Annotated in this window: 47 protein-coding genes, 2 tRNA genes and 1 pseudogene; 32 read left to right on the top strand and 18 right to left on the bottom strand. The window is 37.3% G+C overall.

Annotated elements, in window-relative coordinates:
* The first annotated feature begins 371 nt into the window (after positions 1-371).
* Together Q0Q99_RS07595 and Q0Q99_RS07590 are read left to right on the top strand one after the other, a co-directional pair.
* Positions 372-986 (top strand): T9SS type A sorting domain-containing protein, encoded by a 615-nt coding sequence (locus Q0Q99_RS07595; protein WP_293893804.1) that lies wholly within the window; start codon positions 372-374, stop codon positions 984-986.
* A gap of 545 nt (positions 987-1,531) precedes the next feature.
* Positions 1,532-2,815 carry a citrate synthase gene (locus Q0Q99_RS07590; protein WP_293893802.1) on the top strand — a complete coding sequence of 428 codons (1,284 nt, stop codon included), beginning with the start codon at positions 1,532-1,534 and terminating at the stop codon, positions 2,813-2,815.
* 47 nt (positions 2,816-2,862) lie between these two features.
* On the opposite strand, the gene Q0Q99_RS07585 is transcribed toward Q0Q99_RS07590, so the two are convergent.
* Positions 2,863-3,963 (bottom strand): bifunctional methionine sulfoxide reductase B/A protein, encoded by a 1,101-nt coding sequence (locus Q0Q99_RS07585; protein WP_293893799.1) that lies wholly within the window; start codon positions 3,961-3,963, stop codon positions 2,863-2,865.
* A gap of 161 nt (positions 3,964-4,124) precedes the next feature.
* On the opposite strand from Q0Q99_RS07585, the gene idi reads away from it, so the two are divergent.
* From idi to Q0Q99_RS07535, 10 genes are all read left to right on the top strand, one after another.
* Complete coding sequence (gene idi / locus Q0Q99_RS07580; protein WP_293893796.1) at positions 4,125-4,652, top strand: isopentenyl-diphosphate Delta-isomerase; 528 nt, start codon at positions 4,125-4,127, stop codon at positions 4,650-4,652.
* 31 nt (positions 4,653-4,683) lie between these two features.
* Positions 4,684-5,094, top strand: a complete 411-nt coding sequence (locus Q0Q99_RS07575) for a 6-carboxytetrahydropterin synthase (RefSeq protein ID WP_293893793.1) — start codon at positions 4,684-4,686, stop codon at positions 5,092-5,094.
* A complete protein-coding gene (locus Q0Q99_RS07570; protein WP_293893790.1) occupies positions 5,094-5,546 on the top strand; it encodes a peroxiredoxin in 453 nt (150 codons plus the stop codon). The genes Q0Q99_RS07575 and Q0Q99_RS07570 overlap by 1 nt, the downstream gene beginning before the upstream one ends.
* A 22-nt stretch (positions 5,547-5,568) precedes the next feature.
* On the top strand, positions 5,569-6,531 hold the full coding sequence (locus tag Q0Q99_RS07565; RefSeq protein WP_293893787.1) for a type I phosphomannose isomerase catalytic subunit: 963 nt from the start codon (positions 5,569-5,571) through the stop codon (positions 6,529-6,531).
* 54 nt (positions 6,532-6,585) lie between these two features.
* Positions 6,586-6,855, top strand: a complete 270-nt coding sequence (locus Q0Q99_RS07560) for a hypothetical protein (RefSeq protein ID WP_293893783.1) — start codon at positions 6,586-6,588, stop codon at positions 6,853-6,855.
* 64 nt (positions 6,856-6,919) lie between these two features.
* Positions 6,920-6,996, top strand: a tRNA-Thr gene (locus Q0Q99_RS07555).
* Positions 6,997-7,155: 159 nt separating this feature from the next.
* Entirely contained in the window at positions 7,156-7,635 is a 480-nt protein-coding gene (locus Q0Q99_RS07550; RefSeq protein ID WP_293893780.1) for a nucleoside deaminase, read from the top strand.
* 15 nt (positions 7,636-7,650) lie between these two features.
* A complete protein-coding gene (locus Q0Q99_RS07545; RefSeq protein WP_293893777.1) occupies positions 7,651-9,084 on the top strand; it encodes an FAD binding domain-containing protein in 1,434 nt (477 codons plus the stop codon).
* Entirely contained in the window at positions 9,081-11,330 is a 2,250-nt protein-coding gene (locus tag Q0Q99_RS07540; RefSeq protein WP_293893774.1) for a molybdopterin cofactor-binding domain-containing protein, read from the top strand. The genes Q0Q99_RS07545 and Q0Q99_RS07540 overlap by 4 nt, the downstream gene beginning before the upstream one ends.
* 6 nt (positions 11,331-11,336) lie before the next feature.
* Positions 11,337-11,900, top strand: coding sequence for a DUF4256 domain-containing protein (locus tag Q0Q99_RS07535; RefSeq protein WP_293893771.1), 564 nt, complete (start codon positions 11,337-11,339; stop codon positions 11,898-11,900).
* A 21-nt stretch (positions 11,901-11,921) separates the two neighbouring features.
* Here Q0Q99_RS07535 and Q0Q99_RS07530 read toward each other — a convergent pair whose 3' ends face one another.
* The 6 genes from Q0Q99_RS07530 to allB form a co-directional block, all read right to left on the bottom strand.
* The gene (locus Q0Q99_RS07530) at positions 11,922-12,095 is read right to left on the bottom strand and encodes a hypothetical protein (RefSeq protein WP_293893768.1); all 174 of its coding nucleotides are present in this window, start codon (positions 12,093-12,095) and stop codon (positions 11,922-11,924) included.
* Positions 12,096-12,452: 357 nt separating this feature from the next.
* Positions 12,453-13,880 carry an aldolase/citrate lyase family protein gene (locus Q0Q99_RS07525; RefSeq protein ID WP_293893765.1) on the bottom strand — a complete coding sequence of 476 codons (1,428 nt, stop codon included), beginning with the start codon at positions 13,878-13,880 and terminating at the stop codon, positions 12,453-12,455.
* Positions 13,852-14,694: a 2-oxo-4-hydroxy-4-carboxy-5-ureidoimidazoline decarboxylase gene (gene uraD, locus Q0Q99_RS07520; protein WP_293893762.1), complete on the bottom strand. Its 843-nt coding sequence runs from the start codon at positions 14,692-14,694 to the stop codon at positions 13,852-13,854. The genes Q0Q99_RS07525 and uraD overlap by 29 nt, the downstream gene beginning before the upstream one ends.
* Before the next feature lie 100 nt (positions 14,695-14,794).
* On the bottom strand, positions 14,795-16,213 hold the full coding sequence (locus tag Q0Q99_RS07515) for a urate hydroxylase PuuD (RefSeq protein WP_293893759.1): 1,419 nt from the start codon (positions 16,211-16,213) through the stop codon (positions 14,795-14,797).
* A 3-nt stretch (positions 16,214-16,216) separates the two neighbouring features.
* Positions 16,217-17,236, bottom strand: coding sequence for an allantoicase (gene alc, locus Q0Q99_RS07510; protein WP_293893756.1), 1,020 nt, complete (start codon positions 17,234-17,236; stop codon positions 16,217-16,219).
* Positions 17,218-18,543 carry an allantoinase AllB gene (gene allB, locus Q0Q99_RS07505; RefSeq protein ID WP_293893753.1) on the bottom strand — a complete coding sequence of 442 codons (1,326 nt, stop codon included), beginning with the start codon at positions 18,541-18,543 and terminating at the stop codon, positions 17,218-17,220. The genes alc and allB overlap by 19 nt, the downstream gene beginning before the upstream one ends.
* A gap of 175 nt (positions 18,544-18,718) precedes the next feature.
* On the opposite strand from allB, the gene Q0Q99_RS07500 reads away from it, so the two are divergent.
* From Q0Q99_RS07500 to Q0Q99_RS07435, 14 genes are all read left to right on the top strand, one after another.
* Positions 18,719-19,144 (top strand): response regulator, encoded by a 426-nt coding sequence (locus tag Q0Q99_RS07500; RefSeq protein ID WP_293893750.1) that lies wholly within the window; start codon positions 18,719-18,721, stop codon positions 19,142-19,144.
* Between the two features lie 47 nt (positions 19,145-19,191).
* A complete protein-coding gene (locus Q0Q99_RS07495) occupies positions 19,192-20,100 on the top strand; it encodes an XdhC family protein (protein ID WP_293893747.1) in 909 nt (302 codons plus the stop codon).
* On the top strand, positions 20,097-21,266 hold the full coding sequence (locus Q0Q99_RS07490) for a molybdopterin molybdotransferase MoeA (RefSeq protein WP_293893744.1): 1,170 nt from the start codon (positions 20,097-20,099) through the stop codon (positions 21,264-21,266). The genes Q0Q99_RS07495 and Q0Q99_RS07490 overlap by 4 nt, the downstream gene beginning before the upstream one ends.
* Before the next feature lie 45 nt (positions 21,267-21,311).
* The gene (locus Q0Q99_RS07485) at positions 21,312-22,058 is read left to right on the top strand and encodes a sulfite exporter TauE/SafE family protein (protein WP_293893741.1); all 747 of its coding nucleotides are present in this window, start codon (positions 21,312-21,314) and stop codon (positions 22,056-22,058) included.
* Entirely contained in the window at positions 22,058-22,300 is a 243-nt protein-coding gene (locus tag Q0Q99_RS07480; RefSeq protein WP_293893738.1) for a MoaD/ThiS family protein, read from the top strand. Before Q0Q99_RS07485 ends, Q0Q99_RS07480 begins: the two co-directional genes overlap by 1 nt.
* A 9-nt stretch (positions 22,301-22,309) precedes the next feature.
* A complete protein-coding gene (locus tag Q0Q99_RS07475; RefSeq protein ID WP_293893735.1) occupies positions 22,310-23,338 on the top strand; it encodes a HesA/MoeB/ThiF family protein in 1,029 nt (342 codons plus the stop codon).
* Entirely contained in the window at positions 23,325-23,771 is a 447-nt protein-coding gene (locus Q0Q99_RS07470) for a molybdenum cofactor biosynthesis protein MoaE (protein WP_293893732.1), read from the top strand. Before Q0Q99_RS07475 ends, Q0Q99_RS07470 begins: the two co-directional genes overlap by 14 nt.
* A gap of 1 nt (position 23,772) precedes the next feature.
* The gene (moaCB, locus tag Q0Q99_RS07465) at positions 23,773-24,687 is read left to right on the top strand and encodes a bifunctional molybdenum cofactor biosynthesis protein MoaC/MoaB (protein WP_293893729.1); all 915 of its coding nucleotides are present in this window, start codon (positions 23,773-23,775) and stop codon (positions 24,685-24,687) included.
* Positions 24,677-25,681 carry a GTP 3',8-cyclase MoaA gene (moaA, locus tag Q0Q99_RS07460; RefSeq protein ID WP_367175007.1) on the top strand — a complete coding sequence of 335 codons (1,005 nt, stop codon included), beginning with the start codon at positions 24,677-24,679 and terminating at the stop codon, positions 25,679-25,681. The genes moaCB and moaA overlap by 11 nt, the downstream gene beginning before the upstream one ends.
* A 79-nt stretch (positions 25,682-25,760) precedes the next feature.
* The gene (locus Q0Q99_RS07455; RefSeq protein ID WP_293893725.1) at positions 25,761-26,363 is read left to right on the top strand and encodes an alpha-ketoglutarate-dependent dioxygenase AlkB; all 603 of its coding nucleotides are present in this window, start codon (positions 25,761-25,763) and stop codon (positions 26,361-26,363) included.
* A 34-nt stretch (positions 26,364-26,397) separates the two neighbouring features.
* The gene (locus tag Q0Q99_RS07450) at positions 26,398-27,222 is read left to right on the top strand and encodes a sterol desaturase family protein (RefSeq protein ID WP_293893722.1); all 825 of its coding nucleotides are present in this window, start codon (positions 26,398-26,400) and stop codon (positions 27,220-27,222) included.
* A 107-nt stretch (positions 27,223-27,329) separates the two neighbouring features.
* On the top strand, positions 27,330-27,602 hold the full coding sequence (locus Q0Q99_RS07445) for a TIGR03643 family protein (protein ID WP_293893719.1): 273 nt from the start codon (positions 27,330-27,332) through the stop codon (positions 27,600-27,602).
* A 136-nt stretch (positions 27,603-27,738) separates the two neighbouring features.
* On the top strand, positions 27,739-29,649 hold the full coding sequence (locus Q0Q99_RS07440) for a peptidase M61 (protein ID WP_293893716.1): 1,911 nt from the start codon (positions 27,739-27,741) through the stop codon (positions 29,647-29,649).
* Positions 29,650-29,771: 122 nt separating this feature from the next.
* Positions 29,772-30,488 (top strand): DUF4369 domain-containing protein, encoded by a 717-nt coding sequence (locus Q0Q99_RS07435; RefSeq protein WP_293893713.1) that lies wholly within the window; start codon positions 29,772-29,774, stop codon positions 30,486-30,488.
* A 14-nt stretch (positions 30,489-30,502) separates the two neighbouring features.
* Here the strand turns inward: Q0Q99_RS07435 and Q0Q99_RS07430 are convergent, their stop codons facing one another.
* The 6 genes from Q0Q99_RS07430 to Q0Q99_RS07405 form a co-directional block, all read right to left on the bottom strand.
* The gene (locus Q0Q99_RS07430; protein ID WP_367175006.1) at positions 30,503-30,970 is read right to left on the bottom strand and encodes a VOC family protein; all 468 of its coding nucleotides are present in this window, start codon (positions 30,968-30,970) and stop codon (positions 30,503-30,505) included.
* Between the two features lie 60 nt (positions 30,971-31,030).
* A complete protein-coding gene (locus Q0Q99_RS07425; protein WP_293893710.1) occupies positions 31,031-31,399 on the bottom strand; it encodes a PH domain-containing protein in 369 nt (122 codons plus the stop codon).
* 94 nt (positions 31,400-31,493) lie between these two features.
* Entirely contained in the window at positions 31,494-31,871 is a 378-nt protein-coding gene (locus tag Q0Q99_RS07420; RefSeq protein ID WP_293893707.1) for a hypothetical protein, read from the bottom strand.
* Positions 31,872-31,940: 69 nt separating this feature from the next.
* Positions 31,941-32,375, bottom strand: a complete 435-nt coding sequence (locus Q0Q99_RS07415; protein ID WP_293893704.1) for a response regulator — start codon at positions 32,373-32,375, stop codon at positions 31,941-31,943.
* A gap of 262 nt (positions 32,376-32,637) precedes the next feature.
* Positions 32,638-33,858 carry a T9SS type B sorting domain-containing protein gene (locus tag Q0Q99_RS07410; protein ID WP_293893701.1) on the bottom strand — a complete coding sequence of 407 codons (1,221 nt, stop codon included), beginning with the start codon at positions 33,856-33,858 and terminating at the stop codon, positions 32,638-32,640.
* Complete coding sequence (locus tag Q0Q99_RS07405) at positions 33,846-35,660, bottom strand: hypothetical protein (protein ID WP_293893698.1); 1,815 nt, start codon at positions 35,658-35,660, stop codon at positions 33,846-33,848. The genes Q0Q99_RS07410 and Q0Q99_RS07405 overlap by 13 nt, the downstream gene beginning before the upstream one ends.
* A 591-nt stretch (positions 35,661-36,251) precedes the next feature.
* On the opposite strand from Q0Q99_RS07405, the gene Q0Q99_RS07400 reads away from it, so the two are divergent.
* From Q0Q99_RS07400 to Q0Q99_RS07390, 3 genes are all read left to right on the top strand, one after another.
* Entirely contained in the window at positions 36,252-38,462 is a 2,211-nt protein-coding gene (locus Q0Q99_RS07400) for a radical SAM protein (RefSeq protein WP_293893695.1), read from the top strand.
* Between the two features lie 104 nt (positions 38,463-38,566).
* A complete protein-coding gene (locus Q0Q99_RS07395) occupies positions 38,567-40,675 on the top strand; it encodes an ATP-binding protein (RefSeq protein ID WP_293893692.1) in 2,109 nt (702 codons plus the stop codon).
* Positions 40,665-41,534, top strand: coding sequence for a TorF family putative porin (locus tag Q0Q99_RS07390; RefSeq protein ID WP_293893689.1), 870 nt, complete (start codon positions 40,665-40,667; stop codon positions 41,532-41,534). Before Q0Q99_RS07395 ends, Q0Q99_RS07390 begins: the two co-directional genes overlap by 11 nt.
* Here the strand turns inward: Q0Q99_RS07390 and rimO are convergent.
* The 3 genes from rimO to Q0Q99_RS07375 all read right to left on the bottom strand — a co-directional run bounded on the left by rimO (position 41,531) and on the right by Q0Q99_RS07375 (position 45,480).
* Positions 41,531-42,832, bottom strand: coding sequence for a 30S ribosomal protein S12 methylthiotransferase RimO (rimO, locus tag Q0Q99_RS07385; RefSeq protein ID WP_293893686.1), 1,302 nt, complete (start codon positions 42,830-42,832; stop codon positions 41,531-41,533). The genes Q0Q99_RS07390 and rimO overlap by 4 nt on opposite strands.
* Before the next feature lie 110 nt (positions 42,833-42,942).
* A complete protein-coding gene (locus Q0Q99_RS07380; protein WP_293893683.1) occupies positions 42,943-44,502 on the bottom strand; it encodes a transporter in 1,560 nt (519 codons plus the stop codon).
* A gap of 75 nt (positions 44,503-44,577) precedes the next feature.
* Positions 44,578-45,480, bottom strand: coding sequence for a hypothetical protein (locus Q0Q99_RS07375; protein ID WP_293893680.1), 903 nt, complete (start codon positions 45,478-45,480; stop codon positions 44,578-44,580).
* A 99-nt stretch (positions 45,481-45,579) separates the two neighbouring features.
* On the opposite strand from Q0Q99_RS07375, the gene proS reads away from it, so the two are divergent.
* The 3 genes from proS (at position 45,580) to rpsT (ending at position 47,487) form a co-directional block, all read left to right on the top strand.
* Positions 45,580-47,058: a proline--tRNA ligase gene (gene proS, locus Q0Q99_RS07370; protein WP_293893677.1), complete on the top strand. Its 1,479-nt coding sequence runs from the start codon at positions 45,580-45,582 to the stop codon at positions 47,056-47,058.
* Positions 47,059-47,136: 78 nt separating this feature from the next.
* Positions 47,137-47,208 (top strand) — tRNA-Glu (locus Q0Q99_RS07365).
* 27 nt (positions 47,209-47,235) lie between these two features.
* Positions 47,236-47,487 carry a 30S ribosomal protein S20 gene (gene rpsT, locus Q0Q99_RS07360; protein WP_290284891.1) on the top strand — a complete coding sequence of 84 codons (252 nt, stop codon included), beginning with the start codon at positions 47,236-47,238 and terminating at the stop codon, positions 47,485-47,487.
* Between the two features lie 53 nt (positions 47,488-47,540).
* Here the strand turns inward: rpsT and Q0Q99_RS07355 are convergent, their stop codons facing one another.
* Together Q0Q99_RS07355 and Q0Q99_RS07350 are read right to left on the bottom strand one after the other, a co-directional pair.
* Complete coding sequence (locus Q0Q99_RS07355; protein WP_293893671.1) at positions 47,541-47,951, bottom strand: response regulator; 411 nt, start codon at positions 47,949-47,951, stop codon at positions 47,541-47,543.
* Positions 47,952-47,981: 30 nt separating this feature from the next.
* Positions 47,982-48,102: pseudogene (locus Q0Q99_RS07350) on the bottom strand (IS982 family transposase); the annotation flags it as partial.

Here is a 48,102-nt window from a genome sequence, read left to right as displayed (position 1 = left end):
TTCTAAAACTCTAAAATAATTTTTTACTATATTTGACATAGATATTGGTTTGTTTGGCGACATCAAGATACTGAATTTCAGTATCTTGACTAATATCTAATCAATTTATTTTACTTCAAATAATTACACCCAACGGGTTAACTTATAATTATACTAATTTATTACCCTTTGAAAACAGAAGTTTTTATATCACCTTACATGCAAATGCACCAACAGATTCACCACCAGTTAACATAGGAGACAATCTGAATTTTACCGCAACGGTAAACCCAATAGCGGGAGACGAAAGTCCATCAGACAACACATTCCAATACAACCAAACCGTAGTTGGTGCTTATGATCCAAATGATGTTACGTGTATTGAAGGCAATATGGTTTCTCCATCAGAAATTGGGAACTATTTACACTATGTAATCAATTTTGAAAACACAGGAAATGCTGATGCAGAAAACATAGTAGTAAGAGATGTCATAGATACTACGCAATTTGATGTCAATTCATTGCAGGTGCTTAATAGTTCAGCGCAAGTGACGGCAAAACTTACAGGTAATGTAGCCGAGTTTATTTTTCCAAGTATTAATCTGCACTCCGGTGGGCATGGTAATATTTTGATAAAAATAAGATCTAAAAACACTTTGGTTCAGGGTAACACAGTAAGCAAAAGAGCCAATATTTACTTTGATTATAATGCGCCTGTTGATACCAATCAGGAAAACACAACCTTCCAGGCATTAAGCAATCCCTATTTTGAAGTTGATGCATCCATTTTGGTGTATCCAAATCCAACAAAAGGAAATGTCAATATAAATAGCAACCATACTATCCATTCTGTGCAGTTATTTGATGTCCAGGGACGATTGTTACAAACAAGTTTGGTAAACGAAAACCAAATAACGATTGATGTATCAAGCCAGTCCAACGGAATCTATTTCATCAAGGTACTATCAGATAAAGGAGCTTTGGTTCAGAAAATAGTAAAAGAGTAAAGTTACTTTAGTTTAAAATAAGTTCAAATTGTAAAAAGCCCACGTACACCAGCGTGGGTTTTATTAGTTTTAGGAGGGGTGACCAAGCAAACAGGAAGGGTTTCCCTTTTACTAGGAGGGGTTTTTTTACTTTTAGGAGGGGTGGCAAAGTAATTAGAAGGGGTTTTTCTTTTTCTAGGAAGGGTTTTTTACTTTTAGGAGGGGTGGCAAAGTTATTAGAAGGGGTTTTTCTTTTATTATGAAGGGTTTTTTACTTTTAGGAGGGGTGACGGAGCAATTAGAAGGGGTTTTTCTTTTTCAAGGAGGGGTTATTATGTTTAGATAGGGGTGAAGTATCATTTAAATGGGATTTTGCCTTATTCAAAAAGGGTTTTAACATAACCAATTGTGGTTTTAAAACAAACAGCTCCATTGACGCCTGTTTAAAACATATTTTTTATTAGATAATTAACGAAAACGCTACCATATTTCTTTTTTATTTCATTTCGAATTCCCTAAATTTGTTAAATTATTAATTTATCAGATTTAATTCCCATTTTTATACCATGTCCAAAACAGCAATATTAGAATTTGATGGCAATAAATACGAGCTTCCGGTAATTGTCGGAAGCGAAAATGAAGCAGCTATCGATATTGACAAACTACGTGCTTTAACAGGCGCAATAACGCTTGATCCGGGTTACAAAAATTCAGGTTCCTGCAAAAGTGAAATCACTTTCCTTGACGGCGAAGAAGGAATCCTTCGTTATCGCGGTTATGCTATAGAAGATTTAGCCGAAAAAGCAGATTTTCTCGAAGTTTCCTATCTGGTTATTTTCGGAGAATTACCAACTAAAAGTCAGTTGTCACAATTTGAAACTGACATCAGGAAGTACACATTGGTAAACGAGGAGATGAAAAACATCATTGACGGTTTTCCAAAAACGGCGCACCCAATGGGAGTTTTATCTGCCCTTACCAGCGCATTAACCGCGTTTAATCCAAAAGTGGTTAACGTAGAAAACGAAAAGGAAATGTATGAGGCTGCCTGTAAAACCATGGGTAAATTCCTTGTCATTGCAACTTGGACGTATAGAAAAATGATGGGCTATCCTTTAAACTATTATGATAACACCATAGGTTATGTTGAGAACTTTATGCAGCTAATGTTTAAATTACCAACCGGACCATATGCTTCAAATCCAGTAATAGTTGATGCTTTAGATAAATTATTTATACTTCATGCAGACCACGAACAAAACTGTTCTACTTCAACAGTAAGAATTGTAGGTTCATCTCACGCCGGATTATTTGCATCTATTTCTGCCGGAGTTTCAGCACTTTGGGGACCGCTTCATGGCGGAGCCAATCAGGCTGTTTTAGAGATGTTGGAAGCTATCCAAAAAGATGGTGGTGATTCGGCAAAGTATATGGCTAAAGCCAAAGACAAAGACGATCCTTTCCGTTTGATGGGATTTGGACACCGCGTTTATAAAAACTTCGACCCAAGAGCCAGAATCATTAAAAAAGCAGCGGATGAGGTTTTAAGAACACTTGGCGTTGATGATCCGATTTTAAGAATTGCAATGGAATTAGAGGAAGCAGCTTTGGTGGATGAATATTTTGTATCAAGAAAATTATATCCAAATGTAGATTTCTATTCAGGTATTATTTACCGTGCTTTAGGAATTCCGACCGATATGTTCACCGTAATGTTCGCAATAGGAAGATTGCCGGGCTGGATAGCACAATGGAAAGAAATGCGCATTAACAAAGAACCAATAGGAAGGCCACGACAAATATATACAGGACATCCTTTGAGGGATTTCAAAACAATGGATAAAAGATAAATCCATCAACAAAAAAACTCCTTGTAAGCACAAGGAGTTTTTTTTTATTATTTCTTTTTCAATCTATCTTTAAAGACCTTCTCAAATTTTTCAATCTTTGGTTGGATTACCATTTGGCAATAAGGCTGGTCTTTGTTATTCTCGTAATAATTCTGGTGATAATCCTTTGCCTTATAAAAAGCTTTAAACGGTTCTAAAGTGGTTACAATTTTGCCACCATATACTTTAGCAGTATTCAACTCGGCAATAATACTTTCAGCCGCTTTCTTTTGCTCTTCGTTTTTATAAAAAATAACCGAACGATATTGTGTACCGGTATCACCACCTTGGCGGTTCAAAGTTGTAGGATCATGAACAGTAAAAAATACGTGAAAGATTTCATCCAGATTCGTTTTGGTCTTGTCGTAGGTGATTTGAACCACTTCTGCAGCGCCGGTACTTCCGGTGCAAACTTCTTCATAACTCGGATTAGGAACACTTCCTCCGGCAAAACCGGAAACTACTTTTTCAACGCCTTGTAAATTTTCATACACAGCTTCCACACACCAGTAACATCCACCACCAAGTACAATAGTTTCTAAATTTCCTTTGGTTTCTGTCGTATCCGGAACGAAGTCTAATGAGATAGCATTCATACAATAACGTTTCCCTGTTGGCTCAGGACCATCATCAAATAAATGTCCCAAATGGCTGTTACATCTGCCGCAAAGGGCTTCGGTACGCATCATGCCAAAAGAGTTGTCATTTTTAAAGACAACGCTTTCCTTGTTTTCCTGTTCGAAGAAGCTAGGCCATCCACAACTGCTTGTAAACTTTTGGTTTGACCGGAAAAGCTTCAATCCGCACGTAGCACAATAATAAGTTCCCTTTGTTTCGGAATTCCACATTGTTCCGGTGAAAGCTCTTTCAGTATCAGCTTCTCGCGCAACAGCATATAAATCCGGAGATAAGACTTTCTTCCATTCGGCATCAGAGATATTTAATTTAGTAGTATCGGTATTAGAATAATAAGGGTTTTCAGGTTTTGAAATTACGTTTTCCATAGCAATGGGTTTTGAAGTTGTGTTTTGTTTGTTGGTTGATTGCCCACAAGCATTCAGGATGAATAGTGGTAACAAAAGTAAAAAGTTAAAAATGAATTTTCGCATAGCCTGTGTTTTTAAATCTATTACAAATTTACTCCTCATTTACGAGGTAAAATGTCTTATAGTTTACAAAGTGAAACGTTTTAAGGAAAGTTTAACGGTTGTTCAAAATCAATGATTATGAAGGTTTGTTTTTTTTCGTATTTTTGAATTTTATAAATGTTATGATTGAAGAGCAAGTAATCTTGGTTAACGAGCAAGACAAGCCTATTGGTTTAATGAATAAACTCGAAGCGCATGAAAAGGCAGCTTTACACCGCGCTTTTTCAGTTTTTGTGCTGAATGGCAACAACGAAATCATGTTGCAGCAAAGAGCACATCAAAAATACCATTCGCCTTTGCTTTGGACAAATACATGTTGTAGTCACCAACGCAATGGTGAAACAAATATTCAAGCAGGAACACGAAGGTTACATGAAGAAATGGGTTTCAAAACCGAACTCAAAGAACTGTTCCATTTTATCTATAAAGCACCATTTGATAACGGCTTGACCGAGCATGAACTAGACCATGTAATGATTGGAAATTATAATGGTGAACCAAAAATCAACAAAGAAGAAGTGGAAAGCTGGAAATGGATGAAGATTGAAGATGTGAAAACTGATATGATTAATAACCCGAATATATACACAGTTTGGTTTAAAATAATCTTTGACGAATTCTATCATTACCTCGAAGACCACAAATTATAACCGAAAACCGAAAACCGACAACTGATAACCCATGAAAGTAACCGTTTCCCGAAAAGCCCACTTCAACGCTGCTCATCGATTATACCGCAAAGATTGGTCGATGGAGAAAAACGATGCTGTTTTTGGCAAATGCAATAACCCTAATTTCCATGGACATAATTACGAATTAATCGTTTCCGTTACTGGTGAAATTGATTCCGAAACAGGCTATGTTATTGATACCAAAATTCTATCTGATTTAATCAAGAAACATATTGAAGATGCTTTTGATCACAAAAATCTAAACCTTGATGTTTCCGAATTCACAGACTTAAATCCAACTGCTGAAAACATAGCAGTGGTAATTTGGCAAAAACTTCGAAAATATATAGATGAAAGTAAAGATTTGGAAATTGTTTTATACGAAACACCAAGAAATTTTGTAACCTACAACGGAAAATAATGGCATTGCATCTAGGAGATAAAGTTCCACATTTCTCAGGCATTGATACCAATGGGAATTTGTTTGAGAGTAATGAAGTTATTGGAAAGAAACCAGTTGTAATTTATTTTTATCCAAAAGACAATACCCGAGTTTGTACCGAACAAGCTTGTTCTTTTCGTGATCAATATGAAGATTTTAAAGCTTTGGGAGCGGAAGTTATTGGTATTAGTGGTGATACTTTAAAGTCGCATGTGGCGTTTGCTAATGAGTTTAATTTACCATTTATTTTGCTTTCTGATTTTGACAAAAAAATACGAATGGCTTTTGGTGTTCCAAATGACTATTTCGGATTAATTCCAGGCAGAGCAACGTATGTTGCCGATAAAAACGGAATAATTCAATTGATTTTCGACAGTACTTCGGGCAAAATACATATCGATAAAGCGCTTGAAATCCTGAAAACAATGTAGTTTTGTTTAAAAATCCAGCTAAATGAAATTATATCCGTTACAATTTGAACCTATTTTCAAAGACAGGATTTGGGGAGGAACCAAGTTGAAAACTTTTCTCAACAAACCAATAACTTCTGATAGTACCGGGGAAAGCTGGGAAATATCGACGGTGAAAAATGATGTCAGCATAATTGCTAATGGTGCTTTTAAAGGAAAATCATTAAACGAATTGATAAATGAATTTCCCGAAGCGGTTTTGGGAATCAAGGTTTACGAACAATTCGGAAAACAATTTCCGTTGCTTTTCAAATACCTCGACGCCCGCGAAGATTTGTCCATTCAATTACATCCAAATGATGAATTGGCTAAAAAACGCCATAATTCCTTTGGTAAAACCGAAATGTGGTACGTTATGCAAGCTGATACTGATTCAAGATTGATTGTTGGATTCAAAGAAAAATCGTCTCCTGAAGAATACCTGAAACACATTCAAAACAAAACAATAGTTGCTATTTTAGATACCAAAAAAGTAAAGCAAGGCGATGTTTTTTTTCTGGCAACAGGAACCATTCACGCCATTGGAGCCGGAATTGTAGTTGCCGAAATTCAGCAAACATCTGATATAACCTATCGTATCTATGATTTCGACAGGGTAGATGCGAATGGAAATAAGCGTGAACTCCATGTTGATTTGTCATTGGAAGCTATTAATTACGAGACTTTGGAAGCCCAAAAGAATTATTCTAAAATTGAAAACATTTCCAACGAAGTGGTTAATTGCAAGTACTTTACAACGAATTTCATTCCGCTTGACGGACACGCTAAAATATACAAACACGGGGAATCCTTTACTGTTTATATGTGCGTAGATGGCGAATTCAGTTTAACAACGGACGGCGAAAACTACAGTTATAGAAAAGGAGATACCGTTTTAGTACCGGCAAGTTTGACTGATTTTCAGCTTATAGGGAAAGCATCAATCTTAGAAATTTATATTTCGTAGTTTGTTTTCTAAAGATTTAGTGTAATTTTGCACCAAATTTTAAAATTAAAGAAAATGCCAAGTGTTAGAAATTTAAAGAAAGATATTAACTTCGTATTGGGTGATATTATTGAAGCAGTTTACATTTATGAAATGACAACTTCAGGAAAGCCATCTGAAAAAACAAACGCTATCATTGATGAAGCTATCACGTCTTTTGACGGTTTGATTGAAAAAGTTAATGCAAAAAACGTAGAGAATAAAAAAGCGCATTTCAAGCAAATCAATTCAGATTTAGAACAAACTGCAAATCAATTGGTTGAAAAAATCAACGCTCTTTCATAGAAAAAAGTTAGAAAATGTTTTGGTGAATTAAATTTCACTTCTATATTTGCAGAACTATTACGCCGCCAGCGTAGCTCAGTTGGCTAGAGCAGCTGATTTGTAATCAGCAGGTCGTGGGTTCGAGTCCCTCCGCCGGCTCCAAAAGGAAAACGAAAGTTTTCCTTTTTTTATGGATTAAACTGAACTTTACGAGTATCACAATTTCAAGAAAACATTTTCCCAAACCATTTCAATTCGTATCTTTATTGGCTTCAAAAATTTTGAGGCACTCAAGTATATTTTAAATATTATTATAACAATATGTGTTCTAAAAAACAAACTGAATTTATGCAGGAAGCCATTCGCCTGTCGATTGAAAATGTAGTGTCTGGCAAAGGCGGGCCTTTTGGTGCCGTAATCGTAAAAGACGGAAAAATCATTGCCCATGGCGCCAATAGTGTAACTTCTACAAATGATCCAACTGCCCACGCTGAGGTGGTAGCTATTAGAAATGCGTGTGCGGCATTAGGAACATTTCAATTAGATGGATGTGAAATTTATACAAGCTGTGAACCTTGTCCGATGTGTCTTGGTGCCATTTATTGGGCAAGACCCGACAGAATGTACTTTGCCAATACCAAAAAAGATGCTGCCGATATCAATTTCGACGACCAGTTTATTTATGAAGAATTGGAATTGCCTTATCAAAACAGGAAGTTGGAAACCATCCAGATGATGAATGAAGAAGCTTTGGAAGCCTTTAGAAAATGGTCGGAAAACATCAACAAAATAGAGTATTAGATTCCAAAAAGCGGCATGATTCAATTTATATTAAATAACCAACTCATCAAAACCGACAAGCCGGCAAGTACAACATTGCTTGATTTTGTTCGTTATGACGAAAACCTGCGCGGGACAAAAATAGGTTGTCGAGAAGGCGATTGTGGTGCCTGTACAATTTTGATTGGAACAATTAAAGACGGAAAACTCGAATACATGAGTGCCACTTCTTGTCTGACGCCACTGCCAAACATTCAGGGGAAACATGTTGTTACCGTGGAAGGCCTGAACCTGCCAGACAAATTAAACCAGGCACAACAGGCAATGGTTGATTGCTCGGGAACGCAGTGTGGTTTCTGTACGCCGGGTTTTGTAAACTCAATGTGTGGCTTTGCCTTAACCTGTTCGGAACCAACATTGGAAAATGCAATCAGTGCCATCGATGGAAATATTTGTCGCTGCACAGGTTACAAAACTATTGAAAGAGCTTCGGCGCAATTAGCCACTAAATTAGTTTCAAAAGATCAAAACGATTCAATGGCATGGTTGGTTAATAATGAGTTTGTTCCCGATTATTTTTTAGATATTGAAGAAAGAATAAAAGCAATTCAAACACCGTTTGTCATTTCCGCGCATGCGGAAATCCAAAATATCAGTTCTAATAGCCAGATTCCAATAGGTGGCGGAACCGATTTATACGTTCAGAAACATGACGATTTGCATGAATATGATTTGGATTACCTGTTTGATAGAAGTGAATTAAATGGAATTACTTTTAATGGAAATAGGTGTATTCTAAAATCGTCAGCAACCGTTACTGATTTGATGGAGAATGCCAGATTATTGGAAACTATTCCAAATTGGTACAAGCATTTAAAATTACTTTCGTCAACACCAATCCGAAACATAGCAACCATAGCCGGAAATATTGCCAATGGTTCGCCTATTGGGGATTTCACCATTATACTTCTGGCAATGAAAGCACAATTGACCTTGAACAATAGGGCAAATGTCAGTCGAAAAGTAATGCTGAAAGATTTCTATTTAGGCTATAAACAACTCGATAAAAAAGCAGATGAGATCATCACCGAAATCGCTTTTGATCTTCCTGTAAACGAAACGCAATTCAATTTCGAAAAAGTTTGTAAACGACAATATTTAGATATCGCAAGTGTGAACTCGGCAATCTCTATTTCAACAAATGGAAATAACATCACCGAAGCACATGCTTCAATGGGTGGAGTAGGGCCTATTCCGAAATATTTGACGAAGACCGGAGAGTTTCTTCTAAATAAATCAATCACTGTCCCAGTGATAAAAGAAGCAGAGCAAATCCTGCAAACAGAATTATCGCCAATCAGCGACGCACGCGGAACGGAAGCCTATAAAAGATTATTGGGACGCCAATTGTTCTTCGCGCATTTCATCACACTTTTCCCTGAAATCATTAAAATGGAAGACCTGATATGATTAATATAGACGCACATAATCACGTTAAAGGAAAATCTATTTATCTCGATGATATTCAGGAACTGCAGGGAACTTTGTATGCACTTCCTTTTGATTCGACTGTGGCTCATGCCAAAATAAAAAGTGTTGATTATAAAGCTGCCTTGAACAGTCACGGAATTGTTTCAATCATTACTGCAAAAGATATTCCGGGTGAAAACCAAATTGGCGGAATCATTCCCGACGAACCCTTATTGGCTGAAGGCGAAGTTCACTTTCGTGGACAGGTCATCGCCATAATTGTTGGAACATCCGAACATCATTGCCGTCAGGCAGCAAAATTGATTACCGTTGATTACGAAGAATTACCCGTAATTGTTGATCCAAGAGTAGCGCAGGCACAAGGCAAACTGATAATGCCTCCGCGACAATTCACATTAGGAGACACAGCATCAGCCTGGGCACAATGCGATCACGTTTTTGAAGGCAGAAGCGATGTCAACGGACAGGAGCATTTATACATAGAAACACAAGGTGCGTACGCTCGTCCAAAAGAAGACGGAAGCATCGTAATATCATCATCTACACAAGGTCCGACTGCTGTTCAGCGAATGGTGGCAAGAGTTCTTGGAATCCCAATGCACAAAGTTGAAATAGATACCGTTCGTTTGGGTGGTGGCTTTGGAGGAAAAGAGGATCAGGCTACACCATGGGCGGTAATGGTCGCCTTGGCAACGCAGCTTTTACACAAACCCGTAAAAATGGCAATGCACCGCATGGACGACATGCGCATGACCGGAAAGAGACATCCTTATTCAGCCGATTTCAAAATAGGACTAAACAAAGAATATAAAATCATTGCCTACGAAGTAACCCATTATCAAAATGCGGGAGCAGCAGCCGATTTGTCGCCTGCGGTGATGGAGCGAACTTTGTTTCATTCTACCAATGCGTATTTTGTTCCGAATGTTATTGCCAAAGCGTACAGCTGTAAAACCAACTTACCTCCAAACACCGCTTTCCGTGGTTTTGGCGGACCGCAGGGAAAGTTTGCCATTGAAGCTGCTATTGTAAAAGCTGCCGAATCATTAGATGTAAATCCTTCCGTAATCCAAAAAGCAAATCTTGTTGTTGATGGCGATGAGTTGTCTTACGGACAAATATTGCAACAAGTGGAAGCGAGGAATACATGGGAAACTTGTATGAAAAGCTACGACTACGATACTCAAAAAGCAAGGGTAGCTGAATTTAATAAAACCAATACACGTTTCAAAAAAGGATTGGCAATTCAACCAATATGTTTTGGGATTTCGTTTACCAATACGATGATGAACCAAGCACGTGCTATGGTACATATTTACCATGACGGAAGCGTTGTCGTTAGTACCGGCGCGGTAGAAATGGGGCAGGGCGTCAATACCAAAATGCTTCAGATAGTGACACAGACTTTCGGAATCAAGGCTTCTCGCGTTCGTATCGAATCGACGAATACTTTGCGTATTGCGAATACTTCACCTACAGCTGCCAGTGCGGGAGCCGACCTTAACGGGAAAGCTTTGGAGATGGCGTGCAATGCTTTGTTGGGAAGACTAGTAATGGTTGCACAGAAGGAACTGAACACGGATAAAATCCAGCTTAATGATGAATTCGTTTTTGCCAATGAGAAGGCTACTGAGATCAGCTGGACCGACTTGGTGATGAAAGCATTTGTACTGAGAGTTGCGTTAAGTGAGCATTCCCATTATGCCACGCCAATCATTAATTACGATAAGAGCAAGGAAAAAGGGCATCCGTTTGCATACCATGTATACGGAACCGCCATTCTTGAAGTGACGGTTGATTGCCTGAAAGGAACTTACGATTTTGACAGCGTGAACATTGTCCACGACTTCGGAAAAAGTATGAATACCGATATTGACAATGGTCAGATAGAAGGTGGATTGGTGCAGGGAATTGGCTGGATGACGTTAGAAGAAATCGTTTATAACGATCAGGGAAGATTGCTTTCCAATGCGCTATCAACCTATAAGGTTCCCGATATTTATTCGGTGCCGAAGCAAATCAACATACAACATCTGGAATCAGAAGGCCACGACCTGGCAATAAAGAAATCAAAAGCAGTAGGCGAGCCACCGTTGATGTATGGAATAGGTGCTTACTTTGCCATCCGTAACGCAGTAAAAGCATTCAATCCTGATGCAGATTTGGCTGTTAATGCGCCTTATACTCCTGAGAAAGTTTTAATGGATTTGTATAAAAAATCATAATTGGCTATGGCAAATAAAAAGCAATTGTCAACAGAACAATCTTCAGCACTGATTGAAGTATTGCAAGAACGCTTTGAGAAAAATAAAAAACGTCATGCGAATATTGATTGGTCAAAAGTTGAAACAAAGTTAAATTCAAATCCAGAAAAGCTCTGGTCGCTCAACGAAATGGAGGAAACCGGTGGTGAACCAGATGTTGTTGGCTATGATGCAAAGACAAACGAATATATTTTCTACGATTGTTCGGATGAAAGCCCTAAAGAGCGAAGAAGTCTGTGCTATGACCAGCGGGCATTGGATTCAAGGAAGGAACACAAACCAAAAGCCAGCGCTATGAATGCGGCGGCCGAAATGGGAGTGGAGCTTCTAAACGAAGAACAATACCGGTACTTACAGCAATTAGGAAACTTCGATTTAAAGACTTCAAGTTGGGTAAAAACCCCAGAAGCCATTAGAAAATTAGGGGGATCGCTGTTTTGTGACCGACGTTATGATACGGTTTTTCTATACCACAACGGAGCTGAATCGTATTATGCTGCCAGAGGATTTCGTGCAGTGTTGGCGGTTTGATTGACTTGTAGAAGGATCTTTTTAGATTCCTTTTACAGTAGTTCCTAATGCCAAAACAATGAACCCGACAAGTAATAGCGTGTACTCATATTGTTTTAATACCTGAACATCGGCATAGTGTCCAATAATGCCAAGTATACCACAAATCAATCCTATAATCCAAGTAATTTTCTTTGGTGCTGAAGGGTTATTCATAATGATGGGTCCGGGTTTTAGTTTGTTGCGGATAACCAAATATAACCTATAGATTTGAATAAAGCAGCAATTTAGGATAATAGTTACATAATTCTCGTTTTTTTGTAACTCGGTAGCACAAAAATATAAATCATGCTAAAGAGAAATAAAGACATCCGTAATTCCGAACCATCCGCATCATTCTTTCAATTGACCCGCATAAACCGTTCAGTTTATCAGCATAAACCGTTCGATTTATCCGCATAAAATGATTAGTTTATCCGCATTAAATTTAGCCCTTGTATTTATTGGTGTTCCGAAGGGTAAAACATAAAAAAACCGCATTAGTTAAATGCGGTTTCTTTTATATGAAGCAAATTATTTTGCTGCCCTATTCTCCAAAATCTTCTTAAAAGAACGTCCACGAATTTCATCTAAAGTCAATCCAGTAGCTAAAACTTCTTCTTCGGTAATGGCTCCGCTGTTTAAAGCACGAAGGAAATAATTTAATAATCCCTGTCCGGTTGCGGCATCATCAAATACATCACCAATCAATGTGGCCCTCGCTGCTTTTTCCACAAAGGTTTTCAAACGGTCAACGGCATCGTCATAGCTTTCCAGAAAGAAGGCATACACCGCCGCATAACGCATTGGGAACTGTGCCGGATTTAAATCCCAGCCTTGATAATATCCATTCCATAACGAATGACGGATGTGGTCGTATCCTTTTTTCCACGCTCTGTGAACCACTTCCATATTTTCTTTTTCTTGTTGCGTAGTTAATTCACCTCGGTGCGGACCGATAGGCATCGTATTCGTAGCGCCATCGCTCAGCCAAATTCCGGTGTGTGCCAAAGCTACTTTAGTAACGTGATGTGCAAAATCGCAAACAGGATGATCCATTTCCTGGTATTTTGCCGTGATGCTGCAACTGGCTGTATAATCATAAGTCCCAAAATGCATCGCGATACATCTTCCTTGCGCCGCTTTTATGAATCGGTACAACGGGTTTGTTCCGTGAATGTCCATGATAGCCTGTGTAGTTTCAACCATCATTTCCATTTTCAACGTTCCGTTTGCCAAACCTAATTCTTCTTCTAAAATGGTAAAGAAATTAGCAAGCGTTTCAGGTTGTTCGGGAATAGTAACTTTTGGCAACATAACCACAAAATTATCAGGCAATTTTCCGCCAGTTTCCTTTACTAAAGTAGAAACAAAAATGTCTAATGTACGCAAACCTCTTTCTTTCATTTCTTCGGTAAATGGCTTGATTCGGATACCAATAAATGGTGACAGCGTTTTGGCGACCATTCCTTTGGCAACTTCTTTTGCTGTAGATTCAGCCGTTGCATCTTCCTCTTCATTGCTTCGGTTTCCGTAACCATCTTCAAAATCAATACGGAAATCTTCAATCGCCTCCGTTTTTAATTTCGCCACGACCTTATCATAAATGCGTTTACTGAAATCGGTCCCGCCCGTAAGACCAAATGCCTTTCCAAAAACTTCATGATTAGGTGCATACGTTTCCAATATTTCCAAAGCACGATGTCCCAATAGGATTGGTGCATCCGATTTAAAAAGGTTTGCTCCGCCATACAAGGTATGCACAGGCTGGCGCTCGCTTCGGTCACCAGGATAAATATCGTTGAAAGTCGAATTGGCTTTGCTTAAACTGTTGAACAATTGTTCTTTTTTATTTGATGGTATAGTCATAATAATTACTTCTAGTCTATTCTCTATATTCTTTTCTCTTGCTTCTTGCTTCTTTTCTCTCACCTTAACTTCCTCTGTAAGTACTATATCCAAACGGATTAACCAACAAAGGCACATGATAATGTGTTTCGTCAAAAGTGCTGAAAATGATTTCCACTTTTGGGTAAAAGGTTTTGGTATTCGAATAATAATTTCCGGTATCGAAAATCATTTTATATGTATCAGGTTTAAGGTTTCGCTCTTGCGGAAGTAAATCAGGAATTCTACCGTCACTATTGGTAATGCCTTGCGCTATGGTTTGCCAGATGTTATTCCTGAAAGCTTGTAATCGGATGGAGATGTTCTTTCCGGGAATCCCGGTTGAGGTGTCTAAAACGTGGGTTGTGATTTGACTTACTTTAAGGAAACTGAAATCGCCGTCCGGCAGCATCTTTTTAAAGCGGATTATAGATATTTTCTGCTGTTCACCCATTGCAATATGCAGTTCTTCTTCGGCAGTGTTCTGCAGACGGTCATTTAGTATGGCTAACATTTCTGTTGCTGATTTTCCGGTAGCACAAACAATAAAGATAAAACCGTTTTTGTTTTCATAATCAGAATTGGCTTTCGCCAATGCTTCAATTGTTTCCGATGTTGCAACTGCAACCCCTGCTTGTTCCTTTCCGGCAAACTTTTCGGTGAGGCTTTTCACATCGCCAATTTTCGGATGGTGCGTAAACGATTCTCTCCAATCCGCTTCACTACATTCGTCATACCAAACTTTGGAAGACAAATCAACCAACTGCTTTTCGGAAGCAAAAGGGAAGTGCTTCATCATTGAAGATGACCATTTTTCGGAACCGCAACAGGCGAAAAGTTCTTTCTTCGCAGTTTCTTCGGGTAGCGTATTAAATGCTAATAAATTCATATTTATTTCTTTGAAATGTAAATTTAGTCTAAAATTTTTACCGCAAATTCGCAAATTATTGTCTTTATAAACTCAATTAATTTTTGAATTCGCGGTCTTGTTATTTCAAACTCGCGCCTTGCTCAATCCAGCATCGAATCATGTTTCGTTCTTCTTCGGTAATGTTGGTTTTATTATTTTGGGGCATCGTTTTGGTAACAACCACGCGCTGCATAATCAAATCTCTTTTATTGTAAATCTCTTGTGGTGTATCATATTTCACGCCATTTGGAGCGGTTTTATAAACATCGTCAGTTGGCGAAGAAGAGTGGCATTGGACACAACGTTTCTGAACAATCGCCTGAACTTCGGTAATGCTTACTTCTTTTTTACACTCATACGGATTCGGGCTTGGCGCCGAAATAAAGCAGGCTGCCAGAAGAATCACAACCGAAACCGGGAGAATCCATACGTTGAGGTTCTTTTGTTCTTTTAGGTTGAGATAGTGTTTTACACCGGCCGCACCCAAAGAAATGATTGCCAGGATCAACCACGGATATTCATACCCAAAGGTAGACGGAAAGTGGTTACTTACCATCACAAATAATACAGGAAGTGTAAAATAGTTGTTGTGTAACGAACGCGCCAATGCTTTTTTACCTAAACTTGGATCTAACGGAATTCCCAATTTGGCACAACGCACCATTTCCTTTTGTCCGGGAATAATCACAAAGAACACATTGGCAACCATAAGGCTTCCAATCATCGCTCCGAAATGAATATAAGCCGCACGAGCACTAAATACGTGGCAGTAAAAGAAGGCAAACGTTATCAGGAAAACAAATCCAATCAAGGCAAAAGCTGTTTGGTTTTTGATTAGCGAAGATTTACACATTCTATCATAAATAATCCAAGCCACTACAAATGAACTAACTCCAATCAGTATTCCTTCTGTAGCAGTAATATCCAACACATTCTTATCTATTAAAAAAGCTGAAGCATTGAAATAATACACCACAAACAACAAGCAAAAACCCGAGAGCCAGGTAAAGTAAGCTTCATATTTAAACCAATGCAGGTGTTTCGGAATTGTCTTTGGCGCAACTTTATATTTCTCTAAATAATAAAATCCGCCACCGTGAACTGCCCAAAGGTTACCTGCCAATTCATCGCGGACATCTTCAGTTCTATTCAACGCATTTTCCAAAAAAACAAAATAAAACGAAGCGCCAATCCAGGCAATTCCGAAAGTAATGTGCATTAGTCGAATGACAATATTCAGCCATTCCATCATATGTGCTTCCAATGGCGTGCCTTGTACAAGAATGTAAGTATTAATCAGTATTCCGACAATGACCATCAGCATTCCGGCATAAATATAATTCATGCTGGTGTTACGGATGTCTTCATCGGCTTCAGGATTTTTTTGGGATTTCCCTTTTAAGAAGTTGGGCATTTTGTACGACATATAACCCAGCGTAATCAATACGCTGAAATACACCACATACAAAACAATTATGACAAAGGTAGTTATTGACACTAGTTAACTGATTTTACCAAACAATCGCAAACGGCTGATGCCACCATCAGGAAAAATGTTCAGCCTGACGTGCGTTATTACGCTATTAGGATTTATTTCTTTTACAAATTCGTGTTCGTTGTCGGCGCTTAATTTTTGTTGTGGTAATAAAACCTGCCAATCACCGCCATCGATAACATAATCGTCATTATCGCTTACGCAGAATTCAATCGAGCAACTATCAGGATAATTTCCTTTGAAGTGACAAGTGTCCACCACGATTCTATCAACGGTTCCTTTATGCGCTAGTTTCAAAATAACCCAATCACTATTGTTTGGAGTTCGGTTACGTTTAGTTTCCCAACCGTCGCCCATGTTAGCACCACGATTTGGCATAATCAAATTACTCATCGCACTAAAGAACATATCGTTGCAGGCAATCGCTTGTCCGCCGTTAATCGCCGCGGCTAAATCGATAGTGTCATTTGTTGAAACAGCATCCCAATTCTTAAACACTTTGCCATATACTCTGAAACGAGCAACGCCGCCATCAGGATAAATATGTAAACGCAAGTGTGTAAAGATTTCATTGCTTTTGCATTCGTAAAAGTTTTGAGAACCGGCATCCAAATGTGATTTCGGTAGGATTTCTTTCCATGCAACCGAATCCCAATCAGAGACTTTATAATCATCAGGAAGATTCACAGCTTCAACAGAAGCATGTGGCGGATGATTTCCTAAAAAGAAATTAGTGTCAATATCAAAACCGCTAATTTTTCCTGAAACACCCAATTGGATTACAGCCCAATCATGTCCCGGAGTTCTCTTTCTGCGGCTTTCCCAGCCGTCCATCCATTTTCCTCTGTCAGTATATTTATCGGTAATAAAAATGCCTCTTGTTGGTAGAATTAAATTTTCTTTTTCGGCGAAAAAATCATCGGTTGCATATAAAACTTTTCCGACTAATCTTTCGGCAGCTAAATCGGTGAGTGTTGTAAACGCTGGTGATTCTTTTATAATTTCAGTTACTTTTGCAAAAGCCATTGTCCTTTATTTTTGTTTTGTATTGATTTATTGTGATAAACGGTCGCGCCATTTACTATTGTTTCCAGCACCTTCCCGTTTAAGTTTTGCGCAATATATGGACTTATTTTATATCTGAAAAAAATGTCCTCAGGTTTTACTATAACGTTTTCATCAGGATTCCAGATTACGAAATCGGCATCGTTGCCCTTTTTGATTTCACCTTTCTTATTGGCTTTGATAAAACGTGCTGGTTTTGAAGTCACTAACGGAATAAATTGTTCCAATGACATCGTTTCCTTAAGCGCTGTCCATGAAGCAGTTAATAAGAATTGAACACCTGCAATTCCGCCCCACGCTTTCTTCATATTACCACTTTCCATTTCTTTGATATTGGGTGGAGCAGGCGAGTGGTCGGTTGTAATAAAATCCAAAACACCCGAAACAAAAGCCTGTTTTAATTGCTCATTATTTGCTTTTTCGCGAATTGGTGGTGCACATTTATAAATGCAATTTCCATCGGGAATATCTTCGGCATTGAAGAAAATATATTGTGTACAGGTTTCGGCAGTAATTGGCAATCCTTCTTTTTTGGCAAGTTCTATTTTGGATAACGCTTCAGCAGAGGCAACATGAACGATATGAACCGGGCAATTGTGCTTGCGGCACATCCTAATCATTAAGTCGACGGCGTCGTTTTCCCATTTCTTTGGACGGCTCGCCAGATAATGCTGGTAGCTTGTTGGATTGTTGTCAAAATCACAATCCACTTCTTCATCATATAATTCGCAGTGTGCCAATAACGGAATCTGGTGTTTGGCAATAATTGGCATTGCTTCATCTAAATCCTTTTCGGTCACATTCGGAAATTCATCAATTCCGGAATGCGTAAGGAAACATTTTACACCTACAACTCCGGCTCGAATTAGCGAATCTAAGTGTTTAGCATTTCCGGGAATCAGTCCGGCATAAAAACCTACATTGACATTCATTTTCCCTTTTGACGCATCCAGTTTTTGATTAAACGCATCCAAAGTTGTTGTTACCGGACTTGCATTCAAAGGCATATCGATAATGGTCGTGCTTCCACCAGCAGCTGCGGCCTGAGTGGCGGTTTCAAACCCTTCCCATTCCGTTCTTCCGGGTTCGTTTATATGAACATGAACATCGATTACACCAGGCATAATGATAGCATTACCAAAATCGTTGGCGTCATTTAATTTTTCAAAATCAATGGCTGTAATAGTTCCGTTGTTATGACTTATGGTTGCGGGTTGTAATTTATTTTCGACCCAAACGCGATTGCTGTATATTTTTCTTCCGTGCACTGTAAATTATTTTTAATTTGCCGGTAAGGCAAACATACAAACTTAAGGATAAAAAGTTAATTTTTTAATCGTAACGCTCAGACTATTTTTGGGACAATACAAAATGAATTCCCGAAAATCAAAATGTAGAATATTAAATTCGTAATATTGACATTGAAATTCAATAAAAAAAGAGATGAATAAAAATGGGCCAATAATAGTGATTGAAGACGATAAGGATGACCAGGAGTTGATGTTAGAAGCATTCCAGGAATTAGGATATAAAAATGAAATTCGCTTTTTTGGTGACGGCGAATTGGCATTGGACCATTTAGTAAACAATGATGTAGAGCCTTTTATTGTATTTTCTGATATCAATATGCCCAAATTAAACGGAATGGAACTTAGGGAAAAAATCCACAACAATGAGGATTTAAGGTTAAAGAGCATTCCCTATTTATTTTTTTCTACAACAGCCGAGCAGCAGTTTATAATTGATGCCTATTCAAAATCGGTTCAGGGTTTCTTTGTCAAGCCAACAAAATATTCCGATTTAAGAGATACGTTAAAAACGATAATTGAATATTGGAAAACATGTGTTTCTCCAAATTATGTTAAATAATATTCCATAACTTCGTTTTTCATATCACCAGTTTCATAAACGAAACAATGATTTTAGATTTTTACAAAAAACTTTCCCAAGTCCTCCAGTCGGAAAATCGGTTGGTATTGATGATTGTAATTGCCAATGAAGGCAGCAGTCCGGGACGAAAAGGCTTTAAAATGGCTGTTGCCAAAAATGAAATGTTTGGCACGATTGGCGGAGGAATCATGGAACATAAGCTGGTGGAATATGCGCAATCGCTTTTGGACAAACCACCTCATAAACCCTTTGTAAAACACCAAATCCACGACAAATCAGCACCCAAAGACCAATCGGGAATGATATGCTCCGGTCGGCAGACGGTTGCTTTCTATGATGTCACTTCGGATTTTCATCCGCTCGTTGAGCAAATTCTAAACGAAGATAATTTTCAAATTTTTTATAATAATCTTGGCATAAATGTTCCTTCTGAAAATCCGGAATGGTCATTTACCGAAAGCAGTTCATTACCTCAAAAAGTCTATATCATTGGAGGCGGACATGTAGGTTTGGCGTTAAGCGAAGTGCTTTCGCGGATGGATTTTGAGATTCATATTCTCGATCATCGCGAAAACCTAAACACTATGATGCAGAACAATTTTGCACATTCACGGCAAACAATTGACTTTGAGGAAATCGACAATTATATCCCGGAAGGAAATGACGTTTACGTAGTCATTATGTCCTTTGGTTACCGAACCGACGATGTTATCATCCGGCAATTAATAAACAAGAATTTCAAGTATGTTGGAATGTTGGGAAGCAAAGAGAAAATTGCAACCTTATTTTCAAAAATGGTAGAAGATGGTTTTGATAAAGATAATATAGCCAGAGTATATGCGCCAATCGGCATTGATATAAAAAGCGAAACGACTCAGGAAATTGCCATTAGCGTGGCCGCGCAGTTAATCAGGGTTAAAAACCAAAACAGATGATTTCTACTTCCGAAGCTTTTTCGATACTTGAAAACCTGAATTATTCCAAACGAATAATTGAACTTCCCTTGTTTGAAGCCCGAAACCATGTGTTGGCAGAAACTGTATATTCACCAATCTATATGCCGCCGTTTCGACAAGCCACGATGGATGGTTTTGCAATTTCGCTCCACGATTCATTGCATTATGAAATAGTCGGCGAAGTGAAAGCTGGTGATTTTTTCGATACAGAATTAAAATTTGGTCAAGCCGTAAAAATATTCACCGGTGCTGCAGTTCCCGATTCGGCGCAGGCCGTAATTCAAATCGAAAAAGTGACAATTACTAGTTCGGAATTGCAGTTGGAAGAATCCATAAAACCGGAAACCAATGTCCGTCAGCTTGGCGCACAGATAATGAAAGGCGATGTTGCGTTGGAGAAAGGAACATTTCTAAACCCTGCCGCAATTGGATTTTTAACGGGATTGGGATTTACCAAAGTCAAAGCATTTCAAAAACCAAGTGTTGGAATTGTAGTAACAGGAAATGAACTTGTTTCTGCCGGAGAAAATTTATCAGGAGGAAAAGTATACGAAAGCAACGCAATAATGCTGCAAACGGCTTTATTTAATGCAAATTTCAATGCTGTTTCGCTTTACAAAGTAAACGACAATTTAGAGAACACAAAAAACACACTGGAAAAAGCTATTGGCGAGAATGATGTTATCTTGGTTTCGGGCGGAATTTCGGTTGGCAACTATGATTTTGTAGGCAAGGCGTTGGAAAGTTTAAAAGTAGAAACGCTGTTTTATAAAGTCAATCAAAAACCAGGAAAGCCTTTATTAGTTGGTAAGCAAAACGATAAAATCATTTTTGCATTACCCGGAAATCCAGCAGCGAGCCTGACTTGTTTTTATGTCTATGTGCTGCCAACGTTACAACGACGTTCGGGAATGGATTGTAAATACGGCTCGCAACTGAACAGGAATCTGACTCATGATTTTATTGTTGATAATCCACGTTCCCAGTTTCTGAAAGCTTCAATTACTGATGATGAGGTTATGATACTCTCGCATCAGGATTCGGGAATGCTGAATTCCTTTGCACTTGCAAATGCCCTGGTTTATGTTGCGGATGGAAAGTACCAATTATTAAAAGGTGATAAAGTTTCGGTTTATCCAATCTAAAATCATAATTGTCTTTATATTTACAGTTCGTTAATTTTTAGAAATATGCTCTCAGGCGAACTCGTTCAATCTCCGTTATTACTCATTTTATTACTGCTTGTAGCGTTTTTGTATGCCAGTGTCGGACACGGCGGCGCCAGCGGTTATCTCGCTTTGATGAGTTTGTTTGCGTTTCCGGTTACGTTTATGAAACCGACAGCTTTAGTGCTGAATATACTAGTTTCAGGGATTTCGTTTTTCTTTTATTATCGTGAGAAAAAATTTGAATGGAAATTGTTTTACCCGTTTGCGATAACTTCCATTCCGTTCTCTTTCTTAGGTGGAATCATTACAATAGAAACACATATTTATAAAATAATCCTAGCCACGGTTCTTTTGTTTGCAGTAGGGAGATTAATTGGTTTATTCGGAAAACAAAAAGGCGAATTGAAACCTGTAAACATTCCATTGGCATTATTCATTGGTGCGCTAATTGGATTTTTATCAGGATTGATTGGCATTGGCGGTGGAATCATTTTAAGTCCGGTGCTGTTGCTTTTAAGTTGGGCAGATATCAAAAAAAGCGCCGCTGTTTCTGCTTTGTTTATCTTTGTAAATTCCATTTCAGGGCTTTTCGGATTTGTATCCAAAGGAGGAACGCTTCCAATTTCGTCAGTATCATTGATAGCCGTGGTTTTGGTTGGTGGAATTCTAGGCGCTTACTTAGGAAGTAAAAAAATGAATACGCTCGTATTGCGAAATGTTCTGGCTGTAGTATTGCTAATTGCCATCTTTAAATTGTACACAATCTAATGGAAGTAACCCTAAAATATTTCGGAATTATAGCAGATATTGCCCAAAAAAAGGAAGAACCTATTTTTATCGGGCAAGATTCAAATACCGTAAAAAAATTACAATCATTTATAGAAGTAAAATACCCTAAAATACTGGTTATTAATTATTCAATAGCTGTAAATGAAAAATTCCTACAAAATGATGTTGAACTAAAAAACAACGATATAATTGCTTTTTTACCACCGTTTGCCGGAGGATGAAATAAAAAAATGAAACGATACGAAAGACAAATAGTATTGGCTGAAATCGGGATTTCGGGCCAACAAAAACTAGCCGAAGCCAAGGTGTTGATAATTGGCGTTGGAGGTTTGGGTTGCCCCGTTTTGCAGAATTTGGTTGGCGCCGGGGTTGGAATTATCGGAATTGTGGATGGTGATTTTGTGGATGAAACCAATCTACACCGCCAATTTTTATACACGTTGAATGATTGTGGACGAAAAAAAGTCGAAGTTGCTGCTGAAATTGTTTCGAGACAAAATCCAAAAGTCGCAATAAATCAATATTCGGAGTATTTTACAAAGCAAAATTGTTCTGATATTATTTCTGATTACAAAATCATTGTGGATTGCTCGGACAATATTGCTACGCGTTATCTGATAAATGACATCGCTGTTGCTAAAGAAATTCCAATGGTGTATGCTTCAATCCATAAATTTGAAGGACAGCTCTCGGTTTTCAATTATAAAAACGGACCAACATATCGGTGTTTGTTTCCGGAAAATGAACGATTAGAAGCCATTCCAAATTGTAATAATTCGGGAGTTTTGGGAGTTTTTCCAAATATCTTAGGAGCAATGCAGGCGAATGAAGTACTGAAAATTATTTTGGAAATCGGTGCTGTTTTAAGCGGTGAATTAATTTTGTATAATAGTTTATATAATGATTTTCAAACTATTAAAATTCAGAAGAGTACAAATTATATTAATCAATTTATAATTGCAGATAAAAGCATTTTTGAGGGTGGTTTTTTTGCAACTGAAAATTCCCTTATAATTGACATACGGGAAGAATATGAAGAGCCAAAACTGGATTTGGAAAATATCAAAAACGTACCTTTGTCGGAATTGGATAATTTCCTAAATGATATCGACAAAAATCAGAAAATTATTTTGCTTTGCCAACATGGAAACAGAAGTGAGTTAGCAGTTGACTATCTTATAAAAAAAGGGTTTGCGAATGCTTTTCATTTACAAAAAGGAATAGAATCTTTAGCAAAAATCAGTAATGACAACAGATAAACCCAAAAAAACAGCATTCATTCAGGGTGCCATTGCTGCCCATTTCATTGGAGATTCCATTGCGAAACACCAAACCAAGATAACAATTGGCGCGCACAACATTTTTCTCGGGCAGGTTCGTGGGGATGAAATTGATGGCAAAACTGTTGTTGCTATTGAGTATTCGGCTTATGAAGAAATGGCAGAAAAGAGTATTTACGAGATTAGAGAAGCGGCTTTCGCCAAATATGACTTAACTTGTTTACATATTTACCACAGCTTAGGCATCGTAAAAACAGGTGAAATTTGTTTGTTTGTCTTTGTTTCTGCGCCAAGACGGAAAGTGGTTTTTTCCGCCATAGAATTTTTGGTTGAAGAAATAAAACAGAAAGTTCCGGTATTTGGCAAGGAAATCTTTGATGACGAAACTTATTCCTGGAAAAAAAATACTTAATATGGTCGACATCACACATAAAATAACAACTTTAAGAACTGCTGTGGCACAAGCCATTGTAAAGGTTGGTTCGGCTGAAACTATTCAGGCAATTTTGGACAAAAAAGTACCAAAAGGCGATGTGTTGGAAGTTTCCAGAACGGCTGGGTTATTTGCTGTAAAAAACACGTCATGCGTGATTCCCGACTGCCACCAAATACCGATTGAATATACCGGAATTCAATTTGAATGTTTGACTGACAGTATCAAAATTGAAGTAACAGTAAAAACCATTTACAAAACTGGCGTTGAGGTTGAAGCTATGCATGGCGCATTAATTGTAGCTTTGACAATGTACGACATGCTGAAACCAATTGATAAAAACGTAGAAATTTCAACGATAAAATTACTTCAGAAAAAAGGTGGAAAGTCAGATTACAATCTCAAGCATAATCCAAGCTTAAATGTTGCCGTTTTAGTTTGTTCCGATACTGTTTCCTCCGGAAAAAAGAAAGACAGCGCCGGAAAAATCATTATTGAAAAGCTGGAAAAATTGGGGCTGACTATTTCTAACTACAATATTATTCCAGATGAAATAAAGGAAATCCAAAACAGTGTAAATCAGCTTTGTAATAAGAAAACCGATTTAGTTATTCTGGCTGGTGGAACGGGTTTGTCTAAAAGAGATATAACTCCGGAAGCAATTATTCCCTTGATTGACAGAAGAATTCCGGGAATCGAAGAAGCCATTCGTTCCTACGGACAAGAGCGAACGCCATTTGCCATGTTGTCAAGAAGTATTGTCGGGTTTAAAGGCGATACGTTGTTAATGGCTTTACCCGGTTCAACCAATGGTGCAGCAGAATCGATTGATGCGGTTTTTCCATCCATATTGCATTTATTTCAATTATTGAATGGATTTGATCATGGAAAATAACGGACTGTTACAAGATAAATTCGGTCGCAAACATGACTATTTGCGTATTTCAATCACAGAACATTGTAATTTGAGATGCACCTATTGCATGCCTGAAGACGGAATTTCGCTTACGCCAAAACCACAACTCATGACAGCTGATGAAATTGTTTCCATTGCGCAAACCTTTGTTAGTCTTGGTGTAACCAAAATTAGATTGACTGGTGGCGAGCCATTGGTTCGGAAAGATGCAAATGATATTATCTTGCGATTGGGAAAATTAGGTGTGAATTTAACCATTACAACTAACGGAATTTTGATTGCTAATTTTATTGAGACGTTTAAAGAAGCCGGAATCAAAACCGTAAATATCAGCATTGACAGTTTGGTAAAAGACAAGTTTAACAAAATTACCAGACGGGAATATTTTGACATTGTCCAAAAAAATATTGATTTATTATTACAAGAAAAACTTAATATTAAACTTAATGTAGTTTTAATTAAATCATTTAATAACAATGAAATACTGGATTTTATTGAAATTACAAAAAGCAAAAATATCCAGGTTCGTTTTATTGAGTTTATGCCGTTCAGTGGTAACCAATGGGACAAATCAAAATTAGTTTCCTTTGCTGAAATTATGGAAACAGTTCAATCAAAATATTTCATTTCTGAAATCGAACGCTTGAAAGATGCTCCGAATGATACCGCTAAAAACTTTAAAATTAATTCCCATATGGGAAGCTTTGCTATTATCAGTTCGGTTACCAATCCCTTTTGCAGCACATGCAGCCGTATTCGGTTAACGGCTGACGGTAAACTAAAGAACTGCCTGTTTTCCAATTCTGAAACACCATTGTTGGAAACGTTGCGTGCCGGCGAATCTATTATTCCATTAATTGAACAAAACCTGCTTTCTAAAAAAGCAGTACGTGCGGGCATGGACGACGATTTAAAATTCCAAAATCCGGAGCTGTTCTCTCAAAACCGAAGTATGATTGCTATTGGTGGGTAAATTAATTTCCGATAACTAATTACTTTATTATTCAATAAAAACGGTTGATGAACTCAATCGTTTTTTTTATTTTTGACAGATGAATTCACTTTTCCCCCAAGAAAAAATAGCTTTTGATGTTCCCGATGCTGAAATTGAATATTATCCCAATTTCTTTTCGCAGCATCGTGCCAATGAACTTTTCGAGAAATTAAAAAGCGAAATCCCTTGGCAGCATGACAACATTACCTTATTCGGGAAAACATATCTGCAACCTAGATTGACTGCGCTTTTTGGCAATGAAGGCAAGTCGTACAGTTACTCAAATATTGTGATGCAACCACATTCATGGAATCCGTTGTTGCTATTTATTAAAAATGAAATCGAAGAAATTTGTGCCGAAAATTTCACTACCGTTTTACTCAATTATTATCGTGATGGCAAAGATAGCAACGGCTGGCATGCTGATAATGAAAAGGAATTAGGGAGAAATCCAGTAATTGCTTCAGTGAGTTTTGGTGCGGAAAGAATGTTCCATTTGCAGCATAATACGATTAAGGAACAGAAACTAAAGATAAAACTAGAACACGGAAGTTTGTTGATTATGAAAGGCGCAACACAGCATTTTTGGAAACATCAGATTCCGAAAACGTCTAAAACAATCGGTCCTAGAATAAATCTCACTTTCCGGATTATCAAATAATCAGATTTATTATATTTGAGCTAAATATTTTACTTTGAACGAGATAATAAATTATTTTTCTACTATTCCTTCTTCTCACAGAGCGATAATTTTAGCCGGCGGAATTGCTTTCTTTTGGCTGATAGAAACTGCCATTCCGTTGTTTAAGTTCGACTATAACAAACGGCATCACGCCGGAATCAATATATTTTTCACAGTGACTACCATGATTGTTAATTTCTGTCTGGCATTGATTCTACTCAAAGCGGCTGAATGGACCGTTAAAAGTCATTTTGGACTTTTAAATTGGCTTCCTAAATTCAATATCTGGATTTATACTATTGTTGGCTTATTGCTTTTGGATTTGATTGGCGCTTATCTGATTCATCTGATTGAGCATAAAGTGAAATTTTTATGGCGGTTTCATCTGATACATCATACGGATACATGGATTGATACCACCTCCGCCAACAGGCATCATCCGGGAGAAAGTGTGCTGCGGTTTATTTTTACAACGCTTGGAGTTTTGATTATTGGAACTCCGATGTGGCTGGTTTTTTTATACCAAACCTTATCTGTTGTTGCCACACAGTTCAACCATGCCAATATTATTTTGCCTAAGAAACTCGATAATTTCCTTAGCTATTTTCTTGTTTCGCCTGATATGCACAAAGTTCATCATCATTATGTTTTGCCTTATACGGATAGTAATTACGGCAATATTTTTTCCGTTTGGGACAGATTGTTCGGCACCTTTAAAACCCTGGACAGGGAAAAATTAGTATACGGTGTCGACACTCACATGAAGCCGGAAGAAAATAACCGCTTGTCAAATCTTTTGGTTATTCCATTTCAAAAAAGGCGTCCCCCGAATTGTTAAGATTTTTAAAAAAAGCTATTGATGTGCGTCAACTGATTATTTTTTTTATTAATATTGGAATACAAATTACCATTAACCTTCTTATCATTTAAATTGCTTTTACAGAAATGAAAAAAAGTAGACTCGCTGAACTTAGCATCGAAGAATTAGAAAGACTTGTTAGCATGGCCCAAGAGGAAAGAAAGCCTTTTGAAGTAATCAAAGAGGAATTCGGCCTCTCCGAAAATGAAGTGACGGAACTAATGCGCAAACGATTGTCAAAAGATAAATTTGAACTTTGGAAGAAGAAAGCGGTGGGAAGTAAGCCAAAACCCAAACCAATCCTTGATGATTTAGATGATTTAGACAGCAAGTACTACATCAAAAATAAATTTGACTGAAAATTCAACTCCTGTATGCAGGAGTTTTTTATTTATGTTAAATACCGCCTTTTAGTTAATCATATCTAAAAAAATAAAAACCATCTGTAACTAATGGTTAATTTTGGTGACTTATTTTAAAATTTAAATTTTGATAATGAAGAAACTACTTCTAAGTGCCATTTTCACTTTATCTGTAATAGGTTTTAATGCTGCTGCACAAAAAAAACATTCCCGAAAGTTACCTGTAAAAGAACAAGTAAAAAAGAATGTAAACTTGAATCAGGTATTTGCAATCATTGATTTAAATAAAGTAAAGGATGATAAGGTTGGCATAACCATTACTCCGCCAAAGTTCACCTCAAACCAAATTATTTTTCACATTCCGAAGACAGTTCCCGGCACCTATTCTACCGATAATTACGGAAAACTAGTGGATGATTTTAAAGCGTTGGACGCCAACGGAAAACAATTAACTACTTCAAAAACAGATGATAACTCATGGAAAATTTCTAATGCCAAATCATTAGCAAAAGTAACCTATAGCGTCAATGACACTTACGATTCTGAATCAGGGAAAGGTTTCGGAAAAGAAGACATTTTTTCACCGGCCGGTACAAATATCCTTGAAGGAAAGAATTTCATGGTGAACATTCATGGTTTTGTGGGTTATTTTGAGGACAAAACACAACTAACTGAAATACCTTATAAACTTACGATTCTTCATCCGGCAAATCTTTCCGGTGCTACTTCTTTACTAGACACCAATAAGAGTAACACAGAAGATACTTTCCTTGCAAGCCGTTATTTTGACTTGACGGACAATCCAATCATGTATTCTAAAGCGGATTATGAAACGTTCAATGTAGGTGGAATGGAGATTGTTTTTAGTGTCTATTCGCCAACAGGATTGCATTCTGCTAAAGAGTTATTACCCGATTTAGAAAAAACAATGCGTGCCCAAAAAGCTTTTTTAGGACCTATCAATACCAATAAACGATATACTGTATTATTGTATTTATCCGATGCGGCAAAAAATGATGCCAAAGGTTACGGTGCCTTGGAGCATCATACGTCAACTACAGTAGTTTTTCCTGAGAGCATGGATACGGAAGGATTGGGCGAACAGTTAAAAGATGTAGTGTCACATGAGTTCTTCCATACGGTAACGCCATTGAGTATTCATTCAAAGGAAATTCAGTATTTTGACTACAGCAACCCTAAAATGTCAAAACATTTATGGATGTATGAAGGCGTAACAGAATATTTTGCGAATTTATTCCAGATAAATCAAGGCTTAATTACTGCAGACGAATTTTACCAACGAATGGTTGGCAAAATAAACAACGCTGCCACCTTAAACGATACGATGCCGTTTACGGAAATGAGCGCCAATGTATTGGTTGCTCCTTATAAAGATCAATATTTGAACGTATACGAAAAAGGGGCTTTAATCGGAATGTGCATTGATATTATCATTCGGGAAAAAAGCAATGGCGAAAGAGGAATTTTAAGCCTGATGAAAGATTTATCAAATGAATATGGTGTAAATAAACCTTTTAACGATGACGAACTTTTTGATAAAATAACAAAGTTGACTTATCCTGAAGTTGGTGCTTTTTTAAACACCTATGTTGCCGGGAAAACACCAATTCCTTATGATGAGTATTTTGCAAAAATGGGTGTTGCTAAAGCTAAAGTTCAGGTGCAGGCAAATCCGTTTTTAAAAGATCAGACTACACCGTTTATAACTGTTAACCCTACAACAAAGGAAATTGTAGTAATTCCGGGGAGCCCGTTGAACAGTTTTATGAATACATTGGGATTAAAAGGGGGTGATGTTATCACAGCATTTAATGACAAAGCGTATAATCTGGACAATATTTATGACCTTATAATGATAAGCCAAAACTGGAAAACAGACGATGCTATCAGTGTTAAAATCAAAAGAAAAGGCGTAGATCAAACCATCAATGGAAAAATTAAACTGGATTTTGATGAAATGGAAGGCTATAAACTTACGGATGAATCTAAGTCGAAATTAAATAACTCTTGGCTAAAAGGATAAAACTCTTGGTGCTTTGAGTTTTCAAAAGCTTTGATTTTGAAAGTATCGGGAAGCAACTTCAAATCCTCAATTTGTTCATCAGATTGAGGATTTTTTTAGTATCATTGCCAAAAATTTAAACCATGCGTAAATCGATTATTGTCCTATTTTCAATCTTGCTTTTAGTGTGCTGTTCGGAAAAAAAATCAACCAAGAACTTTGTGTTAACCGGGAATATTAAAGGATTGAAAAATGGAACTTTATACATCCAGAAAATAAAAGACACCCTATTAGTCGCTATTGATACCATAAAAATTGACGGTGATTCTCATTTTACCAGCGAGTTTGATTTGGCATCGCCCGAAATGCTGTATTTGTTTTTAGACCGCGGCGTAACCAATTCTCTGGATAATAACATTCCTTTCTTTGCCGAAAAAGGGAAAATGAATATCGAAACCTCGTTAGATTTCTTTACTGCGGATGCGAAAATCACCGGTTCCAAAAATCAGGAGCTATATGATGAATACAAAAAAGTGGTGTCAAGATATGTAGATCAGGATTTGACTTTGTATGAAAAGAAATTCAAGGCACAAAAGGCCAACAATGCTGAGGAAGCCAACAGAATTGATGAAGAACAAAAAGAGGTTTTAAAAAGAAAATACCTTTACACCACCAATTTTGCTGTTAACCACGCCAATTATGAAGTGGCACCTTATGTAACTTTGGCTGAGATATATGACATTAATTTAAAGTTTATTGACACCATCCAGAAATCGATGACCCCAAAAGTTAGAAAATCAATGTATGGCAAAAGATTAAACGATTTTATTGAAGCGAGAAAAAGGGAAGAGTTTAAATAAGTCTGTGGGTATATTTAATCAAGAGGCTCCCATAATTCAATTTTGTTTCCTTCTGCGTCCAGGATATGTATAAACTTACCATAGTCGTATGTTTCCAGTTTATCTACGATGGTTACGCCTTCGCTTTTTAGTTGGGCAACCAATGCTTCAAGATTGGCCACTCTGTAATTAATCATAAAGTCTTTTGTTGAAGGTTCAAAGTAGGTAGTTGATTCTTTAAAGGGCGTCCATTGTGTCTGTCCTTTCTTTTTACCATCGGCGCCTTCATACCACTCAAAGGTTGCTCCATAAGGGTTTACGTCTAATCCAAGATGTATTTTATACCACTCGGTCATTTTCTTAGGGTCTTTGCATTTGAAGAAGATGCCGCCAATACCTGTCACTTTTTTCATTGTTTCCTCTTTGATTGTGGCAGTCTTAAAAGCGACACCAAGGCAAAAGGTTGTCGCGAGTGCCACGGTGAATACTATTGTTTTTTTCATTTTGTGGAGTTTCTTTATAGTTGTTTTTTGTTCAATGTGGAGGTCAGACACACAACTTGGTTAGGATAATTCCTGAAATTTCTTCCTGAAACCTAACGGATTTTGAATCTTCGGGAATGTTTCTCTTGTCCCACCTGAACCAACTATTGTAATTGTACCATAGCCAAATATCCTTCCCAATATTCCCTGATCTACATTCACACTTTCAATTTTGGAAAGATTCATTTCAAATGTCTTTCTGCTAATTAATCCCGTCTTTACAATGACACGTCGATTGGTAATTGCAAATTCATCTGAATATCTGTCAATCATTGGGGCGATAAACAAGGTTAAAAGTGCTCTTAGGTTGCAAAATATTATCCAGTGATACGTTGTTTCCAATTCAACATGTTCATCTTTTATTAAATTATTGTCTACGTAATTTCCCATTTTATTGTCGTGTTTGTTTTGGTAAAGATAAAAGTTTTTCAAAAAAAAACCGCAAACATAGTTTACGGTTTTCTTGAATTAATAAAAACGAATTTTAATTAAAATGATTCATTATAAAAGCGGCAAGGTTTTCGTCACTCATTTTATTGGAAGTACTTTCGGTTGAAACTGCATTTTTGTATTGTGGTGTTTCAGACAAAAATTTCATAAATTGCTCCTGTATTTGTCCCGTTCCTGTGATATGTATTTCATCAATATTCGGCATTTTACTGACAATTTCTTTGAAAAACTTATGTGTTAAGCCAATCTCCTGATTGTTTGACGTTTTCTCATTGGAATTATTATCTGCTCCCGCATTTTTGACGTGCCCCAGAATTACAAATTCTTTTTTTTCGGTATCTTCTTTTCCTACGATGGTTGCGTTGTGTGTATCCATCCAAACACCAAACAACTTTTTGTTTTTATCTGACATATTTTTACTTTTTTTAAAGGTAAACCATATTACAGCATAAACAGTGTGTTTTGGGTTAAGATTGTGATATCAGGAATGCTTATGCAGGAAATTTTCCCGATCTGCTTTAAAAGCTGCCCAATTGGTATTAAGGGCGTAATTGATGGAGGATTTTAACTGATTATAACTATGAGCTTTTGGGATATAGTAATTGGCCCCCAATTCCAGGCACTTTTCAATATATTTATCGTCGGTATGCCCCGAGTGTATAATTACAGGAATAGCATTTAAATCGTCTTCATAGGAACGTACTTTTTCCAATACTTGGAATCCGTCTATTTTTGGCATATTGATATCCAGAAAAATAAGGTCGGGCTTTTCTGTCTCAGTGTTAAGCGCCGCAAGCATTTCGTGTCCATCGTGGAATATTTGGGCAGTGTGGCCAAGAGACTCAGCTACTTCTTTCAGTAAGTATAAGTCATCATGGTCATCGTCCGTAAAGAACATAATTTTATATTCTCTCATAGTCGTGGTATTAATAATCTAACTAACTTATATAAATTACGGGACTTATTTAACTTAGAGTGAACCAAATTTACATTAAAAAAACTTGTGTACTAATTGTTAGTGAAACTTTGTGATAGGTTTAGGAGGAATTTTATCACTTAATAACTTAGCAAAAATTACTTATAAATTTAGTTTCGCAAAAATTTAAAACAAATGTATAATAAGAATTTAAACTGTTTATTTGCCATCGGAAACACCATGTGAATACATAATCAATATTTTATCTTAGCATAGCAAAATGGCCTTTATGGATTTCGCCATCTTCGCGTGTAACATAGAACCAATAATCGTCTGAAGGTAACATTCTTCCGTTATAAGTACCGTCCCAGGATTCTGAACTTTTCATCGCTTTAAGTAGTTTACCCTGACGATCAAAAATCTTAACATCAAACTTCTCCTCAAATTGTGAAAATTTAATGTACCAAGTATCATTGATTCCGTCGCCATTTGGAGTGAAAAATTTAGGGTAGTTTAGTAAGAGCGCTTCCCCGTTTGCAATACCGCAGCCGTTTTTATCTCTAACAAATACCTGATAAATACCAGGAACAAGGTTTTCAAATCTCCTGCTGTCCTGATAAACAACGCCATCTAAGGAATATTCGTAAATTCCTAAGCCCGATACCAATACCTCAATAACATTTTCATTGGCAGTCCAATCAAGTGTTTCTATAGAAGTTATTGTTGCCCGATTAGATAAGAAAATAGAGAAGTCTTTTCTGGAATCGCATACAAGTGTCCCATGATTTTCTCTCACAATAACCCAATAATTTCCTGTTGCACCAATGGTAATAGAATGATTCGTTTGGCCCGTTGACCAAAGGTAACTATCATAACCGTGACCAGCCTCAATTAAAGCAGTTCTGAATTCACATAAAGGATAGCTGTCATCCATATATATTCTTGGCGAATCAAGAAAGGTAAAGGAAAGTTCTGCCACTTCATAGCAACCGTCTGTTGAAGTTACCCTAACATAAACTTTATTATTGGTATTGCTTAAATTGCAAGTGCCACAGCCTGCATCTACTAAATCATACTCAGGATAACTTTCTTCTAAATTGGTGAGGTAAACATACACATTCGGAGAAGTACATCCCTGCGTATCTTTTATTTTAATAAGATAACTACCATCGGTCAAATTGACCAGCGTGTTCGATGTTTGCCACGTTGTTCCTCCGTCAAAACTGTATTCAGCGGCCGGAGTCGTAATTATGATGCTGCCCGGGGTTCCGCAAAATGGATTGTCCTTAATGTATAATGGTTCAGACAAAAATTCACTAGTTAATGAAACACTATTGAAATTGGATACACATCCTTGAGCATCTTTTGTTCGAATCAGGTAAGTTCCTGATGGCAGTCCCGAAGCAACATTATTGGTCGTCCAGGTAACTCCGTCATCAAAACTGTATTCTATCGCCGTAGACGTGATAGTTATGCTGCCCAATCCACCACAAACGGTAGGATCAACAGAAACGAAAGAAGGAAAGGTGACAGATACGGAATTATATTAACACTGGAACTATAAGAGGTACATCCCGACAATGTCCTAATCTGAACCTGATAATTACCATAAGGAAGATTGCTTATCGTTGAATTTGTACCCCAGGTAACTCCGTTATCATAGCTATATTCAGAGGCCGTCGAGGTTACATGGATAGCTCCTGTATCCGTAAAGCAAGTCGGCTGTGCAAGCACAATGGAAGGCAAAGGCGCAACCATATTACTTAGTATGCTAACCGAACCAGCTGCAGCACACCCATTACTGTCGGTGACCGTTACATTATAGGTTCCTACTGAAGTAACCGTTATGCTTTGCGTAGTTTCCAACGTGCCGCCCCACAAATAACTCGAGCCTGGCGTGGCAGTCAATACGGTGCTTCCACTACAAACATTCAGTATACCGGTAATGTGAACAAACGGATTCTTAACCACAAGCTGAATCGGGATGATCTTATAACAGGTCGGACTCAACGTTACACGAACAAATATTGTTGCCGACGTGCTGTCATAATTAGCAAAAGTGGTTATTGGATTGGTATTCGCAGTGGCACTGGCTAATGAGTTAAAATAACTAAAGGTCAACCCCGCCTGTGGCGTTGTAATTAAGGTATTGGCATTAGTTAAGTTAAAAAACTCCCTGCCGTCATGATTGGCATCACAAAGTAGGAGGCTTGCAGTTTGAACGTTCACGTTACAGTTGGTGCAATTCAGGAACCAGATATCCCAACCAGGATTGGCATCATCGTCAGTAGCCGAGGTGAAATTTGTCCCTGAACAATTCGTCTGAAGTGTTCCAAAATTTATCGTAGCGCTAACATTGTACGTCCCGGCAACTAAGTCGGGTAAGTTTGCTGCTGCCAGAGAAAAACAAAATCGCTTCGTGACTAAATCAAGTGTAACAGGTGTTTGCGACGTATATACCACTGTACTATTCGCATCTCTTACATTCAGCACAATAGATGTTACGCTGGCATTAACGCTACCAGAAGTCGGAACGGTAAATTTACCACAAACAGATAGAGGAAGGGTCGGACATACCTTGTTCAACGGATCAAGTTCAATGCTTCCCTGCAGGCTTTCGTTGGAATGAAGCAGGCAAATGTCATCAACATAAGCATATCCAAAATGTCCGCTGAGTCCACATCGCGAAGCCATAAACTCAACAGTAAAATCCTGGTTGTTGGGAATGCTTGAAATATCCAAAACCCCCGATTGCCAGTTGGGCGTATACAATATAATGCTGCCTCCTTCTACCGTAGAAGCCTGGGTAAAAATGCAATTGGTTGGATCTCCAATCAAACAAAACTCATCCACAATACCACCCGCGTTATTGATTACCCGTACTTTAAAAAAAGGTTGCTCATTATCATGGTCGCTTTCGGTAATACTTTGAAGCACGGCCTTGTAATTGAATTTTAATTGGGTTTCATTATCCGTTTTAAAACGTTTCGCCTGTACCAAACCCAAGCTAATGGGCGATTCTTTAAAGTTTATCTTTAAGGTATATTGATCAAAAGCATTAATGTTTCCAATGAATTCATCAATAAAGTTTGACGGAACGCTGGAAGCCATGAGGTCAGTATTCGCAGGATTGTATTGTGTAATTCTTTCGTCTGCACCACTCTCAATAGGTCTGCATTGCATGGGGTTGATAGGATCGCCGGATGTATATTCAAAATTCTTTAATACATTTCCTCCTGCTATAGCCTCGAATTCCTCAAAACCACCATTAGAACACAAGGGCACCGCAGGAAGCGTTGCAAGTGATACAACACTTCTTTTGTTTTGTAAATCAATTGCCTTTTGTCTTTTTTCAAAAAAAGCTTTTCTTTTAATGGGATCGGTAAATCAAATGTCCGTTACTGTCTTCAATCTTGGTTTTATTATAAAAAGGAACGGCAGCCTTACTTTTAGAAGCGTTTTGTCCAAAGGTGCCTGTAAATGCAAGTAGAAGAAAGAGATATAAAAATGATTTCACAGATTTGAAATTGAAATAGTTGCCAAATATAAGAAAGTTCTTTTATTTAACACCAAAACATTTAACATAAAGAATCTGTCAATTTATATACAAATGAAAATAGAGGGAACTGTTACTTAATCAGTTGCTGCACGGACTTCAGCATTTGCATCAGCCTGTTTAGATGAAAAGACAATTAAAATTGATAAAATTAATATGACCCCTATATTTTTCATGAAATTGACGCTTATTTTCACGTATTACCTTTGAAATATAATTATTTTCGTAAAAGGTTTAGATAGTTACCGCAAAACATATCAACAACACTTCACCGTTTTAAATATCAAAACTTTATCTTTACCCGCGTAATTTTCCCCACAATGAAAGACCTTCTGTTAGTCACGCCACCCTTTACTCAGCTTAACACGCCGTATCCCGCAACGGGCTATTTAAAAGGTTTCCTGAACACTAAAGGCATAGGTTCTTTTCAAATGGATTTAGGGATCGAAGTTATTTTGGCACTCTTTTCTAAAGAAGGCCTTGCCAGCATTTTCTCCACTGACAACCGACAACAGATAACCGAAAACCTACAACCTACAACTGATAACCTTCAACGGATTTATTCGTTACGGCAGGAATACATAAACACCATTGACGCCGTCATCACATTTCTTCAGGGCAAGAATTCAACCTTAGCCCGTCAAATATGTGCCGGAAACTTTCTTCCGGAAGCTTCCCGTTTTGCACAGCTTGACGATATGGAATGGGCATTTGGCTCAATGGGAATGCAGGACAAAGCCAAACATTTGGCCACACTTTATCTCGAAGATTTATCCGATTTTATCAAAGAAGTGGTTGACGAAAACTTTGGCTTTAGCCGTTATGCCGAACGATTGGGCAGAAGTGCCAACTCGTTTGATGAGCTTTACAGCCAACTGCTAACCGAACTGACCTATATTGATACGCTGACGTTGCCTATTTTAGAAGAAAGACTAAAGCAGGTTAAGCCTAAACTGGTACTGATTTCGGTGCCGTTTCCGGGTAATTTGTATTCAGCTTTTCGCTGTGCGCAATTCATTAAAAAGCATTTCCCTGAAATAAAAACAGCCATGGGCGGCGGTTTTCCAAATACGGAACTTCGCAACCTAAATGACAAACGGGTTTTTGAATTCTTTGATTTTATAACATTGGATGATGGCGAATTGCCTGTGGAATTACTTTACCATTCTATTTGTCATTCTGAACGCAATGAAGAATCTCTTTATAAGAGAACATTTCTCCTCGAAAACAACGAAGTAGTTTATAAAAACAACACGACTAAACCCGATTATAAACAAAGCGAAGTCGGCACACCGGATTACTCCGATTTGCTTTTGGATAAATACATTTCCGTTATTGAAATCGCTAACCCAATGCATAGTTTGTGGAGCGATGGGCGTTGGAACAAACTGACGATGGCGCATGGCTGCTATTGGGGGAAATGTACCTTTTGTGATATCTCGCTTGATTATATAAAACTTTACGAGCCCATAGCCGCTAAAACTTTGGTCGACCGTATGGAAACCATCATTGCCCAAACGGGCGAAACTGGTTTTCATTTTGTGGATGAAGCGGCACCACCGGCATTGATGCGGGAAGTAGCTTTGGAAATCCTTCGGAGGAAACTGACGGTTTCGTGGTGGACAAATATTCGTTTTGAGAAAAGTTTTACGGCGGATTTGTGTTTGTTGCTGAAGGCTTCGGGCTGCATTGCCATTTCCGGTGGACTTGAAGTTGCTTCCGATAGGTTATTGGCACTCATCCAAAAAGGCGTTACTGTTGAACAAGTAGCGCAAGTAACGCGAAATTTCACCGAAGCAGGAATCATGGTTCACGCGTACCTGATGTATGGCTATCCAACACAAACGGTTCAGGAAACGGTTGACAGTTTAGAAATGGTGCGCCAGATGTTTGAACTTGGAATCCTGCAGTCAGGCTTTTGGCATCAGTTTGCTATGACCGCGCACAGTCCGGTTGGAATGTTTCCGGAGAAGTTTGGTGTCATTCCCGAAATTAATCCAATAACTTTTGCCAACAATGACATTCAGTTCTCGGACAAAACCGGAATTAATCACGATAAATTCAGTTTTGGATTAAAGAAATCGCTGTTCAATTTTATGCACGGCATCTGTTTTGAATATGAGCTACAGGAATGGTTTGATTTTAAGATACCGCATACTACAATTCCTTCCGACTATATTGTTTCCTGCCTTGAAAGCCAGGATAATTTTGGTACAAAACCTTCAGCAAAAATCATCTGGATAGGAGGAATGCCACTTACGGAAACATTTACAAAATCAAAAAAAGGCAATTCATGGAAAATGATGAAGTTAACCTTTCACTACAAAAGGGAAACGGTTGAACTTTCAATAGAAAAAGACAAAGCAGATTGGTTTGTAAATGCGTTGGGTTTACTTTCGGTTTACAATGAGAAAGTAGCCACTTTTTCACAACTCAAAACCAGTTTTGAAAACCAGTTTGAAGATTTTGAGTTGTTTTGGTATTCCAAGCCAATTAATACGCTGAAAGAATTCGGTTTGTTAGCGCTTTAAACTTTCTTGATAACTTGTTTATTGTTTTTGTACAGCGCAGAAATATTTCTGTTTTTTTTACCTTATTTTTAGCCGCTAAACAAAAGATAATTTGTTGAATAATTATGACGGTTAAAAAAACATTTCCAAAAATACTATGGTTGATATTTTCTTCGAGTATATTTTTCATACTGCTTTATTCTGCGTTGTTTTATTATACCAAAAAGGCAGAAAAACAACTCTACACTACTACTGTAGAGCAGTTTAATAACGAGGTTACAAAATTACTTGAAGTAAATTCCAAACCCATACTTGTTGCAATTAAAAATGATACCAACTGGGATGAGTTTGTAAAATTCATAAACAAACCCGATGCCCACTGGTATAACGAAACCATAGGTAACGAACTGGAAATTTATGAAGCCGATTATCTGGGTGTTTACGATGCCAACATGAATTTTATTATCAGGACGCCAACGCCAAAAATTAAGTCCATTGATTTTATTCCGAAAACAGAGATGACATTGCTTAATAAAGTTGGTATAAGTAAATTTTATCTCAAAATTCCCGAAGGAATTGTGGAAGTTACGGGCGCCGCTATTCATCCTTCTAACGATCCGTTAAAAAACAAGTCGATGACGTCGGGTTATTTCTTTGTTGTTCGTTTGATGGACTCAAATTACATTAAGAACTTAGAGAAACTGACAAATTCTTCGATACTGTTTACCGACACTGAAGCTACTTTAGCGACGGGAAAACATAAAATATCCGCTTTGTATGTGTTAAAGGATTCAGGAAATCAATTTGTCGGAAAGCTTTTATTCAAACGGAGTTTTGAAGTGTATTTTGAAAATGCCATAAGAATATTGTATGTTATTATTGTATTTTTTATCCTCAATCTTATAGTTAATTTAATCTACACGCGAAAGTTGGTTTATTATCCTTTGGATTTAGTTAGAAGAGCTTTAGAATCAGGAAACAGAAGGGCTATCAAGGAACTGAAGAAAACGACAGGGGAGTTTAGTTACATAGGAAATCTGTCCGAAGAAAACAGCAACCAAAAACTTGAGTTGATTAAGGCAAAGATAAAAGCGGAAGAAGGAGACCGGTTGAAATCTTCGTTTTTAGCCAATTTGTCGCATGAGATACGAACCCCGATGAATGCGATTAATGGCTTTACAGAATTGCTGCTTAATACAGATATCAGCGAAAGCGAAAAACGGGAATATTTGAATGTTATTGAAAAAAGCGGAAAAAACCTCGTTGGTATTATCGATGATTTGATTGAAATGTCAAAGATTGATTCGAATCAGTTAACGCCGAACTTAACTATTGTTAATTTGGAATCATGTATTAATGAATTGTATGAAACTGTAAAAATTACGATTAAGAATAATGACATTGATTTTATACTAATCAAACCTGAAATCCCTGCCCAGTTCAATATTATTACTGACGATATAAAACTAAAACAGGTTATCATCAATCTGCTGACCAATGCACTTAAATTTACGGAGCGCGGCTCGGTTACCTTTGGTTTTGATATAGATGAGGAAAAGGAGTTAATCAATTTTACTGTAAAGGATACAGGGTTAGGTATTGATGAAGACAATCACAAGAATATCTTCGATAGGTTTAAGCGTGTAGATAGTGATATTTCGATTAAGGTTGGTGGCTTAGGCTTAGGATTGGCCATTTCAAAAGCGTACGTCGACTTGCTTGGCGGAACAATCAACCTGGAGTCTACAGTGGGTGAAGGTTCTACGTTTTATTTTTCAATTCCGCTGACCTATTCAAGAGTGGATCATATTACGGTAAAACAGGTCAATGATGTTGAAATTCAAAAATCAGAAGGAGAAACCATATTGATTGCGGAGGATGACAATATCAACTTCCTTTTGTTTCAAAAAATGATGCAGAATAAAAACTACAAAATCATAAGAGCCATAAATGGTCAGGAAGCGGTGGATATCTGCCTCAATGATCCAAGCATCGATTTGGTTCTGATGGATATAAAGATGCCAATTATGACAGGTTTTGAAGCGATGGAACAAATCAGGCCGATACGTCCGAATCTCCCAATAATTGCACAGACAGCTTATTCATCATCGGAAGATAAGATAAAGATTGAAGAAGCCGGATTTAACGGATACCTCACAAAACCTTTAAGTAGAGAGAATTTATTTGAAATGATAAACAAGTATTTAGATAAAGAGAATTTCAATGAAAATTAAGCTGCTGCTGCTTCATCTTATTATTATTTCGACTTCAATATTTTCTCAGGAAAACCAAGCGGCAGAGGATACCTTGAGTGTTAAAAAAGAGAAAAAACTATCTTTAAATGTTGATATTGTCAGCCGTTATCTATGGCGTGGACAATGTTGGGGCGGAAACTATGTCGCGGTGCAACCTATGATAGAATATGCGGTTACGCCAAAACTGACGTTGGGTTTTTGGGGGACGACCAATTTCAAAAACGATTATTTTTACGCAGATGGAACGCCGGGTAAAGGTTATCAGGAAATTGACTTGTATGTTACTTACCAGCTTAATGACTTTTTGCAATTCCAGCTTTGGGATTATTACTGGCCATCCGTAGAAAAAGTGACGGGCATTGATAACAGTTTCTTTAACTATGGAAATGATGGTGTAAAAACGGTTGACGCTATGTTGTATTTTGATTTTTCGGAAGGCTATAAATATCCGTTTAATGCTACGATAAGCACGCTTGTTGCCGGGAATGATTTCCGTTATGACAGCAATGATGAAAATCCGAAGCACAACTATACGACTTACCTTGAATTGGGTTATACTTTTACGCTGTTTGAAAAATCATCAATAAAATTTTTGCATGGAATTGAATTGGATCCGGTTATTGGTGCGGTACTCAATAACAAATCGGGTTATTACAGTTATGCCGATTATGATAAAGTTTCGTTTTGTAATTTAGGAATTAAAGCTACCAAGGAAATTGATTTAGGAAAAGCGATAACCATGCCTTTATCCTTGAATTATGTACACAATGGAGCAACACAAAATACGGAAACCTTCGGTAAAAATTTTATTGTGGCTGGAATAAGCTTTAGTTATTAAGCAGGCTCCCCATAAAGGTCAAATTCGGTTGCATCAATGATTTTTACATTGACAAACTCCCCCGTTTTCACATAAAATTTTAAAGCGTCAATCAGTACTTCGTTATCCACATCCGGACTGTCAAATTCGGTTCGTCCGATAAAATATTGGCCTTCTTTCCTGTCGATAATACACTTGAAAGTGTGCCCCACTTTTTCCTGATTCAAGTCCCAGGAAATCTGCGATTGTAAATCCATGATTTCGGCAGCACGTGCTTGTTTTACTTCTTCGGGAACGTTATCTTCTAATAAATAAGCATGGGTATTTTCTTCGTGGGAATAGGTAAAACAACCCAAACGTTCAAATTTCATTTCCTGAACCCAGTCACGCATGGTTTCAAAATCTTCTTGCGTTTCACCAGGATAACCAACAATCAAAGTTGTTCTTATGGTCATTCCCGGAACTGCAGCACGGAAATCCTTTAATAATTTGGTCGTTTTTTCCTTAGTCGTTCCGCGACGCATCGATTTCAGGATATTATCGGAAATGTGCTGTAACGGAATATCGATATAATTACAGATTTTTGGTTCGCGTTTCATCAACTCCAGAACATCCATTGGGAAACCAGTAGGGAATGCGTAATGCAAACGAATCCATTCGATGCCATTTACTTTCACAAGGTTTTCCAATAACTCAGCAAGGTTTCTTTTTTTGTATAAATCCAAACCGTAATAAGTCAAATCCTGTGCAATCAGAATTAATTCCTTTACACCATTTTTGGCTAAACCTTCGGCTTCTTTTACCAATTTTTCAATAGACTGCGAAACGTGTTTGCCACGCATGATTGGAATCGCACAAAAACTGCAGGGACGGTCGCAACCTTCAGCAATTTTGAGGTAAGCATAGTTTTTTGGAGTTGTTGTTAAACGTTCACCAAGTAACTCGTGTTTATAATCTGCGCCAAGCGCTTTTAGCAAAAGGGGTAAATCTGTTGTGCCAAAATATTGGTCCACATTAGGTATTTCTTTTTCTAAGTCGGGACGATATCTTTCAGATAAACATCCGGTAACGAAAACTTTGTCTACAAGGCCGTTTTCTTTTTTATCAACATACTCCAGAATAGTATTAATCGATTCTTCTTTGGCATTATTGATAAAGCCGCAAGTATTGATTACTACAATATTACCTTCCTGCTCGTGTACTACATCTTTTCCGCTGGCTTTCAATTGCCCCATTAAAACCTCACTGTCGTAGGTGTTTTTGGAACATCCAAGCGTAATAACATTGATCTTATTTTTCTTTAACGACTTAGTTCTCATAGACTTAAAATTCGGGTGCAAAACTACGCTTTTTATTTCGATTTAAAATGTTAAATAAAAAAACCACCTCCTAAGAAGTGGTTTCATATTTATTGGATGACAAGTAAAATTTAGAAATTTACAGAATAACTTATTGCTACGTTGTTATTATATCTGCTGATTCTGGCAGGATCTGGCATTCCCGAAGAAATTAGTGCTTGATTCATGTTTCTATGCTCATATGAATACGCTAAATCCAACCTGCTTTCGCCAAAATTATACCCGACCCCGGCAGAATAACCAGTTAAATCACCAAAAGTTTGATCTACTTTATAAGGACTTTGATCAAAATGATAACCACCACGCAAAGAAAATTCTTTGATTTTATATTCGCCACCAATTCTAACTTCAATTGCATTCTGCAGATTATTATTTAAGAATTGATTTAGCCCGTTTGGACCTGTATATGGATATTCATTTTTAGGCTTGAAGCGTGTTGTGCTATAATCTTTCGTAGAAACATCTATACTCAATAATCCTTTTTTACCATAAATGTAAGCCATGCTTCCGGTCCATTTTGAGGGCGTTTGTATTTTATAAGGCGCATAAACATTAACAATGTCGGGATCTGCAACATAGGTATTTGAAACAGAATTACTGCTATAATCTGATTCCAAGTGTTGCGCTAACTCATCTGTCAATCGGTACCAAGTTGGTGATTCGTATGCTAGACCTACCCGGAATTGTGGTACAATTTTAACAATGGCGCCAAGATTAAAAGAAAAACCAGCGCCATAGGTATGAAGTTCGTTATCAAATCGAATATAAGACACTCCGTTGGCGGCCTGACCGTCATTCTGCTCGCGTAAAGATGTTGCTCTCACATAATCAGTAAAATGGGCATTGATATTCAGTCCCAAAAACAAAATATCTTTGTATTGTGTAGCAAAATTTCCGATAATCTTGCCGTTGTAACCTGTTGAGGTGTAATAGTTTTGCTGCGAATAGTTAGCTGCCGGGACATTGCTGGTATAACTGTTTGGCGAATTAGAATCAAATAAATAGGTTGTATACCCTAAAAATGCTTGTTGTGCCTGAAAACCATTTACATTAGGATAGCTCGAATCAGGTAATGTTCCTAAATAATCATATAATTCATAAAAGGTCTCACCAGGTTGCGTTTCTAATAGTTCCAACGGAATCCCGCCATTACCATTTGCTTGATTCAAAAAGTAATTACCAACAGAATTATACAGATTAGTTCCGGCAGAGAAAATATTATTGTTAAAGTTGTTTGTATTTTCATAATTGAAAGCTACTGCAATTTTTTTCCAATCAGTTTTGCCTTTGTCATCATTAAATATAAAAACTATCCCTGCCTGGTTTAAATCCAGCGAAGTGTCAGTGTCTTTTGTCCTTGTGCCAGAATAGAGAGAACTATTTTTAGTGTTGTAAATACTTGCTGTTGCTGTTGCGTAATTATTATTGAAGAATAATGAACCTGCAGGATTCTGTTTCAAAGCAGATAGGTCACCACCCACCGCTCCAAAAGCACCACCCATAGATCTATATCGGGCTGAGCCAGTTAAATTTTCAACAGCATAACGCAATGCATCTTCAGGTGTTGTTTCTTGGGCATGTAATGTTGAAAAAGTTAATCCTGTAATGATGATGGTAATGTATTTTTTCATAGTAAATTTATTTATAAGTCAAAAAAATATCTATGAAATTTGTTTTAATAACATAGATATTTTTTTTAAAATTTTTTATCTTCTTCCTCCACCAGATGAGGATCTTCCTCCGCTACTACTCCCTCCGCCATAATTTCCGCCGCCATAAGAAGAGGATGATGAAGACGAGCGGGTGTTAGTAGAACTTGGGGTATAGGAGCGAACTGGTGCTAATTCATTATCATTACTTCTTGTGGGCTGAGAATTAGTATTAGTTCTTGTTGGGATATAATTATTATTTCTAACAGGATTATTTGATGAAGTTCTTGTGTTGTTATAATAAGTATTTCTATTCCCCGATGTTGTATAGCTGCTTCTTCCGTTAGTGAAATTCGAACTTCTCGTACCATTTCTAACACCGTATCTACTACCATTTGAGGCGTAGGCAGAACCTCTTCGCCCTCCATTATAATAGTTGTTATAATGATTTCCATACCCATTATAATAACCTCCATAATAACTTGGGCCGTACCAATTACTCCAGCCTATACTCCAGCTTGGACCATACCAACTGTTCCAACCCCAGCTTGGGCCATACCAACTATTCCAACCCCAATAATTCCCGTACCAATAATTATTCCAATACCCATAACCCCAATTGCTGTCATAAACATTTACAGTTACACTTTGAGGGTTATTTCCCCAACTCGAATTATTTTCTGTTCTGTTTGGAGTTTCATTATTTACAGTACTGTAACTGTCAACATCTGTAAATGATTGTGAATCTTTATTCAAGTCGCTAAAATATTCCTGATATTTATCACTTTGGGAATTGTTTTTGTTGGCGACTTCTTTTTTATTTTGTGAATTTCCATATACTCCGTCACCATCGTAATAGGAGCTATTTTGATAAGAGCCACAAGAGGTGACTACAAATGCGAATAATCCAAATAGGGAGTAAATGGATATTTTTTTACGTGAAGAAAAATTAGTTTTCATATCTATAGCATTTTAATTGTTGGACTATACAAAAATAGTTAGTTTTGTCGAACTATTTAGTTAAAATTAGTTAAACAATTTTTATGCCAAAGTTTCAAAATGAGTAAGGATTTAACAAAAAGAGCATACGATTATTCAAAATGGTATAACGAGTTGGTTGTCAAGGCCGATTTAGCGGAAAATTCCGGTGTTCGAGGTTGTATGGTTATAAAACCATATGGCTATGCTATTTGGGAAAAAATGCAGGCAGAACTAGACAGAATGTTTAAAGAAACAGGACATAGCAATGCGTATTTTCCTCTTTTTGTGCCCAAAAGTATGTTTGAAGCTGAAGAAAAAAACGCAGAAGGATTTGCTAAAGAATGTGCTATCGTTACTCATTACAGATTAAAGAATGATCCTGATAAACCCGGGAAATTAATGGTTGACCCAAATGCTAAGTTAGAAGAAGAACTTATAGTTCGTCCAACTAGTGAGGCTATAATTTGGTCAACGTATAAAAACTGGGTGCAATCGTATAGAGATTTACCATTGCTGATTAATCAATGGGCTAATGTGGTGCGTTGGGAAATGCGTACGCGTTTGTTTTTACGAACAGCTGAATTTTTATGGCAAGAAGGCCACACCGCTCATGCCACTAAGACTGAAGCTATTGAAGAATCTGAAAAAATGATGCATGTTTATGCAGATTTTGCTGAGAATTTTATGGCGATTCCTGTAATTAAAGGATTGAAAACCGAAACCGAGCGCTTTGCTGGTGCTGAAGAAACGTATTGTATTGAAGCCTTGATGCAAGATGGAAAGGCATTGCAAGCGGGAACTTCACATTTTCTTGGGCAAAATTTCGCCAAAGCTTTTGATGTGAAATTTGCCAATCAGGAAGGAAAGCAAGAACATGTGTGGGGAACATCGTGGGGAGTTTCAACCCGTCTGATGGGTGCATTAGTTATGACTCACTCTGATGACAATGGTTTGGTATTACCTCCAAATTTGGCACCAATTCAAGTGGTTATTGTTCCAATTTTTAAAACGGATGAAGAGTTCGATGCTATTTCTATTGTGGCGAATGATTTAATAACACAATTTAAAAAGCTTAATATTTCGGTGAAGTTTGATAATAGAACTACACAAAAACCTGGATTTAAATTTGCCGAATGGGAATTGAAAGGCGTTCCATTGCGAATTGCTATTGGACCAAAAGATTTAGAAAACGGAACTTTTGAAATTGCGAGAAGGGATACATTATCTAAAGAAGTGAAAGTAAAAGAAGGAATTGTAATCTATATTTCAGAATTGTTGGAACAAATTCAAAATGATTTATTCAATCGTGCTTTAGAATTTAGAAATACTCATGTGACAGAAGTAAATACCTTTCAAGAATTCAAGGATGTTTTAGAAAATAAAACCGGATTCATTTCGGCACATTGGGATGGAACTTCGGAAACAGAAGAGAAAATAAAGGATTTAACCAAAGCAACTATCCGTTGTATACCATTAAACAGGGTAGCAGAGGAAGGAAAATGTATTTTTTCGGAAGCAAAATCAACTGGTAGAGTACTATTTGCGAAAGCATATTAAAAAAAAATATTTTTTTTTCATCTCCACTATTGCGAAAATAAAAAATAGTTGTATTTTTGCATCCGCATTAGGAAAGATGGCCCGTTCGTCTATCGGTTAGGACGCCAGGTTTTCATCCTGGTAAGAGGGGTTCGATTCCCCTACGGGCTACAATTTTAAATAAAAAAAAAAGAAAAAATGGCAAATCACAAGTCAGCTTTAAAAAGAATTAGAAGTAACGAAAAGAGAAGAGTGTTGAACAGATACCAACACAAAACTACTCGTAATGCTATCAAGGCATTAAGATTAGCAACAGATAAATCTGACGCATCTGCAAAATTATCTGCTGTTGTTTCTATGATTGATAAATTGGCAAAGAAAAATATTATTCACGATAATAAAGCAGCTAATTTAAAATCAAAATTAACTAAACACGTATCAAAGTTGTAATCTAACTTTGTTTATCCATACAAAAACGTCCCGAATTTTCGGGACGTTTTTATTTATATAAATTGAGGTTTTAAATTTTCTAACATTTCCTTGGTAATAGGTTTTGATAAAAAACCTATGACAGGATAGGTTTTAGCCTTATTGATATCATACGGATCTATAGATGACGAAAGAACAATGAATCGGGTTAAAATGAAAATATTATGATACTCTTTACTCATATAAGTTTCTAAAAACTCCCAACCGTCCATCACGGGCATGTTTAAATCTAAAAGTACCAACTTAGGATACTCAATTGAATCTTTAACCTTTTTCTCTTCAAGCAGCCTGTCGAAGTATTCAATAGCTTCTACACCATTTTTAGCAGTGACAATTTCTTTTGCAAATTCAACCTTCTCAACAACTTTTCGACAAAGCATGAGCGTAATTGGGTCATCATCTACACAGAGTATTTTATCTAACATAAATACTTAATTATAACCCGTTGGGTGTAATTAAATTGTTTGATTTTTAATATTGTTTATTGGTCTGTCAAATATGAATTTATTGATATACTGAACCAATGTTAATGCTGTTATTTTTGCTAAAATTCTTGTTTTAAAACCTTCAAAAGTT

Origin of the sequence: Flavobacterium sp. (assembly GCF_025352425.1) — a bacterium.
GTDB lineage: Bacteria > Bacteroidota > Bacteroidia > Flavobacteriales > Flavobacteriaceae > Flavobacterium.
This window is presented reverse-complemented; position numbering and strand designations above follow the sequence as displayed.

Excerpts from the sequence above, each read along its gene's own strand:
- Q0Q99_RS07595 (WP_293893804.1), top strand. The coding sequence starts at position 372 with ATGGTTTCTCCATCAGAAATTGGGAACTATTTACACTATGTAATCAAT.
- Q0Q99_RS07590 (WP_293893802.1), top strand. The coding sequence starts at position 1,532 with ATGTCCAAAACAGCAATATTAGAATTTGATGGCAATAAATACGAGCTT.
- Q0Q99_RS07585 (WP_293893799.1), bottom strand. The coding sequence starts at position 3,963 with ATGCGAAAATTCATTTTTAACTTTTTACTTTTGTTACCACTATTCATC.
- idi (WP_293893796.1), top strand. The coding sequence starts at position 4,125 with ATGATTGAAGAGCAAGTAATCTTGGTTAACGAGCAAGACAAGCCTATT.
- Q0Q99_RS07575 (WP_293893793.1), top strand. The coding sequence starts at position 4,684 with ATGAAAGTAACCGTTTCCCGAAAAGCCCACTTCAACGCTGCTCATCGA.
- Q0Q99_RS07570 (WP_293893790.1), top strand. The coding sequence starts at position 5,094 with ATGGCATTGCATCTAGGAGATAAAGTTCCACATTTCTCAGGCATTGAT.
- Q0Q99_RS07565 (WP_293893787.1), top strand. The coding sequence starts at position 5,569 with ATGAAATTATATCCGTTACAATTTGAACCTATTTTCAAAGACAGGATT.
- Q0Q99_RS07560 (WP_293893783.1), top strand. The coding sequence starts at position 6,586 with ATGCCAAGTGTTAGAAATTTAAAGAAAGATATTAACTTCGTATTGGGT.
- Q0Q99_RS07550 (WP_293893780.1), top strand. The coding sequence starts at position 7,156 with ATGTGTTCTAAAAAACAAACTGAATTTATGCAGGAAGCCATTCGCCTG.
- Q0Q99_RS07545 (WP_293893777.1), top strand. The coding sequence starts at position 7,651 with ATGATTCAATTTATATTAAATAACCAACTCATCAAAACCGACAAGCCG.
- Q0Q99_RS07540 (WP_293893774.1), top strand. The coding sequence starts at position 9,081 with ATGATTAATATAGACGCACATAATCACGTTAAAGGAAAATCTATTTAT.
- Q0Q99_RS07535 (WP_293893771.1), top strand. The coding sequence starts at position 11,337 with ATGGCAAATAAAAAGCAATTGTCAACAGAACAATCTTCAGCACTGATT.
- Q0Q99_RS07530 (WP_293893768.1), bottom strand. The coding sequence starts at position 12,095 with ATGAATAACCCTTCAGCACCAAAGAAAATTACTTGGATTATAGGATTG.
- uraD (WP_293893762.1), bottom strand. The coding sequence starts at position 14,694 with ATGAATTTATTAGCATTTAATACGCTACCCGAAGAAACTGCGAAGAAA.
- alc (WP_293893756.1), bottom strand. The coding sequence starts at position 17,236 with ATGGCTTTTGCAAAAGTAACTGAAATTATAAAAGAATCACCAGCGTTT.
- Q0Q99_RS07500 (WP_293893750.1), top strand. The coding sequence starts at position 18,719 with ATGAATAAAAATGGGCCAATAATAGTGATTGAAGACGATAAGGATGAC.
- Q0Q99_RS07495 (WP_293893747.1), top strand. The coding sequence starts at position 19,192 with ATGATTTTAGATTTTTACAAAAAACTTTCCCAAGTCCTCCAGTCGGAA.
- Q0Q99_RS07490 (WP_293893744.1), top strand. The coding sequence starts at position 20,097 with ATGATTTCTACTTCCGAAGCTTTTTCGATACTTGAAAACCTGAATTAT.
- Q0Q99_RS07485 (WP_293893741.1), top strand. The coding sequence starts at position 21,312 with ATGCTCTCAGGCGAACTCGTTCAATCTCCGTTATTACTCATTTTATTA.
- Q0Q99_RS07480 (WP_293893738.1), top strand. The coding sequence starts at position 22,058 with ATGGAAGTAACCCTAAAATATTTCGGAATTATAGCAGATATTGCCCAA.
- Q0Q99_RS07475 (WP_293893735.1), top strand. The coding sequence starts at position 22,310 with ATGAAACGATACGAAAGACAAATAGTATTGGCTGAAATCGGGATTTCG.
- Q0Q99_RS07470 (WP_293893732.1), top strand. The coding sequence starts at position 23,325 with ATGACAACAGATAAACCCAAAAAAACAGCATTCATTCAGGGTGCCATT.
- moaCB (WP_293893729.1), top strand. The coding sequence starts at position 23,773 with ATGGTCGACATCACACATAAAATAACAACTTTAAGAACTGCTGTGGCA.
- moaA (WP_367175007.1), top strand. The coding sequence starts at position 24,677 with ATGGAAAATAACGGACTGTTACAAGATAAATTCGGTCGCAAACATGAC.
- Q0Q99_RS07455 (WP_293893725.1), top strand. The coding sequence starts at position 25,761 with ATGAATTCACTTTTCCCCCAAGAAAAAATAGCTTTTGATGTTCCCGAT.
- Q0Q99_RS07445 (WP_293893719.1), top strand. The coding sequence starts at position 27,330 with ATGAAAAAAAGTAGACTCGCTGAACTTAGCATCGAAGAATTAGAAAGA.
- Q0Q99_RS07440 (WP_293893716.1), top strand. The coding sequence starts at position 27,739 with ATGAAGAAACTACTTCTAAGTGCCATTTTCACTTTATCTGTAATAGGT.
- Q0Q99_RS07435 (WP_293893713.1), top strand. The coding sequence starts at position 29,772 with ATGCGTAAATCGATTATTGTCCTATTTTCAATCTTGCTTTTAGTGTGC.
- Q0Q99_RS07430 (WP_367175006.1), bottom strand. The coding sequence starts at position 30,970 with ATGAAAAAAACAATAGTATTCACCGTGGCACTCGCGACAACCTTTTGC.
- Q0Q99_RS07425 (WP_293893710.1), bottom strand. The coding sequence starts at position 31,399 with ATGGGAAATTACGTAGACAATAATTTAATAAAAGATGAACATGTTGAA.
- Q0Q99_RS07420 (WP_293893707.1), bottom strand. The coding sequence starts at position 31,871 with ATGTCAGATAAAAACAAAAAGTTGTTTGGTGTTTGGATGGATACACAC.
- Q0Q99_RS07415 (WP_293893704.1), bottom strand. The coding sequence starts at position 32,375 with ATGAGAGAATATAAAATTATGTTCTTTACGGACGATGACCATGATGAC.
- Q0Q99_RS07400 (WP_293893695.1), top strand. The coding sequence starts at position 36,252 with ATGAAAGACCTTCTGTTAGTCACGCCACCCTTTACTCAGCTTAACACG.
- Q0Q99_RS07395 (WP_293893692.1), top strand. The coding sequence starts at position 38,567 with ATGACGGTTAAAAAAACATTTCCAAAAATACTATGGTTGATATTTTCT.
- Q0Q99_RS07390 (WP_293893689.1), top strand. The coding sequence starts at position 40,665 with ATGAAAATTAAGCTGCTGCTGCTTCATCTTATTATTATTTCGACTTCA.
- rimO (WP_293893686.1), bottom strand. The coding sequence starts at position 42,832 with ATGAGAACTAAGTCGTTAAAGAAAAATAAGATCAATGTTATTACGCTT.
- Q0Q99_RS07380 (WP_293893683.1), bottom strand. The coding sequence starts at position 44,502 with ATGAAAAAATACATTACCATCATCATTACAGGATTAACTTTTTCAACA.
- Q0Q99_RS07375 (WP_293893680.1), bottom strand. The coding sequence starts at position 45,480 with ATGAAAACTAATTTTTCTTCACGTAAAAAAATATCCATTTACTCCCTA.
- proS (WP_293893677.1), top strand. The coding sequence starts at position 45,580 with ATGAGTAAGGATTTAACAAAAAGAGCATACGATTATTCAAAATGGTAT.
- rpsT (WP_290284891.1), top strand. The coding sequence starts at position 47,236 with ATGGCAAATCACAAGTCAGCTTTAAAAAGAATTAGAAGTAACGAAAAG.
- Q0Q99_RS07355 (WP_293893671.1), bottom strand. The coding sequence starts at position 47,951 with ATGTTAGATAAAATACTCTGTGTAGATGATGACCCAATTACGCTCATG.